This is a genomic window from Kitasatospora azatica KCTC 9699, assembly GCF_000744785.1.
Lineage (GTDB): Bacteria > Actinomycetota > Actinomycetes > Streptomycetales > Streptomycetaceae > Kitasatospora > Kitasatospora azatica.
On record NZ_JQMO01000003.1, the window covers coordinates 3,025,863 to 3,082,843 of the forward strand.

48 protein-coding genes, 1 tRNA gene, 1 other RNA gene and 2 pseudogenes (1 of these 52 only partly in view) are annotated in these 56,981 nt (G+C 72.6%); 29 read left to right on the forward strand and 23 right to left on the reverse strand.

Translation table 11 applies throughout. From position 1 onward, the window contains the following. Window positions 1–73: 73 nt before the first annotated feature. Entirely contained in the window at window positions 74–1,240 is a 1,167-nt protein-coding gene (locus tag BR98_RS24150; RefSeq protein WP_035847468.1) for a glycoside hydrolase family 10 protein, read from the reverse strand. 136 nt (window positions 1,241–1,376) lie between these two features. Next, window positions 1,377–2,102, reverse strand: a complete 726-nt coding sequence (locus tag BR98_RS24155) for a rhomboid family intramembrane serine protease (protein WP_035847469.1) — start codon at window positions 2,100–2,102, stop codon at window positions 1,377–1,379. 142 nt (window positions 2,103–2,244) lie between these two features. On the opposite strand from BR98_RS24155, the gene BR98_RS24160 reads away from it, so the two are divergent. Beyond that, window positions 2,245–5,124, forward strand: coding sequence for a lectin (locus tag BR98_RS24160; protein ID WP_083976918.1), 2,880 nt, complete (start codon window positions 2,245–2,247; stop codon window positions 5,122–5,124). 37 nt (window positions 5,125–5,161) lie between these two features. On the opposite strand, the gene BR98_RS24165 is transcribed toward BR98_RS24160, so the two are convergent. Further along, window positions 5,162–5,761, reverse strand: coding sequence for an HhH-GPD-type base excision DNA repair protein (locus BR98_RS24165; RefSeq protein ID WP_035847470.1), 600 nt, complete (start codon window positions 5,759–5,761; stop codon window positions 5,162–5,164). Window positions 5,762–5,964: 203 nt separating this feature from the next. On the opposite strand from BR98_RS24165, the gene BR98_RS24170 reads away from it, so the two are divergent. After that, on the forward strand, window positions 5,965–7,377 hold the full coding sequence (locus tag BR98_RS24170; protein WP_051970149.1) for an amino acid permease: 1,413 nt from the start codon (window positions 5,965–5,967) through the stop codon (window positions 7,375–7,377). A gap of 13 nt (window positions 7,378–7,390) precedes the next feature. On the opposite strand, the gene BR98_RS24175 is transcribed toward BR98_RS24170, so the two are convergent. Then, window positions 7,391–9,835, reverse strand: a complete 2,445-nt coding sequence (locus BR98_RS24175) for a helicase-associated domain-containing protein (protein ID WP_051970150.1) — start codon at window positions 9,833–9,835, stop codon at window positions 7,391–7,393. A gap of 115 nt (window positions 9,836–9,950) precedes the next feature. Between BR98_RS24175 and BR98_RS39610 the strand changes: the two genes are divergently transcribed. Continuing rightward, entirely contained in the window at window positions 9,951–10,163 is a 213-nt protein-coding gene (locus BR98_RS39610; protein WP_157537915.1) for a hypothetical protein, read from the forward strand. 33 nt (window positions 10,164–10,196) lie between these two features. After that, a complete protein-coding gene (locus BR98_RS24185) occupies window positions 10,197–10,961 on the forward strand; it encodes an ArsR/SmtB family transcription factor (protein WP_035847477.1) in 765 nt (254 codons plus the stop codon). 32 nt (window positions 10,962–10,993) lie between these two features. Here BR98_RS24185 and BR98_RS24190 read toward each other — a convergent pair whose 3' ends face one another. From BR98_RS24190 to BR98_RS24205, 4 genes and pseudogenes are all read right to left on the reverse strand, one after another. Continuing rightward, window positions 10,994–11,824 carry an isocitrate lyase/PEP mutase family protein gene (locus tag BR98_RS24190; RefSeq protein WP_035847478.1) on the reverse strand — a complete coding sequence of 277 codons (831 nt, stop codon included), beginning with the start codon at window positions 11,822–11,824 and terminating at the stop codon, window positions 10,994–10,996. A gap of 47 nt (window positions 11,825–11,871) precedes the next feature. Beyond that, window positions 11,872–12,657 (reverse strand): class I SAM-dependent methyltransferase, encoded by a 786-nt coding sequence (locus BR98_RS24195; protein WP_035847481.1) that lies wholly within the window; start codon window positions 12,655–12,657, stop codon window positions 11,872–11,874. 106 nt (window positions 12,658–12,763) lie between these two features. Next, window positions 12,764–13,387 carry an isochorismatase family protein gene (locus BR98_RS24200; RefSeq protein ID WP_035847482.1) on the reverse strand — a complete coding sequence of 208 codons (624 nt, stop codon included), beginning with the start codon at window positions 13,385–13,387 and terminating at the stop codon, window positions 12,764–12,766. A 17-nt stretch (window positions 13,388–13,404) separates the two neighbouring features. Next, window positions 13,405–13,845: pseudogene (locus BR98_RS24205) on the reverse strand (GlxA family transcriptional regulator); the annotation flags it as partial. Between the two features lie 69 nt (window positions 13,846–13,914). Between BR98_RS24205 and BR98_RS42615 the strand changes: the two are divergent. The 5 genes from BR98_RS42615 to BR98_RS42100 all read left to right on the forward strand — a co-directional run bounded on the left by BR98_RS42615 (window position 13,915) and on the right by BR98_RS42100 (window position 23,247). After that, window positions 13,915–14,226, forward strand: coding sequence for an isoaspartyl peptidase/L-asparaginase (locus BR98_RS42615; RefSeq protein ID WP_407639537.1), 312 nt, complete (start codon window positions 13,915–13,917; stop codon window positions 14,224–14,226). Next, on the forward strand, window positions 14,160–15,386 hold the full coding sequence (locus BR98_RS24210) for a PP2C family protein-serine/threonine phosphatase (RefSeq protein WP_035847484.1): 1,227 nt from the start codon (window positions 14,160–14,162) through the stop codon (window positions 15,384–15,386). Before BR98_RS42615 ends, BR98_RS24210 begins: the two co-directional genes overlap by 67 nt. A 190-nt stretch (window positions 15,387–15,576) precedes the next feature. Further along, the gene (locus BR98_RS24215; RefSeq protein ID WP_324606688.1) at window positions 15,577–16,209 is read left to right on the forward strand and encodes a hypothetical protein; all 633 of its coding nucleotides are present in this window, start codon (window positions 15,577–15,579) and stop codon (window positions 16,207–16,209) included. Between the two features lie 74 nt (window positions 16,210–16,283). Continuing rightward, window positions 16,284–18,311: an SPFH domain-containing protein gene (locus BR98_RS24220; RefSeq protein ID WP_051970151.1), complete on the forward strand. Its 2,028-nt coding sequence runs from the start codon at window positions 16,284–16,286 to the stop codon at window positions 18,309–18,311. 136 nt (window positions 18,312–18,447) lie between these two features. Further along, on the forward strand, window positions 18,448–23,247 hold the full coding sequence (locus BR98_RS42100; RefSeq protein ID WP_051970152.1) for a DNA repair ATPase: 4,800 nt from the start codon (window positions 18,448–18,450) through the stop codon (window positions 23,245–23,247). Here the strand turns inward: BR98_RS42100 and BR98_RS24230 are convergent. The 3 genes from BR98_RS24230 to BR98_RS24240 form a co-directional block, all read right to left on the reverse strand. Further along, complete coding sequence (locus tag BR98_RS24230; protein WP_232247921.1) at window positions 23,163–24,245, reverse strand: PucR family transcriptional regulator; 1,083 nt, start codon at window positions 24,243–24,245, stop codon at window positions 23,163–23,165. The two genes, BR98_RS42100 and BR98_RS24230, sit on opposite strands and share 85 nt — an antisense overlap. A gap of 59 nt (window positions 24,246–24,304) precedes the next feature. Further along, window positions 24,305–24,730: a phytanoyl-CoA dioxygenase family protein gene (locus BR98_RS24235; protein WP_051970153.1), complete on the reverse strand. Its 426-nt coding sequence runs from the start codon at window positions 24,728–24,730 to the stop codon at window positions 24,305–24,307. 66 nt (window positions 24,731–24,796) lie between these two features. After that, complete coding sequence (locus tag BR98_RS24240; RefSeq protein ID WP_051970154.1) at window positions 24,797–25,414, reverse strand: hypothetical protein; 618 nt, start codon at window positions 25,412–25,414, stop codon at window positions 24,797–24,799. 342 nt (window positions 25,415–25,756) lie between these two features. On the opposite strand from BR98_RS24240, the gene BR98_RS24245 reads away from it, so the two are divergent. The 3 genes from BR98_RS24245 (at window position 25,757) to BR98_RS24255 (ending at window position 29,382) form a co-directional block, all read left to right on the forward strand. After that, entirely contained in the window at window positions 25,757–27,214 is a 1,458-nt protein-coding gene (locus tag BR98_RS24245; protein WP_083976920.1) for a DUF2252 domain-containing protein, read from the forward strand. 418 nt (window positions 27,215–27,632) lie between these two features. Continuing rightward, complete coding sequence (locus BR98_RS24250) at window positions 27,633–28,397, forward strand: SDR family oxidoreductase (RefSeq protein WP_035847493.1); 765 nt, start codon at window positions 27,633–27,635, stop codon at window positions 28,395–28,397. A gap of 67 nt (window positions 28,398–28,464) precedes the next feature. Next, on the forward strand, window positions 28,465–29,382 hold the full coding sequence (locus BR98_RS24255) for a LysR family transcriptional regulator (RefSeq protein WP_035847496.1): 918 nt from the start codon (window positions 28,465–28,467) through the stop codon (window positions 29,380–29,382). Window positions 29,383–29,496: 114 nt separating this feature from the next. Here BR98_RS24255 and BR98_RS24260 read toward each other — a convergent pair whose 3' ends face one another. After that, window positions 29,497–30,342, reverse strand: a complete 846-nt coding sequence (locus BR98_RS24260; protein ID WP_035847498.1) for an SDR family oxidoreductase — start codon at window positions 30,340–30,342, stop codon at window positions 29,497–29,499. 127 nt (window positions 30,343–30,469) lie between these two features. Then, window positions 30,470–31,237, reverse strand: a complete 768-nt coding sequence (locus BR98_RS24265; protein ID WP_035847500.1) for an SDR family NAD(P)-dependent oxidoreductase — start codon at window positions 31,235–31,237, stop codon at window positions 30,470–30,472. A gap of 221 nt (window positions 31,238–31,458) precedes the next feature. On the opposite strand from BR98_RS24265, the gene BR98_RS24270 reads away from it, so the two are divergent. Then, window positions 31,459–32,343, forward strand: a complete 885-nt coding sequence (locus BR98_RS24270; protein ID WP_051970155.1) for a helix-turn-helix transcriptional regulator — start codon at window positions 31,459–31,461, stop codon at window positions 32,341–32,343. Window positions 32,344–32,847: 504 nt separating this feature from the next. On the opposite strand, the gene BR98_RS24275 is transcribed toward BR98_RS24270, so the two are convergent. After that, window positions 32,848–33,198, reverse strand: coding sequence for a DoxX family protein (locus tag BR98_RS24275; protein ID WP_035847501.1), 351 nt, complete (start codon window positions 33,196–33,198; stop codon window positions 32,848–32,850). A gap of 95 nt (window positions 33,199–33,293) precedes the next feature. Between BR98_RS24275 and BR98_RS24280 the strand changes: the two genes are divergently transcribed. Further along, window positions 33,294–33,725: a winged helix-turn-helix transcriptional regulator gene (locus BR98_RS24280; RefSeq protein ID WP_083976922.1), complete on the forward strand. Its 432-nt coding sequence runs from the start codon at window positions 33,294–33,296 to the stop codon at window positions 33,723–33,725. A gap of 174 nt (window positions 33,726–33,899) precedes the next feature. Here BR98_RS24280 and BR98_RS24285 read toward each other — a convergent pair. Further along, window positions 33,900–33,984, reverse strand: a tRNA-Ser gene (locus tag BR98_RS24285). A 130-nt stretch (window positions 33,985–34,114) separates the two neighbouring features. Between BR98_RS24285 and ffs the strand changes: the two genes are divergently transcribed. The 10 genes from ffs (at window position 34,115) to BR98_RS24330 (ending at window position 43,844) form a co-directional block, all read left to right on the forward strand. Further along, window positions 34,115–34,211: signal recognition particle sRNA small type (gene ffs / locus BR98_RS37130), an RNA gene on the forward strand. Between the two features lie 48 nt (window positions 34,212–34,259). Continuing rightward, window positions 34,260–36,374 carry a DNA polymerase III subunit gamma and tau gene (locus BR98_RS38335; RefSeq protein ID WP_232247513.1) on the forward strand — a complete coding sequence of 705 codons (2,115 nt, stop codon included), beginning with the start codon at window positions 34,260–34,262 and terminating at the stop codon, window positions 36,372–36,374. Between the two features lie 232 nt (window positions 36,375–36,606). Next, the gene (locus BR98_RS24295; protein ID WP_035847503.1) at window positions 36,607–36,945 is read left to right on the forward strand and encodes a YbaB/EbfC family nucleoid-associated protein; all 339 of its coding nucleotides are present in this window, start codon (window positions 36,607–36,609) and stop codon (window positions 36,943–36,945) included. A gap of 148 nt (window positions 36,946–37,093) precedes the next feature. Then, window positions 37,094–37,693: a recombination mediator RecR gene (recR, locus tag BR98_RS24300; protein ID WP_035847505.1), complete on the forward strand. Its 600-nt coding sequence runs from the start codon at window positions 37,094–37,096 to the stop codon at window positions 37,691–37,693. Beyond that, the gene (locus BR98_RS24305) at window positions 37,686–38,333 is read left to right on the forward strand and encodes a DUF5063 domain-containing protein (RefSeq protein WP_035847507.1); all 648 of its coding nucleotides are present in this window, start codon (window positions 37,686–37,688) and stop codon (window positions 38,331–38,333) included. Before recR ends, BR98_RS24305 begins: the two co-directional genes overlap by 8 nt. 315 nt (window positions 38,334–38,648) lie before the next feature. Beyond that, the gene (locus BR98_RS24310; protein WP_035847508.1) at window positions 38,649–39,929 is read left to right on the forward strand and encodes an aspartate kinase; all 1,281 of its coding nucleotides are present in this window, start codon (window positions 38,649–38,651) and stop codon (window positions 39,927–39,929) included. Further along, on the forward strand, window positions 39,926–40,984 hold the full coding sequence (locus BR98_RS24315; protein ID WP_035847509.1) for an aspartate-semialdehyde dehydrogenase: 1,059 nt from the start codon (window positions 39,926–39,928) through the stop codon (window positions 40,982–40,984). The genes BR98_RS24310 and BR98_RS24315 overlap by 4 nt, the downstream gene beginning before the upstream one ends. Before the next feature lie 244 nt (window positions 40,985–41,228). Further along, window positions 41,229–41,750, forward strand: coding sequence for a SigE family RNA polymerase sigma factor (locus BR98_RS24320; RefSeq protein ID WP_035847511.1), 522 nt, complete (start codon window positions 41,229–41,231; stop codon window positions 41,748–41,750). Beyond that, a complete protein-coding gene (locus tag BR98_RS24325; RefSeq protein WP_051970158.1) occupies window positions 41,743–42,918 on the forward strand; it encodes a hypothetical protein in 1,176 nt (391 codons plus the stop codon). Before BR98_RS24320 ends, BR98_RS24325 begins: the two co-directional genes overlap by 8 nt. A 71-nt stretch (window positions 42,919–42,989) precedes the next feature. Continuing rightward, window positions 42,990–43,844 (forward strand): SURF1 family protein, encoded by an 855-nt coding sequence (locus tag BR98_RS24330; protein WP_035847512.1) that lies wholly within the window; start codon window positions 42,990–42,992, stop codon window positions 43,842–43,844. A gap of 30 nt (window positions 43,845–43,874) precedes the next feature. Here the strand turns inward: BR98_RS24330 and BR98_RS24335 are convergent, their stop codons facing one another. The 3 genes from BR98_RS24335 to BR98_RS24345 are packed head-to-tail and all read right to left on the reverse strand — an operon-like array spanning window position 43,875 to window position 47,597. Beyond that, entirely contained in the window at window positions 43,875–45,686 is a 1,812-nt protein-coding gene (locus tag BR98_RS24335; protein ID WP_035847514.1) for a S9 family peptidase, read from the reverse strand. A gap of 45 nt (window positions 45,687–45,731) precedes the next feature. Next, a complete protein-coding gene (locus BR98_RS24340; protein WP_083976924.1) occupies window positions 45,732–47,165 on the reverse strand; it encodes an MFS transporter in 1,434 nt (477 codons plus the stop codon). A gap of 60 nt (window positions 47,166–47,225) precedes the next feature. Next, the gene (locus tag BR98_RS24345) at window positions 47,226–47,597 is read right to left on the reverse strand and encodes a nuclear transport factor 2 family protein (RefSeq protein ID WP_035847519.1); all 372 of its coding nucleotides are present in this window, start codon (window positions 47,595–47,597) and stop codon (window positions 47,226–47,228) included. 110 nt (window positions 47,598–47,707) lie between these two features. On the opposite strand from BR98_RS24345, the gene BR98_RS24350 reads away from it, so the two are divergent. Further along, on the forward strand, window positions 47,708–50,458 hold the full coding sequence (locus BR98_RS24350; RefSeq protein WP_035847520.1) for a helix-turn-helix transcriptional regulator: 2,751 nt from the start codon (window positions 47,708–47,710) through the stop codon (window positions 50,456–50,458). 55 nt (window positions 50,459–50,513) lie between these two features. Here the strand turns inward: BR98_RS24350 and BR98_RS24355 are convergent, their stop codons facing one another. Then, window positions 50,514–52,169 carry an alkaline phosphatase family protein gene (locus BR98_RS24355; RefSeq protein WP_035847523.1) on the reverse strand — a complete coding sequence of 552 codons (1,656 nt, stop codon included), beginning with the start codon at window positions 52,167–52,169 and terminating at the stop codon, window positions 50,514–50,516. 266 nt (window positions 52,170–52,435) lie between these two features. After that, window positions 52,436–53,134, reverse strand: coding sequence for a TetR/AcrR family transcriptional regulator (locus tag BR98_RS24360; protein ID WP_051971161.1), 699 nt, complete (start codon window positions 53,132–53,134; stop codon window positions 52,436–52,438). Between the two features lie 155 nt (window positions 53,135–53,289). Between BR98_RS24360 and BR98_RS24365 the strand changes: the two genes are divergently transcribed. Then, window positions 53,290–54,477, forward strand: coding sequence for an FAD-dependent monooxygenase (locus tag BR98_RS24365; protein WP_035847529.1), 1,188 nt, complete (start codon window positions 53,290–53,292; stop codon window positions 54,475–54,477). Between the two features lie 89 nt (window positions 54,478–54,566). Here BR98_RS24365 and BR98_RS24370 read toward each other — a convergent pair whose 3' ends face one another. Continuing rightward, complete coding sequence (locus BR98_RS24370; RefSeq protein WP_035847530.1) at window positions 54,567–54,878, reverse strand: hypothetical protein; 312 nt, start codon at window positions 54,876–54,878, stop codon at window positions 54,567–54,569. Window positions 54,879–55,063: 185 nt separating this feature from the next. Between BR98_RS24370 and BR98_RS39615 the strand changes: the two are divergent. Beyond that, window positions 55,064–55,144 (forward strand): annotated as a pseudogene (locus tag BR98_RS39615) (short-chain dehydrogenase); the annotation flags it as partial. Between the two features lie 13 nt (window positions 55,145–55,157). Then, a complete protein-coding gene (locus BR98_RS24375; RefSeq protein ID WP_035847533.1) occupies window positions 55,158–56,111 on the forward strand; it encodes an RNA polymerase subunit sigma-70 in 954 nt (317 codons plus the stop codon). A gap of 1 nt (window position 56,112) precedes the next feature. On the opposite strand, the gene BR98_RS40490 is transcribed toward BR98_RS24375, so the two are convergent. Further along, complete coding sequence (locus tag BR98_RS40490; protein ID WP_198042276.1) at window positions 56,113–56,280, reverse strand: hypothetical protein; 168 nt, start codon at window positions 56,278–56,280, stop codon at window positions 56,113–56,115. Between the two features lie 211 nt (window positions 56,281–56,491). On the opposite strand from BR98_RS40490, the gene BR98_RS24380 reads away from it, so the two are divergent. Then, window positions 56,492–56,743, forward strand: coding sequence for a hypothetical protein (locus tag BR98_RS24380; RefSeq protein WP_035847536.1), 252 nt, complete (start codon window positions 56,492–56,494; stop codon window positions 56,741–56,743). 53 nt (window positions 56,744–56,796) lie between these two features. Here the strand turns inward: BR98_RS24380 and BR98_RS24385 are convergent, their stop codons facing one another. After that, window positions 56,797–56,981: the final stretch of a DUF5994 family protein gene (locus tag BR98_RS24385; RefSeq protein WP_051970160.1), read on the reverse strand. Its footprint extends 337 nt past the window's final position; the window shows 185 of its 522 coding nt (coding positions 338–522); its start codon lies off the right edge, out of view; it ends in the stop codon at window positions 56,797–56,799.

The following is a 56,981-nucleotide window of genomic DNA, read 5'->3' on the forward strand; positions in this document are numbered from 1 at the left end:
GTCCCCGAACCAATTGGCCGGTGCCCGAACCAACCGGCCGGTGTCCGAACCAATGGCCCAGGCCGGATGAGCGCTATCCGCGCAGTGCCGCGCCGATCCGGTCCAGCGAGGAGAGCCGCATCAGGCCGTAGTTGTAGAACTCGACCTCCGGCACGCCCAGCCCGCGCAGCGTGGCGATCTTCTCGGCCAGGTTGGCCGGGCCGTCGCAGTCCTCGGCCATCGGACGCAGGATCACCGCCAGCTCGGCGGGACGGACTCCGTGCAGTGCGAAGGCGGCGACCTTCTCGCGCACCGCCTCGGCGGTCTTGGCGTAGCCCAGGGTCTCGATGCCCACGCCCGCCTTGACCAGCGCGGGCAGGTCGATCCCGGCCAGCCAGCCGGTGCCGGGGCCGCCGCCGTCCATGAAGCTCAGCCGCATGCCGTGCTGCCCGGCCCGCTCGGCGAGTTCGGCGGCCAGCGAGGTGACGGTGCCGGCGGCGGCGTCGACGTAGGCGGCCAGCGCGCCGTCGGCCAGCTGGTCCAGCGCGCCGGGTTCGGCGGCGGCGGACTCGTCGGCGAGTCGGCGGCGGATCTCGGTGGTGGCGACCCGCCGCACCCGCTCGGCCGGCACGCCCTGGGCGGTGGCGGCGGCCAGGCAGTGCGGGCAGAAGCAGATCCCCAGCAGGGCTTCGGCGACCGGGCCGAGCCGCTCGAAGTAGCGCTCGTGGTGGTAGCCGTGCCGCAGGCCGTGGAAGTGCAGCGACTCGGCGCGGATCGCGTCCACGCCGTACCGGGCCAGTTCGTCCACCAGCCCGAGCGCGTACTCGCGCACCTCGGGGTTGGCGGGGCAGAGCTCGGTGAGGTGGCGGTCGCCGAAGGCGTTGGCGGGGGCGCAGTCGGGGTGCTGGAAGCCGAGCCGGTCGTTGTGGCAGAAGACGGTCCAGGCGTGCAGCTTCAGCCCGCGCCGCCGGGTCTCGGTGGCGGCCTCGGCGAACGGGTCGCGGTCACCGATCGCGGTGGACGGCGTCGGGGCGAGCCGCTTTCCGGCCCAGCGGGCCGGGTCGGGCCGGAAGTACGCCGCGCCCGGCTCCAGGTAGCGCAGCACCCGGGTCGGGTGGTGCGGGAAGACGTCGCGCGCCTCGTGGTAGACCGAGGCCAGCGTCACGCCGCCGACGCCGGCGCGGTCGGTGAGGTTGCCGAAGAAGGTGTCCGCACCCTCGTCGATCAGGTCGGTGGCGAAGGCGAGGACGGACGACTGCACGGTGCGGCTCCGGGACGACGAGGACGCGAGGGCCACGCGAGGGCGACGCGCGAGCGACGCAGGGGTGCGCGGGGTGCGCGGGGGGCGCGGGGTACGGAGCCCCACGCTAGCCGCCCGGCTTAGGATGGTCTAGACCTTAGAGTCCGAGATCGTCCAGCTCCTTGAGCAGCTCCGAGCGGGGAGTGGACACTGCGTCGCCCTTGTCCTTGCCCCTGCCCCCGCCCCCGCCGGTGGCCCCGCTCCCGCCCTCGCCCCCGCCGGCGGCCGGTCGAGTCCGGTCGCGCAGCAGCCAGGCGCCCGCGAGGCCGCCGACCAGTCCACCCAGATGGCCCAGCCAGCTCACCTGACCCGCCGCGCCCGGCATCGCGCCGAAGACCAGGTAGGCGAAGGAGGCGGCCATCACCAGCCCGATCAGCGTGTCGATCAGGTGCCGGTCGAAGACCCCGCGCAGCACCACGTAGCCGAAGTACCCGAAGACCAGTCCGCTGGCCCCCACGGTCAGCGTGGCGGCGCTCTGGAAGATCCAGACCGTCAGTCCGCTGGTGAGGGTGACCAGCGCGGTCAGGGCGAGGAACTTCGCCACCCCGCGGTAGGCCGCCAGGAAGCCGAAGATGAAGAGCGGTCCGGAGTTCGCCTGCAGGTGGCCCCAGCTGAAGTGCAGCAGCGGCGCGGTGAAGATCTCCGGCAGTCGGCCGAGGTCGTGCGGGCGGACCCCGTACTGGGCGGTCAGCGCCATACTGTCGGACCAGTTGCCGAGCTGCACCGCCCAGACCACGGCGAGCAGCCCGAACACCGTGAAGAAGGCCTTGCGCGCCTCGGCGATCATTCGCGCCTCGGCACTGCGCAGGTCGGTCTCGGCCATCTCGCTCCCCTCCCGGCAGCAGTTCCTTCGGCAGTCCCTTCGGCCGATCGTAGGGGCTCGGGACGAGGACGGGTACGCCGGCCGGGTGACAGTCGGACTGTCGCAGCCGGGTCGCGACCTCGGTGGACCAGACGATGAACAGATGAGTGTCCGTCAGATCATTGTCACGGCCCGCGCCACCGTCAGGTCCAGAGCCAGCACCACCGCCAGGTCCAGCTCCAGAGCCAGCACCACCGCCGGCTCCGGAGCCCGCGCCACCGCCAGGGCCAGGGCCCCGCTGGCCCTGGCCACCGCGCTGCTGCTGGGCGCGGCGGGTGGGGTGACCGGGCCGGTCGCCGTCGCCGCCGCCGCGCAACCGCACCGCGTCACCGTCAACGACCCGGCCCAGTACGTCAATCCGTTCGTCGGCACGAAACAGGGCGCCACCGACTACGGCAACGGCGGCGGCGCGGGCAACACCTTCCCCGGTGCCACCGCCCCGCTCGGCATGGTGCAGTGGAGCCCGGACACCGTCACCTACCAGCACGGCGGCTACGACTACGACGACCAGCGGATCCGCGGCTTCAGCCTGACCCACATCTCCGGCGCGGGCTGCGGCGACTACGGCAACATCCCGTTCCTGCCGCTGCTCGGCGACAGTCCGGTGGGCCACGAGACCTTCTCGCACGGGAACGAGTGGGCCTCGCCCGGCGCGTACGACGTGACCTTCGACAACGGGCTGCACACCGCGCTGTCCACCACCCAGCGCTCGGGCATCGCCCGGTTCAGCTACCCGGCCGGCCAGCGCGCCTCGCTGACCGTCGACGCCGGTCGGGCGTTCAACAGTGCCAGCGGCTCGGTGGCCATCGGCACCGACCGGATCTCCGGCTACACCGACAGCGGCAACTTCTGCGGGGCGGGCAACCACTACCGGATCTACTTCACCGCCGCTTTCGACCACCCGTTCACCCGGGCCGGCATCGTGCAGGACGGCCGGCTCGACACGACCCGCCACACCGCCACCGGCAGCAGCCCGGGGATCGCCCCGCAGCCCGCCCGCACCGCCGAGGCCCAGGCCGCCCAGTCCGGCAAGCGCGGGCCCGACCAGTCGGTGCACCCGGAGGCCCCGGACACCGGCTCGGGCGCGCAGGCCATGGTCTCCTTCGACACCAGCAGCAACCCGGAGGTGATCGCCAAGGTCGGCATCTCCTTCGTCAGCGCCGACAACGCCTGGGACAACCTGCAGGCCGAGCAGGGCGGGAACGGCTTCGACCAGGTCAGGCTCGGCGTCCGGGCGGCCTGGAACGAGCTGCTCGGCCGGATCGCGGTGGGCGGCGGCACCAAAAAGCAGCTGCGCACCTTCTACACCGCGCTCTACCACTCACTGCTGCACCCGAGCGTGCTCAGCGACGTGGACGGCCGCTACCCCGGGTTCGACGGCCAGGTGCACCGCGCCGCGGACGGAAAAGTCCAGTACGCCGACTTCTCGGGCTGGGACGTCTACCGCTCCCAGGTCCAGCTGCTCGCCCTGCTGGCCCCCAAGGAGGCCTCCGACATCGCCCAGTCGGTGGTCAACCAGGGCGTCCAGGGCGGCTACTTCGACCGCTGGACGCTGGCCAACGGCGGCACCGGGGTGATGGTCGGCGACCCGCTGCCGATGATCGCCGCCAGCATCCAGGCCTTCGGCGGCACCGACTTCGACGCGGCCGAGCTGCTGCGCCGGTCGCTGGCCGGAAGCGCCGACGGGCGCGAGCGCCCGGGGCACGCGGTCTACGACGGGCAGGGGTACCTGCCGGTCGGCACACCCGGCGAGTGGGGGCCGGCCGCCGACACCCTGGAGTACACCAGCGCCGACTTCGCGCTCTCCCAACTCGCCGAGCGGATCGGCGCGCACAGCGAGCACGACGCGCTGCTGCGCCGCTCGGCCAACTGGCGCAACCTGTTCAACGCCGACAGCCACTACATCCAGCCGCGCAACGCCGACCACAGCTGGCCCGGCTTCGACCCCGCCAACCAGGACTCCTACACCGAGGGCAACGGCGCCCAGTACACCTGGATGGTCCCCTACAACCACCGCGGCCTGTTCGACGCGATGGGCGGCGACCAGGCGGTCAGCGCCCGACTCGACTCCTTCTTCCAGAACCTCGACGCCGGCCCGAACGCGCCCTACGCCTACCTGGGCAACGAGCCGAGCCTCAACACCCCCTGGGCCTACGACTACGCGGGCCGCCCCGACCGGGCCCAGGACGTGGTGCGCCGCGCGCTGACCATGCTGTTCGGCGACACGCCCGACGGAGAGGTGGGCAACGACGACCTCGGCGAGATGAGCTCCTGGGCGGTCTGGGCCACCCTCGGCCTCTACCCGCAGGCGCCGGGCCGCGCCGAACTGGTGCTGGCCAGCCCGCTCTTCCCGCAGACCACGATCAGCCGCGGCAACGGCGTCTCGATCGACCTGAGCGCGCCCGCGGCCAGCGAGGACGCACGCTACGTGCACGGCCTGCGGGTCAACGGGGCCGCCTCCGACCGGCCCTGGCTCAGCGCCGAACTGGTCGCCCAGGGCGCCACGCTGGACTACACGCTGTCGACCGACCCGGACCCGACCTGGGGCCACGACCCGAACTCCGCGCCGCCCTCATTCGACGTCGGCCCGGCCCAGCCGGTCACCGGCCCGGTGACCGGACTGGCCGGCAAGTGCATGGACGTCGACCACAGCGGCGGGCCCGGCACTCCGGTACAGCTGTGGCAGTGCGACGGGACCGGCGCCCAGAGCTGGACCCTGGCGAGCGACGGAACGGTGCGGGCGCTGGGCATGTGCCTGGACGTGCTGCACAGCGCCACCGACGCCGGCACCCCCGTCCAGGTCTGGAACTGCAACGCCACCGGCGCCCAGCAGTGGTGGGCGCGCCCGGACGGCTCGCTCTACAACCCGCCGTCGGGCCGCTGCCTGGACCTGCCGCGCGGCGTCACCGACGACGGGACCCACCTGCAGTTGTGGGACTGCAACGGGACCGGCGCCCAGCGCTGGACCGTGCCGACCGGCTGACGCCGCCTCGGCTCACCACCCCGGAAGGCTGCCGGCCCTACTTCGAGGGCCCGGCGGCCTTCTCGGCCTTCGCCGCCTGCTTGGCCTGCTGCTTGTACGCCCGGACCTGGACGAGCGACTCCGGGTCGGTGATGTCCGCCACCGACCGACGGCTGCCCTCCTCCCCGTACAGGCCCGCCGCCTCCCGCCAGCCGTCCGGCCGGACGCCGAACTGCTTGCCGAGCAGCGCCAGGAAGATCTGCGACTTCTGCTTGCCGAAGCCCGGCAGCTCGACCAGCCGCCGCAGCAGCTCCGCCCCGCTCGGCACCTCGCGCCACACCGCCGCGGCATCACCGTCGTAGTGCTCCACCAGGTACTGGCACAGCTGCTGCACCCGCTTCGCCATCGACCCCGGATACCGGTGCACCGCCGGCTTGGCCGACAACAACTCGGCGAACGCCTCCGGGTCGTAACCGGCGATCACCCGCGCGTCGAGATCCTCGGCGCCCATCCGCTGAGCAATGGTCAGCGGCCCGGCGAACGCCTTCTCCATGGGCACTTGTTGATCAAGAAGCATTCCGGTCAGCGCGGCCAACGCACTGCGACTGAGCAGCGCGTCGGCGTCCGCCTGCTGGGCGAGGTGGAGGGAGACAGCCATGCCACCCATCATGACGGACCGGCGGGCCAGGACGGCGGAACTGCGGAGGAGATAATTCCGGGAATCTACTCGGCGGTACCTCAGATAATCCTCAATAATTGACGGGGATTTCCGGTAAAGGGTTACTGGCGCCGGACTTCCGGGCTACCTTTTCCTGCCGTTGCGTGGCGCATCCCCAACCGCGCAGGAGAGGCGGTATCCCCATGAGCACGGACACCACCAAGCGCTCAGAAATTCCCCGGCAGCAGGAGGACAACCAGCTCCAGGCCGGATTGAAGAACCGTCATCTGTCCATGATCGCGATCGGCGGTGTGATCGGCGCCGGGCTCTTCGTCGGCTCCGGCGCCGGCATCGCGGCCACCGGACCGGGCATCCTGCTCTCCTACGCGCTGGCCGGCGTGCTGGTGGTGATGGTGATGCGGATGCTCGGCGAGATGGCCGCGGCCGATCCGCAGAGCGGCTCCTTCTCCGCCTACGCGGACCGGGCGCTGGGCCGCTGGGCCGGGTTCACCATCGGCTGGCTGTACTGGTTCTTCTGGGTCGTGGTGCTGGCCGTGGAGGCCACCGCCGGCGCCAAGATCCTCAACGGCTGGGTGCCGAGCGTGCCGCAGTGGGCCTTCGCCCTGCTGGTGATGGCCGTGCTGACCGCGACCAACCTGTTCTCGGTCGCCTCCTACGGCGAGTTCGAATTCTGGTTCGCCGGAATCAAGGTGGTCGCGATCGCCGCCTTCATCGTGGTCGGAGCGTTGGCGGTGTTCGGGCTGCTGCCGGACACCCACGCGGTCGGCACCAGCAATCTGTTCGGCCACGGGGGATTCCTGCCGCACGGTGTCGGCGCGGTCTTCACCGGCATGCTCACCGTGGTCTTCGCCTTCATGGGCAGCGAGATCGTCACTCTGGCGGCCGGCGAGTCGGAAGATCCGGAGCGGGCCGTCAGCAAGGCGACCAACAGCGTGATCTGGCGGATCGGCATCTTCTACCTGGGCTCGATCCTGCTGGTGGTCACCCTGCTGCCGTGGGACTCCGCCAAGGTCGCGGGCAGCCCGTACGTCGCGGTGCTGGAGCACGTCGGGATCCCCGGCGCGGCCCAGCTGATGAACGTCATCGTGCTCACCGCCGTGCTCTCCTGCCTCAACTCCGGGATGTACACGGCCTCCCGGATGGCCTTCTCGCTCGGGCAGCGCGGCGACGCGCCGGCCGCCTTCGCCAAGGTGACCTCGCGCGGTGTGCCGCGCACGGCGATCCTGGCCTCGGTGGTCTTCGGCTTCGTCGCGGTCTTCTTCAACTACACCTCGCCGGACACCGTCTTCCAGTTCCTGCTGAACTCCTCGGGCGCGGTGGCGCTCTTCGTCTGGCTGGTGATCTGCTTCTCGCAGCTGCGGATGCGCCGGATCATCGAGCGCGAGGCGCCCGAGCGGCTGACCGTGCGGATGTGGCTCTACCCGTACCTGACCTGGGCCACCATCGGCCTGATCGGCTTCGTGGTGGCCTACATGTTCACCGACCACGACGGGCGGATCCAGATGATCCTCTCGCTGGTCGCGGCCGCCGTGGTGCTGGTCGCCGCCCGCGTGGTGGAGGCCCGCCGCAAGTCCCGGGCCGCGCTGGCGGACTAGCACCGGACAGGCCCTAGAAGCGGTCGATCGGCAGGACGGTGTAGAGCGAGGCCAGCGAGAGCGCGAGCCGGTCCTCGCTGCCGAGCCGGCGGGCGTGCAGGAAGGGCGGGTCGAGGGCCAGGTCGCAGACGTCGTACTCGACGACCTCGCCGGCGCCGGCCAGGTACTCGATGGTGATCGGCTGGTCGGCGCGGATCGCGCGGGCCAGCCGGCTCACGCAGGAGCCCATCAACCGCGGGGTCTCGCGGGCGAGTTCCTCCTCGGTCAGCTCGTCGGGCTTGCCGTAGGCCGCCGCCGGACCGCCGGGGACGGTGAACAACCGGCCGGCCAGCTCGCGCAGGTCGGCGCTGGACGGCAGTGCCCGTCCGGTGCGCGGCGAGCGGACCGGGCCGCTGCGCTGCGGTGGCACCGCGGGCGCCCGCTCGGTGCCGGCCCGTTCGAGCAGCAGCGTGCCGTCGGCGCCCTCCTCGACCGGCGCGTAGCCCTCGGCCCGCAGCGCCGCCAAGGTGGCCTCCGGGCCGGTCGCGCTGACCAGCACGGTCGGGGCGATCAGCCGCAGTCGCAGCGAGGCGAGGCGGCGGTGCGCGAGCAGTTCGGCCAGCAGGGCCGGATCCTCGCCGTACAGCACACTGCCCGGGGCGACCACCCGCACCCGGCCGTGCCGGCGGGCGGTGTCGCCGATCAGGTAGCTCAGCGGCTGCGGTAGCTGCTCCACCCCGCCGACCGCGAGCAGTTCGGCGGTGAGCTGCTGCGGTGAGCGCCCGCCGTCCAGCGCGCGCCGGATGCTGCCGGCGGTGAACCGCCAGACCGAGGCGGTGCCGTGCGACTCCCGGTCGGCGGCGGCGTCCAACAGTGCGGTCAGCCGCCCGCCCGGCGGACCGGCCACCACCGCCGTCAGGTCGGTGCCGAGCCTGGCCCGCTCGGTCGCGCCCGGCAGCAGCCGGCGGGCGCAGTCCAGCAGGCCCTGCGGCTGCTCCGCCGAGTGCCCGGCCAGTGCCGCGCCGAGCGGCGACAGGGTGCCCCGGGCGACCACGCCGAGCAGCTCGGCCTCCTGGATCACGGTGGCGAACGGCGCCGGCTCCTGCGGGAGTTGGTCGCAGAGCGGCCGGTGCCAGGCGACCAGTCGGCCGAGCCCGGCGGCGCGCGCGGCGCCCCGCTCGGCGGGCAGCCGACCGGCGGCCGTCAGCAGGCCGCGCCGGGCGTGCCGGCAGCTCGGGCTGGGCGCCCGGGTGACCAGCGCGGGCCAGGACTTGCCGTCCTTGTCCAGTACGGCGGTCGGGGTGAACGGCAGCGTCAGCCAGCCGGCCGCGAGGGCGACGAACTGCCGGGCCGGATCCTCCTCGCGCCAGCTGTCGTACTGCGGTGTCAGCGCCAGCGGCCCGTCCTCGGCCTCCAGGTCGGCGGCCCGCCGGGTGGTCCGCGGCAGGTGTGCGGTGCGGTTGCCGGTGGGCGGGCCGCCGCCCGCGCCGACCAGCAGCCCCGCCGCGAGCGCGCACTCCAGGACCAGCCGGAGCAGCGTCTCCGAGCACCTGGTCGTCTTGGCCAGCCGGCCCAGCTCGCGCGGCCCGACCCCGCCGGACTTGAGCAGCGCCACCGGGTGCAGGGCGCACTCGGCCAGCACCGCGGCGGCCTGGGTGGTGAACGCGGTGGCCGCCGAGACCGCCTCGCGGGCCACCTCGGCCGCACCGACCGGGACCAGTTCGGGCTCCGGCGGAACCGGGTCGAACGGCGCGTGCCAGGACGGACCGCGCAGCGCCAAGGTCACCTCGGCGGGCACCCGGGCCGGCCCGTACCCGTGGTGCGCCCGGACCAGCAGCCCGCGCTCGCGCGCCCACCTCGCCGCCCGCCCCACCTCGCCGGAGGGCGAGAACACCGCGCGGGCCGTCTCCGCGTGCTCCAGCAGCAGCGGCCGCACCCCGGCGGGGGCGTCGGCCAGCACCGCGTCCAGCCGCCGTGGATCGGCGAAGTGGTCGGTCAGCGTGGCCAGCCGCTGCTGCTTGGTCACCGGCACCCGCTGGTCCAGCAGCAGCAGTATCGAGCGCAGCTCCTCCGAGGTGGCCTCGGCGAGCAGTTCGGCCACCGGTGCTTCGAGGCCGAGCGGGCTGGGCCAGATCTGCCGCAGCGCGGGGTTCGGATGCAGCCGGTCGTGCTCGTCGGGCCAGGCCAGCCCCTGCCCGGCCAGCGCCTGCAGCGCGGTGTCCAGGCCGGCGGCCCGCTCGCCCCCGGTGGCGTCGAGCAGCCGGGCCAGTTCGTGGCGGCCGGCGCGGGGGCCGAGCGCGACCAGCGCCTCGGCCGTCTGCAGGCATGGCACCGGCAGCCGGCGCAGCACCACACCCGCCGAGCCGGGCCGGACCAGTCGCTCGGCCACCTCGGCCAACGTGCGCGGGGCCGGTTCCACGGCGGTGTCCGGCCGGGCCCGCAGCAGGCGGTAGAGCTGCTCCAGGTCCAGGCCGGCCAACCAGGCGAGGAGTTCGGTGGGCGGTGCAGGGGATGACTCGGTGCTGGTGATGACGGCTCACCTCGCTCGACGCGACGGCGCGCGACCTGACAGCCTTGCAGGCTGCGACGGCTATGTGACTGTGCGTCAGTCTAGTGCGCGGTGCGGCCCGTGGGGCGGGTTCGCCAAGATCCCCGCCGCGATCCCCGCCGCGATCCCCGCCGCGATCCCCGCCGTGATCCCCGCCGTGATCCCCGCCGCGATCCCCGCCGTGATCCCCGCCGTGATCCCCGCCGCGATCCCCGCCGTGATCCCCGCCGTGATCCCCGCACCGGGGTGGATCCGTTGACATGTGACCAAAAGGTCACCTATTCTCGAAAACGTGGACCTGATATTCAAGGCCCTCGCCGACCCCACCCGGCGAAGCCTGCTGGACGAGCTCTTCCGCGAGGACGGGCAGACCCTCAGCGCGCTGGAGGCCCGGTTCGAGACCTCCCGCTTCGCCGTGATGAAGCACCTCAAGGTGCTGGAGGAGGCAGGCCTGGTGGTCACCCGCCGGCAGGGCCGGGAGAAGCTGCACTTCCTCAACCCCGTCCCGATCCGGTTGGTGCACGACCGCTGGGTGAGCAAGTACGCGCAGCCCTGGGCCGCTGGGCTCAGCGACCTGAAGAGCCGACTGGAGAGTCCGATGCAGAAGGTCTTCGAGATCTACATCCGCACCACCCCCGAACGCCTCTGGGAGGCGATCACCGACCCCGACATCCGGGCCAGGTACAACTTCGGCGCCCGGGTCACCTCCGACTACCGGCCGGGCTCGCGCTACGAGATGAACGCCACCGCGCCCGACGGCACGCCCGTGCCGCTCGGCGAGGGCGAGATCATCGAGATCGATCCGCCGCGCAAGCTGGTGCAGAGCATGGTGGCGCTGTGGAGCGACGAGGTGAAGAGCGAGGGCACGTCGCGGGTCACCTGGGAGATCGAGCCGGTCGGCGACTCCTGCCGACTCCTGGTGACCCACGACCACCTGCGCGAGGGTGCCAACGACGAGCTGTACGGCGGCTGGCCGATGATCCTCTCCGGCCTGAAGACCTGGTTGGAGACCGGCCAGCTGCTCACCACCCCGGGTTCGCTGCGGTACGGCAGCTGACGGAGAGTCAGCAGTCCGTCGTCAGTCCGTCGTCACCCGTGCAGCAGGGCGTTCAGCTCCCCGTACGGAATCGCCTCCCCGAGCTCGTCGTAGGTGCCCGTCGCGTACAGCTCGCGCGCGGTGCGCTGGACCACGGCGTAGGCGCTCTCGGCCACCGCCGAGCCGAGGCTGACCCGGGCCACGCCGAGCTTGCCCAGCTCGGCGACGCTCGGCGCGCCCGGTCCGACCAGCACGTTCAGCGGTACCGACAGCGCCTCGGTGAGCGCGCCCAGCTCGGCCGGGTCGGTGAGACCGGGGACGAAGACCCCGCTGGCGCCCGCCGCGACATAGGCGGCCGCCCGGTCCAGGGTCTCCTGACGGCGGGTCGCCGGGTCGCCGACCGCGCGCAGATAGGTGTCGATCCGGGCGTTGAGGTAGAGCGGAATCCCGGCGGCGTCGGCCGCCGCCCGGGCCGCGGCCAGGCGCTCGGCCTGCTCGTCCACCGGCCGCAGCGGAGCCCGGCCGGTGCGGTCGGCGTCCTCCAGGTTGATGCCGACGGCGCCGGCCGCCAGCACCCCGGCGACGGTCTCGCCGACGCCGGCCGCGCTGTCCGCGTAGCCGTCCTCGATGTCGGCGGTGACCGGCAGCTCCACGGCGGCCACCACCCGGGCGGTCAGTTCCAGGGCGAGGGTGCGGCCGAGCTTGCCGCCGTCCTGGGCGCCGAGCGCCCAGGCCACACCGGCGCTGGTGGTGGCGACGGCCGGGGCGCCGGCCGCGGCGACGATCCGGGCGCCGGCGGCGTCCCAGACGTTGGCCAGGGCCAGCGGGGCGGCGGCCTGGTGCAGGGCGTGGAAGGCGAGGGCTCTGTCGTGCTGGTTCGTCATGGCGTCAGTTCACCAGCTGTGGGCGGGTGCTGTCCGGCGGATTTCGGTCAGGCAGGCTTGCGGGCCTCGATCAGGAACCGCGCGGTGCTCGCCACGAACGGCCCGTCCCGCCGGATCTGCCGGTCCAGTTCGCGCAGCCGCTCCCGGTACTGGTCCACGGTGAAGCCCGGGACCATCCAGATCACCTTGCGCAGGAAGTACACCACCGCGCCGATGTCGTGGAACTCGGTGCGCAGCCGCTCGTACCGCAGGTCCACCACCTCCAGGCCGGCCGCCTGCGCCGCCTGTCGGGCGAGTTCCGGATCCCGGGCCCGGCGCACCTGCTCCGACTGGGGTCCGAGGAAGTACTCGACCAGCTCGAAGACGCTGGCCGGGCCGACCTGCTGGGAGAAGTAGCTGCCGCCGGGGCGCAGCACCCGGGCGATCTCCTCCCACCACACCGTCACCGGGTGGCGGCTGACCACCAGGTCGAAGGCCTCGTCGGCGAACGGCAGCGGCGGCTCGTCCTGGTCCGCCACCACGGCCACCCCGAGCGGGTGCAGCAGCCGGGTCGCCTTGGCGATGTTCGGCGGCCAGCCCTCGGTGGCCACGGTCAGCGGGGCCAGGCCGCCGGCCCCGGCCAGCACCTCGCCGCCGCCGGTCTGCAGGTCCAGTGCGGCCTGGACGCGGGTCAGCCGCTCGCCGAGCAGTCGCTGGTAGCCCCAGGAGGGCCGCTGCTCGGTGGCCCGGCCGTCGAGCCAGGAGAAGTCCCATCCCGCCACCGGGGCCGCCTCGGCCTCGGCCACCAGCTCCTCGAAGGTCCGTGCTGCCGCCGGATGCTGATCCTCGTTCATCTGCCCGATCCTGCCAGTTCCAAGATCTCCTCGCGCCGAATTTCGGCGCCCGCCGCCGCGCCGCCGCACTCCCCGGCGACCCCACCCCCTGACGGGAATCCGCTGCTCAGGCGGGGAGGACGTCGACGGTGGGGACGACGATGCCGAACAGGTCGGTGACGGTGGTCAGGGCGGCGACCTGGAGGGCGGCGGCGGGCAGCACGGTGCCGTCCGGGGCGGTGAGCGCGCGGGTGGCGGTGGTCTCGGCGACGACGGTGGGCCGGTAGCCGAGGTGGAAGGCGCCCTGGGCGGTGTAGTTGACACACATGTGCGTCATGAAGCCGGCCAGCACCAGGTCCTTGCCGCTGCCCGGTTCGAAGCCCAGGCCGTGCAGCGTCTTCTCCAGTTCGGTGGCATGGAAGGCGTTGGGGACCTGCTTGACCACGACCGGCTCGCCCTCGGCCGGAGCGACCTCCTCGCTGATCGCCCCGATCCGGGCGCGGATGTCGTACGGGGTGTTCTCGCCACCGTCGTTGACGATGTGGACGACCGGGATGCCGGCGGCGCGGGCCCGGGCCAGCAGGCGGGCGCCGGCGGCGAGGGCTTCCTCGGCACCGTCGAGGGCCATCACGCCGGTGCGGTAGGTGTTCTGGAAGTCGATCATGATCAGGGCGGACTCGCCGAGGCGTGGCGGCCGGTTGTCCAGGCCGCTCACGTCGCGCAGCGTGCTGGAGGGCTGATTCGTGCTCATCCGAAGCCTTTCGAAGGTCAGTTGGACTGGATACGAAAGCGGCGGCGGTACGCCGCGGGGGTGGTGGCGAGTTGCCGCCGGAAGGCGCGGTGGAGGGTCTCGGCGGAGCCGAAGCCCGCGACGGTGGCGACCTGCTCCAGCGGGCAGTCGGTGCTCTCCAGCAGTCGGCGGGCCGCCTCGACCCGGGCGGCCTGGACGTAGTCGGCCGTGCTGGTGCCCGTCTCCTGCTTGAACACCCGGGCGACGTGCCGTTCGCTCAGGCACATCCGGGCGGCCAGGGCCGCCGCGGACAGGTCTTCGTCGAGGTGGTCGGCGATCCACAGCCGCAGTTCGTCGATGTCCCGGCGGTCGGAGGCGGTCCGGCTGAGCGGCACCGAGAACTGGCTCTGGCCGCCCTGGCGTTTGAGGTACATCACCAACTGCCGGGCCACCGCGAGGGCGAGGTCCTCGCCCTGGTCCGCCGGCTCGCCCCGCACGAGGGCCCCTGGGGCACCATCAACATCATCGCCCTGGACGCCTCCGGGGAGCTGTGCGTCGGCGTCTCGACCTCCGGCTACCCGTTCAAGTACCCGGGCCGGGTCGGCGACTCGGCGATCCCCGGCGCGGGCAACTGGTGCGACCTGCGGGCCGGCGGCGCCGCCTGCACCGGACCCGATCCGCCCCTACCGGACCTTCGTCACCGTCGTCCTGCTGACCCGCGGCATCGCGGAGTAGCGGAAGAGGCTCCTATCGTTGAACCACGAGAGGTGGCGCACGGTGAGGCGGGCGGAGCATGGAAGGCGCGGAGATCGACTACGCGGCCATGTTCCAGGCCCTGCCCGGCATGGTGGCGCTGCTGACCCCGGAGCTGGCGTACGCCGACGTGAACGAGGAGTTCCTGCGGCTGTCGGGCCGCACCCGTGAGGAGCTGATCGGCCACTACCTGTTCGACGTCTTCCCCGACAACCCGAACGACCCCGCGGCGACCGGTGCCCGGAATCTACGCGCATCGCTCGTCCGGGTGCTGGAAACCGGGGAGCGCGACGCCATGGCGCTGCAGCGGTACGACGTCGAGTCCACCGAGCGGCCGGGCACCTGGACGGAGCGGTACTGGAGTCCGGTCAACGCCCCCGTGCTCGGGCCGGACGGTCGGGTGGTCCTGATCGTGCACCGGGTGGAGGAGGTGACCGAGCTCATCAAGGCCCGCGGCGGCCCGGAGGGCACCCGGGCCCGGGTGCTGGAGGCCGAGCTCTACACCCGGGCCCGCGAGCTGCAGGAGGTCAACGAGCGGCTGCGGAAGGCCCACGCCCGGGAACGCGAGGTGGCTCTCGCCCTGCAGGAGGCGATGCTGCCCGCCCCGAGGCCGGTGGGCCACCACCGGGCCGCCGTCCGCTACCGGCCCGCGGTGGGCTCGCTGAACGTGTGCGGCGACTGGTACGACCTGGTCGACCTGCCCGGCGACCGGATCGGGGTCGCCGTCGGCGACGTCGTCGGCCACGGCCTCGGCGCCGCCTGTGTCATGGGTCTGCTCCGCAGCGCGTTGAGCGCGGCCTCACTGGTCGCCGACGGCCCCGCGCAGGCGCTGGACGTCCTCGGCCTGTACGCCCGCTCGGTCGACGGCGCCGCGAACACCACCGCGGTGGAGACGCACATCGACTGGGACGCGCACACCATCGCGTACAGCAGCGCCGGTCATCCGCCGCCCGCGCTGCTGCACACCGACGGCAGCGTCGAGTTCCTGGACCAGGCCACCGACCCCCCGCTCGGCGCCCGCCCCGAGCCGGTTCCCCGTCCCCAGGCCGCCGTCGCGTTCACCGAGGGCGACACCCTGGTGCTCTACACCGACGGACTGGTCGAACGCCGCCGCGAGGACATCGACACCGGCCTCGCCCGCCTCGCCGACTCGCTGTCCCGCCACCGCGAGCTCGCCCCCGAAGCCCTCGCCGACGCCCTGCTGCACGCCCTGCTGCCGTTGGGCGGCGCGACCGACGACACCGCGCTGGTCATCGTCCGGCTCTGAAGACGCGTGCAGTGTGAGCTGAACCCGGACGTTAAGAGACCGCTAAGACTGCCGGGATCATGCAGTGCGCGACTGCCGACTGCGGCGCCACCATTGCGCCTGCGGCTCACGGAGTGTGGCCGTCGGGGGAGTGCGAAGGCGGGCGAGCACAGTGCGTGGCTTTCTGGGGGCGGTCACGGGGTATCCCACTGTGCTCTTCACCTTCGCGCTGGTCGTGGTGGTGGGCTACTGGATGCTGGTACTCGTGGGCGGCGCGCATGTCCACGGAGCACGCGGGGGGCATCCGGGCCACGGGGGGCACCACGGCCACGGCGGGGGGCGGCACGGCCACGGCCACGGCGCCGGACGTCACTGGCATCCCGGACTGCGGCGAGTGGCCGGCCTGGGCGGGGTGCCGATCACCGTGGCGGTCTCGCTCGTGGTGGCCTTCGCCTGGTTCACCGCGCTGGCCGGGCAGGCCTGGCTCGGCACCCAGGGGGCCTGGTTCCTGCTGCCGGTGGCGCTGGTCGGCGGCTGGGCGGGTGCCCGGCTGCTGGTCTGGCCGTTGCGGCGGCTGATGCCCGAGCCGGCCCCGCCGCCATCGCGCCGGGACTTCGTCGGACTCGGCTGCGTGATCCGCACCGGGCGGGTCGGTCCCGACTTCGGGCAGGCCGAGGTCCACGCGGCCGACGGCTCCTCGGCCGTGGTGCAGGTCCGCCAGAGCCGTGATGACGCGGCAGCGGCGGGCGGCGTGCTTCGGGCCGGGGCGTCCGCGCTCATCTACGACTACGACGCCGAGGGCGAGTTCTTCTGGGTCATGCCCGCCCCGCCGGTCACCGGCTGACACACCGTCAGGCCGTCAACTCCTCTGCTTGATCACCCATTTCATTCGCGGCAAGGTCGTCCAAGGGAACAGCCATGTCTGTCGTCACCATCGGTATCGGTGTGCTCGTCGCCGTCCTCCTGCTCATCGGTCTGGGCACGCTGCTGCTCTTCGGCCGGCTGTTCCGCAAGGTGGTCCAGGGCGAGGCCCTGATCGTCTCCCGGCCCAAGAACGTCGACGTGACGTTCACCGGCGCGCTGGTCCTGCCGATGCTGCACCGCGCGGAGGTCATGGACATCTCGGTGAAGACCATCGAGATCTCCCGGACCGGCCGCGAGGGCATGATCTGCAAGGACAACATCCGCGCCGACATCCAGATCACCTTCTTCGTCCGGGTCAACAAGACCGTCGAGGACGTCATCAAGGTCGCCCAGGCGATCGGCACGGAGCGGGCGAGCCACCAGGAGACGCTGCAGACCCTGTTCAGCGCCAAGTTCGCCGAGGCCCTGCGAACCGTCGGCAAGCAGCTCGACTTCGCCGACCTCTACACCCACCGCGAGGAGTTCCGGGACCGGATCGTCGCGGCCATCGGCACCGACCTGAACGGCTACCACCTCGAGGACGCCGCGATCGACCACCTCGAACAGACGCCGATGTCCCAACTCGACCCCACGAACATCCTCGACGCGCAGGGCATCCGCAAGATCACCGAGCTGACCGCGCTGGAGCACATCCGCACCAACGACTTCCAGCGCAACGAGGAGATGGAGATCACCCGCCAGGACGTGGACGCCCGCGAAGCCGTCCTGGAGCTGGAGCGGCGCCGGGCCGAGGCGGAGATCCGCCAGCGCAAGGGGATCGAGACCCTGCGGGCCCAGGAGGAGGCCGCCACCGCCACGGTGCAGGAGGAGGAGCGGCTCAAGTCGCACAGCGCACTGCTGCGCACCGAGGAACTGCTCGGCGTGCAGCGGGAGAACCAGCAGCGGGAGATCGCGGTCGCCGAGAAGAACCGGGAGCGGGTGCTCGCGGTGGAGACCGAGCGGATCGAGAAGGACCGGATGCTGGAGGTCGTCAACCGCGAGCGCGAGGTCCAGCTGGCCCAGGCCGACGTGGAGAAGGAGGTCGAGGTCAAGCGCCGCGGCGTGGCCGAGGTGGTGCGCGAGCGGATCGCCGTGGAGCGCACGGTCGCGGAGCAGGAGGAGGAGATCAAGCGGGTCCGGGTGGTCCAGGAGGCCGAGCGCACTCGGCAGAGCGTGATCATCGCCGCCGAGGCGGAGGCGCAGGAGCAGCTGGTCAAGGACATCAAGGCGGCCGAGGCGGCCGAGCAGGCCGCGCACCTGCGGGCCAAGGAGCAGGTGGTGCTGGCCGAGGCCGGGCAGAAGAGCGCGGAGCTGGAGGCCGCCGCCAACGTGCGCCGGGCCGAGGGCGAGCGCGCCCTGGCCGGGGCCGCCGGACTGGCCCAGGCCGAGGTGGCGGAGCGTCAGGCCATGGCCGAGGCCGCCGGCGTGCGGGCCCGGCTGGAGGGCGAGGCGGCGGGCCTGAAGGAGAAGGCGGACGCGATCGAGAAGGTCGGCCTGGCCGAGGCCGTGGTGGCGGAGAGCAAGGCGAACGCGGAGGCCACGGGGATCCGCGAGCGGCTGCTCGGCGAGGCCGTCGGACTCGAGCGGAAGGCCGCGGCGATGGCCGCGCTCGACGAGGTCACCCGGTCGCACGAGGAGTTCCGGCTGCGCCTGGCCGCGGACAAGGAGGTCCGGCTGGCCGCGCTGGAAGTCCAGAGCAAGGTCGCCGAGGCGCAGGCCGCGGTGCTGGCCGCAGGGCTGGAGAGCGCGGACATCGACATCGTCGGCGGCGACAGCGTGTTCCTGGAGCGGTTGGTCGGCGCGGTGTCCTTCGGCAAGGGCATCGACGGGGTGGTGCAGGGGTCGGAGACCGTCAGGGCCCTGGGCGCGGACTGGCTGAGCGGTGAGAAGAGCTTCAGCGAGGACGCGACGGAGGTGCTGCGCGCGCTGGCGGCCGGCGGTCCGTGGAACCTGGCCCTGTTGCAGCGGATGCTCGCCGGCGCCGCGGCCGGCGGCACGCTGCCCGCGGATCCGGCGCTGCTCGTCAACGGCACGGGCAAGTAAGCGGAACGGGCAAGTAGGCGGCACCGGCAAGTAAGCGGCACGGGCAAGCAACGGCCGTCGAAAGCAACGGCCGTCGAAAGCAACGGCCGTCGAAAGCAACGGGCATCGGAATCGGGCGAGGAGTACGGGAAGAGACATGGGCGTCGAGGACGGCACCTACCAGATCCTGCGGGCGCGGCTCGCCGACCGCGCCGCGGAGCTGGGGCGGCGGGCGGCGGAACTGAACTCCCTGCGCCAGCAGGCGTTCGGCTCCCGCGCGCTGGAGCTCGCGGGCTCGGCCCGGCCGCGCACCGCCGGCGCGGGCGAGGCCTGCGGCATCGTCGCCGTCCGTCCCGACGTCCTGCTGCTCGGGACCACGGCGCCGAACCTCGACGAGGGCCTGCTCTCGCTGCACGCCCTGGACGGCTCGGCGCTGGACCCCGGCACGGTTCCCGGCCTGCTCGACGACGAGCGCTTCCGCCGCGATCTGGCCGAACTGCTCCGCTACTTCCGCGGCGCCCGGCTGGCCGACCTGCTGCGCACGGTCGCCGGGCGGCTGCTGGCGGTCTTCCGGACCGGCGAGAACGACGGCGACCAGCGGGTCCTGAGCTGGCAGTTGTCCGGCGACCGGGCGGAGTACCTGGGCAACCACGGCGAGCGCGACCTCCCGCAGCCGCCCGTCGACGAGTTGGTGTGGACGGCGATCGGCCGCGAGCACCACGAGCACGGGCGGATCCGGATCGACGGCGGTGTCGACGGCGGTGTCGACGGCGGCGCGGGCGCGGTGTCGGTCGCCACCACCGGCGGCGGGCTAACCGTGCGCGCGGTCCCGGGCGACCGCCTGCTCTTCGAGGAGCCGGTCGACGAACCGTTGCAGAGCCTGGCGGACGCCACCGTCGCCTACGCGTCCACCGGACCGCTGCTGCTCCTGCGGATCCGCCCCTACAACGAACCGGCGGACCGCTACCTCGTCGTCAACACCCGTACCGGGTCGGTGCGCCGCCAGGACTCGCTCGGAGTCGGCGCCCGGCTGCTCCCGGCCGAGCAGGGCCTGATCTTCCCGGGCGGCTACGAGTTGGCCGACGGCACCCATCGGGCCTTCCGGATCGACGGCGGCGGTGGGGGCGAGGAACCGCGCTTCGACGCCGTGCTCCCCGCTCCCAACGGCGAGGACCTGCTCTACGTGCTGCGGCGCCCGGCCCACGCCCAGGTCCTGCTGCTGCCGTGGAACACCGTCCGCGGTGAGGCCGCCGCGGCCCTGAACGGGGTGGCGCACACCCTGCTTCCGGACGGCACGCTCGTGCTGGTCAAGCCGGATCGCGAGCCGGTCCGCACGCACGAGCTCCAGCTGTGGCGGACCCCGTTCCAGTCCGCCGACTTCGCCGCCGCCCAGCCGGTCGGTGACGGTCCGTTGGAACGGATCGGCAACGCCGACCTGGTACGCGGCATCGCCGACTGCCTCGATGTGGTGCGGACCGCCACCGCGGCCGCGCAGGAGGGCCAGGCGCCCGGCACCCCGCAGCTGCTCCTGGACGCCTGCGCCAAGGCGGCGGACCGGCACTACTGGCTCGCCGACACCGGGCTGCTCGAACCGCTCAACGAACTGCGGGAAGCCGCCGAACAGGTGGCCGGCGAGCAGGCCCGGATCCGTGGGCTCGCCGCCCGCGCCGCGCAGGCGCTGGACGAGGCGCGGGAGCGGGCCGCCGCCCTCGTCCGCCGCTCGCACGGCGAGCCGCCCACCGACGCCGACGGGTGGACCGCACTCCTCGCCGAACTGCGCCAGGCCCAGGGCCGTACCCGGACGCTGCGCGAGCTGCCGCAGCTCGACCTCGCCGCCCTGGAGCACGTCGAGGCCGACCTCGCCGCCGAGTTGACGGCGGCGACCGAGCGCGCCTTCGCCTTCTTCGCCGGTCCCGACGCCTTCGCCGGGCCCCTCGTCGCCGCCCAACACGCCGCCGAGGAGGCAGAGTCGGTCGGCACCGCCGCCGAGGCGGCCCGGCTCGCCGACCGCCTCGGCGAGCAGGCGGACGCGCTGGCCACCGTCACCGACCTGGTCACCGGCGCGGTCGCTGCCGACCCCGCCGCTGGAACTGCCGTGCTGCTGGCCATCGGTGAGGTCCTGGCCGCCGTCAACCGGGCCCGCGCCGTGCTGGTGAACCGCCGCCGCGCCCTGCTCGACACCGAGCACCGCGCCGCCCACGCCGCCGAGTCGGCGCTGCTCGCCCAGGCGACCGCCGCCGCCCTGGCCGCCGCCGACAGCCCGGCCGGCTGCGACGACCAACTCGCCAGGCTGCTGCTGCGGGTGGACGCGCTGGAAGCCCGGTTCGCCGAGGCCGAGGACCTGGCCGCCGACCTGGCGCTGCGCCGCGAGGAGATCCGGCAGGCGTTCGCCGCCCGCCGGCAGACCCTGCTGGACGAGGCCGCCGCGAGGGCCGACCGGGTGGCCGCCTCCGCACAGCGCGCCCTGGAGGCCCTGCGCCGTCGGCTCGCCGGGCTGGGCGCGGCCGCCGACATCCACGCCGCGCAGGCCGCCGACCCGATGGCGGTGCGGCTTCGCGCGGCGGCCGAGGAACTGCGCGGGCTCGACGACCGGGTGCGTGCCCAGGAGTTGGAGGACGGCCTGGTCGGCGCGGTCCGCACCGCGCTGCGCGAGCTGCGCGACCGCGCCGACCTGTCCGAGGACGGCGGGGCGAGCGTCCGGCTGGGGCGGCACCGGTTCGCGGTCCGCCGCGAACCGGTGGAACTCACCCTGCAGCCCGAGGGCGACGGGCTCGCGTTCCTCGTCACCGGTACCGGCTACCGCCGGTCCGCCGAGCTGCCGCAGCTGCTGGCCGGGCGCGAGTTCTGGACGCAGCCGCTGGTGAGCGAGTCGCCGGCGCTCTACCGGGCCGAGTACCTCGCGGCCGCGCTGCTGCCCGATGCCGACGACGGGACCGGCGAGCCGCTGCTCGAACAGGTCCGCCGCGCCGCCGAACGCGCCTACGACGAGGGCTACGAGCGCGGTGTCCACGACCACGATGCCGCCCTCATCCTCGGCGCGCTGCTGCGGCTGCGCGCCGGCGCCGGTCTGCTGGAGCACCCGGCCGAGGTGCGCGCCGCCGCCCAGCTGTTCTGGGCGCACGGCACCGGCGACGGGCAGCGGGCCGCCTGGCGGCTGCGCGCCCGCTCGCTCACCCAGGCTCGCGCGCGGTTCGGAGTCGGCACCGCGGCAGCGGCCGTGGCCGAGTTGTCGGCCGAACTCGCCGAGTCTGCCAGCGAGTTCGTGGCATCCGCCGGCCTGCCGCCGCAGCCGCGAATCGGCGACTACCTGGTCGAGGAGCTCGCGGACCCCCGCGAGGGCTTCGCCACCGGCATCGCCGCCCGCACCCTGCTGGACGCCTTCCGGCACACCGACGCCGCTCCCGCCCTCTCCGCCGACCTCCGAGCGCTCGCAGCCGACCTGCCCGCCCGCCGCCAACTCGCCGCCGCCTGGCTCGGTTCCTACGCCGCCGCCCAGCTGGACACCCCCGTCGAGGCGAACCAGGAAGGCCTGGCCGAGGCCGTCGCGGAGCTGTGCGCGCCCGAGCTCCCGCGCTACGAGATCGCCGCCTCGGTCAGCGAAACCGTCGGCGGCCTGCTCGGCGCCCACCCTCGCGTCCGGGACGGGCAGTTGACCGTCCGTATCGACGAACTACCGCACCGGGCACGGGTGTTCCGAGAAGAACGAGCCCCGGCCCAGCGAGCCTTCCAACGACAGCGCGCACAGGCCCTGGACGCCGAGCGGACCCGGCTGCGGCTGAGCGACTACCGGCCCCGCCCGCTGGCCGGATTCGTCCGCAACCAGCTCATCGACCAGGTGTACCTGCCGCTCGTCGGCGACAACCTGGCCAAGCAGCTCGGCGCGCTCGACACCACCAGCACCGACCGCAGCGGCCTGCTGCTGCTCCTGTCCCCGCCCGGCTACGGCAAGACCACGCTGCTGGAATACGTCGCCGACCGGCTCGGTTTGCTGATGGTCCGGGTCGACGGGCCCGCCCTGGGCGCCCGCACGACCTCGCTCGACCCCGACCGGGCCCCCGACGCCGCCGCCCGCCGCGAGGTGGAGAAGATCGTGTTCGCGCTGGAGGCCGGCAGCAACGTGCTGCTGCACGTGGACGACATCCAGCACGTGTCCGCCGAACTGCTGCAGAAGTTCATCCCGTTGTGCGACACCCAGCGCCGCATCGAGGCGGTCAGCGACCGCACCCCGCGCAGCTTCGACCTGCGCGGGCGCCGCTTCGCCGTCTGCCTCGCCGGGAACCCCTACACCGCGAACGGGCAGCGCTTCGAGATCCCCGACATGCTCGCCAACCGCGCCGACGTGTGGAACCTCGGCGAGGTGCTGACCGGGCACCAGGACCTCTTCGCGCTCTCCTTCCTGGAGAACGCGCTCGCCGCCAACCCGGTGCTGGCCCCACTGACCGGCACCGACCCGACCGACCTGCGCCTGCTCGTCGCGCTCGCCGACGGCGACCCGGCCGCCCAGGCCGACCAACTCACCCACCCCGTACCCGACCTGGACCGCACCCTGGCCACGCTGCTGCGGCTGCGCCGGATCCAACGCACCGTGCTGGCCGTCAACAGCGCGTACATCGCCTCCGCCGCCCAGGCGGAGACCGACCGCCTCGAGCCGCCGTTCCTGCTCCAGGGCTCCTACCGCACCATGACGCGGCTCGCCGCCCGGATCGACCCGGTCCAGAGCGAGGCCGAGGTCGAGGCGCTGCTGGACGAGCACTACCTCGCCGAGGCCCGCACCCTCGGCAGCGCCGCCGAGGCCAACCTGCTCAAACTCGCCCAACTCCGCGGCCGGGCCACCCCCGAGCAGCTCGCCCGCTGGCGGTCCCTGTGCGCGGGCTACCCGTCCGCCGCCAACCCCTCGTCCGCGTGCTCCGGCCAGCACAGCAGCCTCGCGCCGAACACCGCGGTCTCCAGGGTGTAGCGCTGCAGCGCGTCGTCCGGATCCAGCCCGGTCAACCGGACGATGCGCTCGATCCGGTAGGCCAGCGCCCGGACGCTCAGCCCGAGCCGCCGCGCCGCCTCCGCCGTGACATAGCGGGAGTCCGCATAGGCGGTCAGCGTCTCCAACAACGGTCCGGCGCCGCCGCGGGCGGTGCGCAGCGGGCCCAGCACGCTGCGCACCAGCTCCTCCAGGGCGACCCGGTCCCGCAACAGCACCGGCAGCACCAGCAGATCGGCCGCGTGCAGCAACTGCCCGGGCAGGTGCAACTGGTCGGCCTGCTCCAGGGCGGAGCGCGCCTCCTCGTAGGAGTGCACCACCCCACCCGGACCACTGTGCGGGCGGCCCACCACGACCCGGCGCCCCTGCGTCAGCTCCGCGAAGGCGGTGACCGCCGCGTCCTCCCCGGGCCCGGCCGGCACGATGCACACCAGCCGCCCGTGCTTCACCGCCAGCAGCACCTCCTGCTCGCCGAAACGGCCCAGCAACTGCCGTTCCAGCGCGCGCACCAGCGGGTCGTCCAGTTCGTAGCCGTCGCCCTCGGCCACCGCGACGACATGCGCGCAGGCCAGGTTGATGCCGAAGCGCTCGGCGTGCTCGGCCAGCCGCCCCAGATCGCTGCGGCTGCTCAGCAGGTCCGCCACGAACTCCCGGCGCCCGGCCTCCTCCCGCCGCAACCGCTCCCGGTAGGCCCGCCCGTGCCCCGCCGCGAGCGCGGCCACCGCCGCCCGCAGCGCCGCCATCGAGGCCGCGTCCACCTGCTGTCCGGCCCAGGCCCTGCCGGTCGCGGCCAGCCGCTCGTCGACCAGCTCGGCCAGCCCCCGCCCACTCTCAGCGGCCCGGTCGCCGTACTCGCGAAGCGCCTCCAGCTCCTCGCGCCGCAGCCGACGCCCACTGCGCGCCACCTCGGCCAGCAACCGCGCCCAGCCCTCGTCCCCGGACGGCGCGGACGCCTCCAAGGCCGTTCCGACGGTAGCCAACTCCCGCTTCCTCCCCCAACCCAACCCGACAGCAACGCGCCAGCGTACCCGCCGCACCCTCAGCCGGTCTGCTGCAGATCGAGTCGGATGGCCCGCTCCACGGGGGAGTAGTCCTCGCCGGCGCGATCGAGTTGGAGCGGCGCGCTCGGGTCGACGTGCCAGCCCGTGTCACCGGGATCCTCCGGGTGAGGGAAGCGGATCGGGAACGTGCCCACGCTGGCGCGCGGCGCCCAACGCCCGACGCCCACCAACTGATCGAACGCCGCATGCAGGCGCGGCGCGGTCACAGCCCGGCGAAACGGCTCCGCGGAGCAGGTCGGGACCCTCACCAGCGGCCTGGTCCAAGTCGCCCGGTCCGACCGGTCCAACCCGCTGAACTCCCACAACAGCGCCCGACATTCGGCCGCGAGCTCGCCGGAAAACGCCCCGCGAAGGCGCACGAAGCCCTCGGCGACGAACCGGTCGACCTGTGCCTGAGTGAGCATCCTCCTCACCCTTCCCTGCTGGAACCTCGCTGTACAGGGGTGAATGAGACCCGTAAGCGAGTGCCGCTACTGCAGGATGTTGATCGCACGGGCGATCACCAGCGCGCCGAGTCCAAGGGACGCCGCCGCTTCCATCATCATCAGCAGTTTGGCCCACCGCTTGACCGCGGAGATGTCGGTGGGGCTGAACGCGGTGGCGGTCCAGAAGGCCAGCACCAGATAGTCGGCGAAGATCGGCACCCAGGTGGTCGGCACGTAGTCCGGGTGCTGCATCTCGGGGAAGACCAGTGCTGGATTCGCATGCGGTCGGTGCGCGCGGGCGGCGGCACCACCGCGGTCCAGATCCCAGAACCAAAGCCCGAAGGCGATCACGTTCGTCGCCCAGATCACTCCGCCGGCGGCCAGCAGCCCGACGGCGTTGTTGGCGAACAGCTTGTTGTTGGTCAGGATGTCGGCCACCAGGCGGGCGGCGGCGAACAGATTCGCCACCGTGATGAAGGCGATGACGACGCCGGTCGTGATCCGTAGCCACGGCTTCTGGCGATCGATGCGGCCCGGGTCCCCGATGATCAGCGCGGCCAGCAGCACGAGCATGACGACCGGGATCACCCATGAGGGGGTCACCCGGTATTTCACGGGCAGCGCCACGTGGAGGAACGCGGCGACCAGGATCGCCAGCGCCACCGGCCACCAGCGCTCACCCCGTGCAGCGTCCTGAGCCGGCGTCAGCGGGGGCGGAGCGACCGGGTTCGGACCTGATGCCGATGCCATGCCCCATTGTGGCCTCGCGCGTTCTGCTGCCGGAGCAGTGACGCGCCGCTTCCGCGACCACCGCCGATGAGTCCGCCGGACCGCACGAAACGGGCTGAGCGGCTGCGGGACCGTGGCGACCACTCATTCGTTCGGGGGTATTTCGTCCCAGTACGGTACTGGTTTCCTTGAATAGGTATATCTGTAGCCATCTGCAGCGATCTGCAGCGATCTGGTGTCAGCAGCACAGGCGGCTGCGACCTGACGGGAGTGGCCATGGCGGTAACGAAGAAGGCCGCGCCGGGCGGAAAGCCTGATGCGGGGGCGTCCACTCGGGGCGCGGTGCCGGAGCCGCTGAGCCGGGCGGACCGGGTGGCGCTGGGGAAGGACGCCCGCAGGGCGGTGCCACTGGAGGCACATGCGGAGTTCCAGCCTGGCGGATCGCGGGATCCGGTCGGGCTGCTGCTGGGTCAGGCGGCGTCGCGGGTGCCGGACCTGGTGCCGGTACGGCACGGGCGCATGCTCGTGTCGCCGTTCACGTACTACCGCGGGGCGGCGCTGCCCATGGCGGCGGATCTGGCTGCCACGCCCACCTCAGGTCTGCGGGTCCAGCTGTGCGGAGACGCGCATCTGTCCAATTTCGGCGCGTTCGCCTCGCCGGAGCGGCGACTGGTCTTCGACGTCAACGACTTCGACGAGACGCTGCCGGGGCCCTTCGAGTGGGACGTCAAGCGGCTGGCCGCGAGCCTGGTGGTGGCGGGGCGTGACAACGAGTTCTCCGACAAGGCCTGCCGCAAGATCGTCCTGGCAGCTGCCAAGGGCTATCGCCAGGCCATGCGCCGCTTCGCGAAGCAGCCCTACCTGGACGTCTGGTACGCGCACCTGGACATCGAGGAGGCCATCAGGCAGTTCAGGTCCCAGATCAAGAGAAAGAGGTTCAAGGCGGCCGAGCAGCTGCTGGCCAAGGCCCGCACCCGCGACAGCACCCAGGCGCTGGGCAAGCTCACCACCCTGGTCGAGGGGCGGCGGCGGATCGTCAGCGACCCCCCGACGATCGTCCCCGTCGAAGAGGTCTTCAACGGGGTGCAGGCCGACGCGATCTACGAACTGATCCGCACCGTGCTGGGCAAGTACCGGCGCACCCTGCAGTCCGACCGGCGGCACCTGCTCGATCAGTTCACCATGGTCCAGATGGCCCGCAAGGTCGTCGGCGTCGGCAGCGTCGGCACCCGCGCCTGGGTCGCGCTGATGGATTCCGGGGACGGCGTCGAACCGCTGTTCCTACAGGCCAAGGAGGCCCAGCCGTCCGTCCTGATGCAGTACGCCGGGCGCAGCCAGTACAGCAACCAGGGTGAGCGCGTGGTCGCCGGTCAGCACCTCATGCAGGCCCAGAGTGACATCTTCCTCGGTTGGACCCGGGTCACCGGCCCGGACGGGGTGGACCGCGACTTCTACGTGCGCCAGTTGCGGGACTGGAAGCTGTCCGCACCGATCGAGCTGATGGTCCCGTCGGGCATGACGTTGTACGGCCGGCTGTGCGGCTGGACCCTCGCCCGAGCGCACGCCCGCTCCGGTGACCGGGTCGCGCTGGCCGCCTACCTCGGCGGCTCCGACCGTTTCGACCAGGCCATCGCGGACTTCGCCTTCGCCTACGCCGACCAGAACGAGGACGACTTCGCGGCCCTGCAGACTGCCGTGAAGAAGGGCAAAGTCGAAGCCACCACCGGGATCTGAACGGTTTCCGGCCGGTGGAACGACGAAGGCTCCGACTGCGGCGCAGTCGGAGCCTTCGGTACAGCTGGCGGAGGATACGAGATTCGAACTCGTGAGGGGTTGCCCCCAACACGCTTTCCAACTGCCCGCCCAGTCGGACGCAGGCGTTCTGACCTGCGGTGAAACGGGCGCCCGGCCGGGCTTCAGACGCCGCCGGACGGGGATTGACGCAACCGAAACTGCCACCAGCGCAGTCCCGGCTGTTCGAGTACACAGGGCGGTGAGCTCTGGAGTGCGCTCCGGCACTCGGTGGCGCCGGGCTGCCCACCCGAGCGAGAGCTCGCCATCCCGAGGCCTGAGCAGCACTGATACCAGTACGGACGGTGCGATGCCGACACGGTCCTGGTCAGCGGCGTGGGGTGCGTGATGGGCTGACGGCATGATCGAGACTTCAACCCCGACCAGTGCGGTGGCACTGGTGACCGGGGCAAACAAAGGCATCGGGTTCCAGGTCGCTCTCCAGTTGGCCGAGCGTGGGCTGACCGTGGTGGTGGGCGCGCGCGACCCCGAGCGCGGACGGGCCGCCGCCGCCGATTTGCGGTCCGCCGGGGCCGACGCCTACCCAGTGACGCTGGACGTCACCGATCCGGTGACCGTGCGGCAGGTGGCCGGATGGATCGATGAACGGTTCGGGCGGCTGGACGTGCTGGTCAACAACGCCGGCGCGGCCGAGGATCCGGGACACCGGCCCAGCAGCGCCGACCTCGACCTGGTCCGTGTGGTCTTCGAGACCAACGTCTTCGGCGTGTTGACCGTCACCAACGCGGTGCTCCCGCTGCTGCGCCGCTCGGCTGCCCCACGCATCGTCAACGTGTCGAGCGGCATGGGGTCGGTGACCACCCAGAGCTTCCCGGACAGCTACCTGGCCCAGGTTCCCGCCACCGCTGCCTACCCGGCCTCCAAGTCCGCGCTCAACGCGCTGACTGTCCAGTACGCCAAGGAGCTGCGCCGGGACGGTTTCCTGGTCAACGCCGTGTCGCCCGGCCCGTGCGACACCGACCTGACCAAGGAGTTGCAGAACGCGGGCTTCCTGATAACGCGGACGCCGGCCCAGGGCGCAGCGGTCATCGTGCGGCTGGCGACTCTGGGATCGGACGGCCCGACCGGTGGCTTCTTCGGCGAGGACGGTCCGGTGCTCTGGTGAAGGGCCGTGATGTCAGCCGGGCCTGAGCTGTGATGGACGGTCAGCGCCGCAGGCTAGTGTGCCCGGCATGGATCTACGCCGCTTGCGGTACTTCGTGGCCGTGGCCGAGGAGTTGCACTTCGGCCGAGCGGCGGCCCGGCTGCACATGTCGCAGCCGCCGTTGAGTCGGCGGATCCGCGAGTTGGAGGACTGGCTGGGGACGCGGCTGTTCGACCGCTCGGCCCAGGGCGTGCGGTTGACCGAGGCGGGGCGGGTGCTGCTGGCCGAGGCGCGGGAACTGCTCGAGGCGGCGGAGCGGGCGAGCGAACGGGTCCGGCAGACCGCCGGACGGCGCTCCATCGTGGTGGGCACTGTGGCCGGGGCCGGTCGGGGTCTCGGCCCGCGCGCCGCCGAGTCTTTCCGGCGCAGCCACCCGGAGGCGCTGGTGCGGCTGCGGGAAACCGGGATCAGCGATCCGACCGCAGGATTGCGAGCCGGAGCGGTGGATGTCGCGCTGACCCGGCTGCCGTTCGACACCAGCGGACTGGCCGTCAGGGTGCTGGCGAGCGAGCCGGTGGTCGCAGTCGTTCCGTCCGGTGACCTGCTGGCGCGGCGGGAGAGGGTGGCGGTGGCCGAGCTCGCCGACCGACCGTGGATGCGGCTGCCGGAGGAGGCGGACCCGGCCTGGCGGCGCTACTGGCTCGGCCAGGCGGGCCGCGCCGCCTCCGTACCGCTCGACCGGGCGCAGCCCGAGGCGGGGCCGCCTCGGGTGCAGAACGGCGAGGGACCGGTGGTCCGGGCGGTGGCCGAATGCCTGCACGCCGTGATCTGGCAGGGCGCGGTCGGCATCCTGCCGATCGGTGCCACGCGCCACCACCGGACCGAAGGCGTGACCTTCGTTCCGCTGACCGACTACCCGCGCAGCCGCGTGGTGCTCGCCTGGCCCGCTGAGAACCCGGACCCCACCGTCGTCGCCTTCGTCGAGGCCGCAGCCGCCTCGGCCTGAGGCGGGGTACTGCTGGAGAGTCCAGAAGGAGAAGCGCTGGCTGAGACTGTGAACGAGGAAGGCCCGGACGGCTGTGCGGTTTCTAGATGCGTGGGTTGGGTCGGCGGCGGGTGCTCAGCCGTTGCTGTCGTCGTGGGCGAGGTTGCCGCCCAGTTCGCGGGAGGCTTCCGCCTGTGCCAGCAACTCCTGGGCCTTGGCCCTGACGCCCTCGATGGCGTCCGCGCCGGCGACGAAGCGCAGCGGCGGGGTGGCCTGGTCGGCGATGGTCAGCAGGGCCTGGGCGAGCTTGCTGGGATCGCCGGGTTGCTGGCCGTTCATGCTCTTCCAGGCCGCGATGGTTGCGCTGGTGCGCTCGGCGTAGTCGTCAATGGTCGGCTCGGGCCAGGTGGTGGAGGCGTCCACGAGCAGTTCGGTGCGGAAGAAGCCGGGTTCCACGACCGTGGTGCGGATCCCGTAGGGCTCCAGGTCGTAGCGCAGGGACTCCATCCAGCCCTCGACGGCGAACTTGGAGGCGGCATAAGCGACGCAGAACTCCTGGCCGATCAGTCCGGCGGACGAGGAGAGGGTGATGACGTGGCCATTGCGCTGCTTGCGCAGGATCGGCAGGATCGCGCGGGTGACGTTCATGGGGCCGAAGAGGTTGGTCTCGAACTGCTGGCGCATCTGGGCGGGCGTGATCTCCTCGAAGTAGCCGGCGAAGAAGTTCCCGGCGTTGTTGACCAGGACGTCGATGCGGCCGAAGCGGTCGACCGCGGCCTGCGCGGCTGCCTGGGCGTCGTCCGGGCTGGTGATGTCAAGCTTGGTGACCAGCAGGTTGTCCTGCGGTCCGCCGAGGGTCTTCTCGACCTCCTCGGGGCGGCGGCCGGTGGCGACGACCCGGTGGCCCGCCTTGAGGGCCTGGCGGGCGATGTCGGTGCCCAGGCCGCGTCCGGCACCGGTGACGAAAATGACCTTGCTCATGGTGGGTTCCCTCTCAGATGCGGTGCCGTACTCGGCACCGGGTGTGGTGTGGTGATGCGCGGTCACGCGAAGGCGGTCAGGTCTCCCTGGCTGTCGGCACGTTCATCGATCGCTGTCGTGCTGAGGGTCAGGCTTGATCGGTGGGCATGATCCACAATTCGCCGACCGAGGCGTGGCGGGGGCGGGTGACCATGTAGGCGACGCCGTCGGCGATGTCCTCGGGAGCGAGTACCTCGGTCTGCTCGTAGAAGCTGTCGATCGCTGCGCGGACCTCGGGCTTGTGGTCGTTGTGCGAGCCCAGTTCGGTCGCCACGCCACCGGGCTCCAGGACGCCGACGCGCACGTGACGCCGGGTCACCTCCTGGCGCAGGGACTCGGTGAAGCCGTTTACTCCGAACTTGGTGAGGTTGTAGACGCCGTAGCCGTTCCACGCCACGCGTCCGGCGATGGAGCTGATGTTGACGATGTCGGCGACCCGGCGCGGACCCTGTTCGGCGGCCTGCAGCAGGTGCGGCAGGGCGGCGCGGGTGGTGGAGAGCAGGCCCTGGACGTTGACGGCGATCATGCGGTCCCAGTCCTCGGCGTCCGCGCCGACGACCGGGCCCAGCAGCATCAGGCCCGCGTTGTTGACCAGGGTGTCCAGCCGCCCGAAGTGCTCGACGGTCTGCTGCACGGCTGCTTCGGCCTGGGTGCGGTCGGTGATGTCCGCCTCGACTGCCAGCGCGGTCCCGCCCGCCTTCTCGATCTCGGCGGCGAGGTCGGTGAGGCGGTCCTTGCGACGGGCGATGAGCGAGACGCCGGCCCCGTGCTCGGCCAGCCGGCGGGCGGTGGCGGCGCCGATACCGCTGCTCGCCCCGGTGACCAGGGCGACTGTGCCGGTCAGATTCGATGCCATGGGAGTGTCCTCTTTCTGGGCGTGCGGGGGCTCGCGCCGGAGTGTCAGACCAGGTGGGAGGGGTGCGACTGCGAGTGCCGTGATCTGTGCGGTGGGCCCTGCATCCAGGCAACCACCCGCCGACCACGCCTGGACGGTCGTACGGGGCACCGCTCTGCCGGGGGTCTGGCAGTACCCCTCTCAGGCGGCCCGGGGCGCGGGGGCGGCCGTACGGTGGATCCATGGACCGCAGCAGCGAGATCCGTGAGTTCCTGCGGACCCGTCGGGCCCGGATCACCCCCGACCAGGCCGGCCTCGCCCCCGATCTGCGGGTGCGCCGAGTGCCGGGTCTGCGCCGCGAGGAAGTCGCCCAGCTCGCCGGAGTCAGCGTCGACTACTACATCCGCCTGGAACGGGGACGCACCCAGGGCGTCTCCGAAGCCGTCCTGGAGGCCGTGGCCCGCGCCCTGCAGCTGGACGACACCGAGCGCGCCCACCTCTTCGATCTCGCCCAGCCCACCGCCACCCGGGCCCGCCCCAGGCGGCCACCGAACCCGCAGCGGGTCCGCCCGGTCATGTACCGGGCCCTGGACTCCCTCAGCGTCCCCGCGCTCATCCAGGGGCGACGCATGGACGTGCTGGCCGCCAACCGACTCGGCTACGCCCTCTTCGCCGACTTCCAGGCCCGACCCCACCGCGAGCGCAACTTCGCCCGCTTCGTCTTCCTCGACGAGGCCGCCCGCGCCCTGTACACCGACTGGGAGAAGGCCGCCGGCGACTGCGTGGCCACGCTGCACCTGTACGCCGGACGCCACCCCGACGACCCACAGCTCACCGAACTGATCGGTGAACTGTCCCTGCACAGCGACACCTTCCGACGCCTGTGGGCCGACCACGACGTCCTCGCCCACGCCACCGGCACCAAGCGCCTGCACCACCCGCTAGTTGGCGACCTGACCCTCGACTACGTGGTCCTGGCCGTCGAAGGCGACCCCGACCAGAGCCTCGTCATCCTCACCCCCGAACCCGCCTCCCCCTCCGCCGAAGCCCTCGACATCCTCGCCAGCTGGACCAGCACATCCCCCACCGGGCCGCACGCCACCGACGAGACGCGCCCAGTCGTCTGAAAACCGTCCAGGACCCCAGCAGCGCCCCGGCTCTGGGGTCAGCCCGCCCAGGAGTCCGAGGATCCCGACGAAGAGCGGCCGGGAAGGCCCGAAAATCCCAACTGAGACCAAAACTGAGACCACGGAACGACGAAGGCCCCGACCGCCGGGCGGCGGGTCGGGTCCTTCGTTATGGCTGGTCGGCCATGGCGGAGGATACGAGATTCGAACTCGTGAGGGGTTGCCCCCAACACGCTTTCCAATTCTCCTCGGTGCCGTCCGCCGGGGTCCGTGCCGGTTCTGACCTGCAGTGGAGCGGGTGGCCCGTCAGCGACTGAACTTGGTTGGACGGGGGTGAACGAGACCAGACCTGAGACCACGGCGCCAGCGCTCGGGCGGCCGGTTCTGGGCCTGTCACCACTGGCCTACCGTCACGCCCACGACGCACCGGAGCTGATGGCGGCCGGTGACCACCCGGCCGAGCACCGGACAGCCGTGTCGGACCGGCCCGGCGCTCTCGGCGGATCAGAGGGTGGCGGCGCGCAGTGCGATCAGGGCGATGGAGGCCAGGGTGAGGAGCACCGCCGGAGGCGCGCCCTTGCGGTCGCCGACGCGCAGGTGGGAGGCGACCGCCCCGGCGAAATAGAGCGTCAGGCCGATCGCGGCGGCGATTCCGACGGATCCCCACCAGAGTCCGGCGATCGCACCGGCCGCGCCCGCGATCTGAGCGCCGATCAGGAAAGCCATCATGCCCTGCGGCACTCCGAGGGTGGACATCTGCTCGGTGATGTGCCGCGTCCGCAGGGACTTGGCTCCGGCCGATACCAGGAGAACGGCCGACATGAACACAGTGACGACGGCAAGGGAGACGAACACGGCTGAAACCTCAATCGTGCGAGATGCGAGCAAGGGACGTGCGCACCTCGACGACGATAGGCGGCCGATAGGTACCTCCAGGTAACCTTCGGGGCATGAGCCAGCGACCCGGAATCGCCTTCCTCGCCGACTGCCCCGCTCTCCTGGCCATGGAGATCATCGCCAGCAAGTGGTCCATGGTCACGCTCTTCGCGCTGACCGACGGCCCGTTGCGCCACGGCGAGCTGGTCGAGCTGAGCGGCGGCATCTCACGCAAGGTACTGACTCAGACGCTGCGCCGGCTCCAGGCCAACGGGCTCGTCGAGCGGCACGCGTATGCCGAGGCGCCGCCGCGGGTGGAATACAGCCTGACCGATCTAGGGCGAACCATGGAGGAGCCCATCAGGTTGCTCACCGCCTGGGCGCGGGAGAACGGCGAGGCGGTCGTCGCCTTCCGGGAAGCAGCCGACGTGGCCACAACCACCGAGGCGGACCAGGCGACCCCGGTGAAGATCCTTCCTGTCGATGAGAACTTGAACCGTTTCTGATCAACAGGTGTCGAAGGGGCTTCGCGGCGGGATCGTTCGGTCCGGCCGGGTCGGTCCCCGTCATGACAGCGCCGCAACGGAGAGCTGGTTCGCCCTGTTCCAGGCCGGGACCACCGGCCCGTCCCAGCAGACGACGAAGGCCCGGACCGCTGAGCGGTCCGGGCCTTCTGCCGGCGGAGGATACGAGATTCGAACTCGTGAGGGGTTGCCCCCAACACGCTTTCCAAGCGTGCGCCCTAGGCCTCTAGGCGAATCCTCCGTGGGAGAGCTTAGCCCATGTTGAGGGGTGCTCGCGAACCGCTATCTCGCAGGTGAGGGGGTGGGGGTGGCCTAAGGATCGGAGAGGGGGTGGGTGTGCGGAGGCGGGGCGGGGATCCGCTACTCTTGGGGGCAGCCCCTCGTGTGGCGTTATCTCTCTGAACCCCCCCAGGGCCGGAAGGCAGCAAGGGTAGGAGGGCTCTGGCGGGTGCACGAGGGGTCCTTGTTTTTTGGGGGCCGACGCGTTTGTCGGTCTGTCCCGATATCGTCGGTGGCGTGTCCCTAGCCCTGTACCGCCGCTATCGCCCCGAGACTTTCGCCGAGGTCATCGGGCAGGAGCACGTGACCGCTCCGCTCCAGCAGGCCCTGCGCAACAACAGGGTCAACCACGCCTACCTGTTCAGCGGCCCGCGCGGGTGCGGGAAGACGACCAGTGCGCGGATCCTCGCGCGGTGTCTGAACTGTGCGCAGGGTCCGACGCCGACTCCCTGCGGGGAGTGCCAGAGCTGCACCGACCTGGCGACCGGCGGCCCGGGCTCGATCGACGTGATCGAGATCGACGCCGCTTCGCACGGTGGTGTGGACGACGCGCGTGAGCTGCGCGAGCGGGCGTTCTTCGCGCCGGTGCACAGCCGGTACAAGATCTTCATCCTGGACGAGGCGCACATGGTGACCTCGGCCGGCTTCAACGCGCTGCTCAAGGTGGTGGAGGAGCCGCCGGAGCACCTGAAGTTCATCTTCGCCACCACCGAGCCGGAGAAGGTGATCGGGACGATCCGGTCCCGGACCCACCACTACCCGTTCCGGCTGGTCCCGCCGGGGACGCTGCGGGACTACCTGACCGAGGTGTGCGGGCGCGAGGGCATCCAGGTCGAGGAGTCGGTGTTCCCGCTGGTGGTCCGGGCCGGCGCCGGGTCGGTGCGTGACTCGATGTCGGTGATGGACCAGCTGCTGGCCGGCGCCGGCGAGGGCGGCGTCACGTACCAGATGGCCACCGCGCTGCTCGGCTACACCGACTCCGCGCTGCTGGACGAGGTGGTGGACGCCTTCGCCGCGCAGGACGGGGCGACGGTGTTCCAGGTGATCGACCGGGTGGTCGAGGGCGGGCACGATCCGCGGCGCTTCGTGACGGACCTGCTGGAGCGGCTGCGTGACCTGGTGATCCTGGCCACAGTGCCGGACGCGGGGGAGAAGGGGCTGATCGACGCACCGGCGGACCGGGTCGCGGTGATGCAGGCGCAGGCCGACCGGTTCGGGGCGGCGGAGCTGAGCCGGGCCGCCGACATCGTCAACACCGGGTTGACGGAGATGCGGGGTAACGCGGCACCGCGACTGCAGTTGGAGCTGATCTGCGCCCGGGTGATGCTGCCGGGCGCGTACGCGGACGAGCTGTCGCTGATGGCGCGGGTGGACAAGCTGGAGCGTCGCGGCGCGGTGATGGTGGGTCAGGAGGGCGCCGCAGTCGTCCCGATGGCCGCACCTCAGATGCCGCAGGTCCAGCAGATGCAGCCGGTCCAGCAGATGCCGCAGGGCCAGCCGGTGCCGCAGCCGCAGCAGGTACAGAACGTGCAGCAGGCGCCCCCGCGCCCGCCCCGGCCGCGCCCGCCCCGCCGGCCGGCCCCGCTCCCGGGGCCTGGCCGATCCCGCGGAGCTTCCCCGCCCCCGCGGCGGCCGCGCCCACCCCCGCTGCGCCCGCCCCGCCCGCGCCGGAACCCGCTCCCCGGCCGAGCGCCCCCGCCGCCGCTGCCCCCGCTCCCGTTGCCCCCGCCCCGCCCCTGCCGCGCCCGCCGCACAGCAGCAGCAGGGCGCGGCCCAGGTGCGTCAGCTCTGGCCGCAGGTGCTGGAGGCGGTGAAGAACCGTCGCCGCTTCACCTGGATCCTGCTCAGCCAGAACGGCCAGGTGGCCGGCTTCGACGGCAGCACGCTGCAGGTCTCGTTCATCAATGCCGGCGCCCGGGACAGCTTCGTCAGCAGCAACAGCGACGACGTGCTGCGCCAGGCCCTTGCGGACGCGCTCGGCGTGGACTGGCGGGTCGACTGCATCGTCGACCCGTCGGGTGGCACCGCGCCGCCCCCGCAGGCGGGTGGTGGCGGCGGTGCCGGTGGTTGGGGAGGCGGCGGCGCGCCGCAGGCCCCGCGTCCGGCGGCACCCGCCGCGACCGCGACGGCCGTCGGCGGTCACCACCCCCAGGCGCCAGGCGGCTACCCGTCGGCGTCCCCGGCGGCCCCGAGCTCCCCGGCATCGCCCGTACCGAGCCCGCCCGCGCCCGCGCGGACGGCCACCGCCCCGGCGAGCCCGGCTGCGCCCACCGCGCCCCCGCCACCCCCGCCGGCACCGGAGGACGAGTACCCGCCCGACGACTACTCGGCGGACGACTACTCGGCCGCTGACGCCCCGACCCCGCCGGCCGCCCAGACCGCCTCCGGCGAGGAGTTGATCCTGCGGGAGCTGGGCGCCACCGTGCTGGAGGAGATCCAGCACGGCGGTTAGCGGCTGTCCGGCCGAGGACGCCGGTGCGCAACCGGAGCCCGTACGGTCCACGTCCACCCAGGACGTAGGCTCAGCCCGAGGTAGTCCTACCGACGACGTAGCGTGACCAGATCTCAGGCAGGAGAGAGAGCCGTGTTCCCTGGTGGTGGCCAGCCCAACATGCAGCAGTTGCTGAAGCAGGCACAGAAGATGCAGCAGGACCTCGCCCAGGCTCAGCAGGAGCTCGCTGACGCGCGGCTCACCGGCTCGGCGGGCGGTGGCCTGGTCGAGGCGACGGTGACCGGCAGTGGTGAGCTCACCGCGCTGACCATCGCCCCGGCGGCGGTCGACCCGGACGACACGGAGACCCTGGCGGACCTGGTGCTGGCGGCGGTCCGCGACGCCACCGCCGCCGCGCAGAAGTTGCAGGCCGAGCGGATGGGCCCGCTGACCCAGGGTCTCGGCGGCGGCATCCCCGGCCTGCCCTTCTGAACGGCCGGCCCTTCTGAACAGCCTGCTGTTCTGAACGCCAAAAGATCAAGCCTGAACGTTTAAGGACAAGAGGGCGCCGGGCGCTGTGCCCGGCGCCCTGTTCGTTGGATGATGAGGGCGAACATACGACGTAGCGGAAGGCGCAGCGGTGTACGAGGGCGTGGTTCAGGACCTGATCGACGAGTTGGGCAGGCTGCCCGGCGTCGGGCCCAAGAGCGCGCAGCGGATCGCCTTCCACATCCTGCAGTCCGACCCGGTGGACGTGCGCCGCCTGGCGCACGCGCTGCTGGAGGTCAAGGAGAAGGTCCGGTTCTGCGCGGTCTGCGGCAATGTCGCCGAGTCGGAGCGCTGCCGGGTCTGCCTGGATCCGCGCCGCGACCTCACGGTGATCTGCGTGGTCGAGGAGCCCAAGGACGTGGTGGCGATCGAGCGGACCCGCGAGTTCCGCGGCCGCTACCACGTGCTGGGCGGGGCGATCAGCCCGATCGAGGGCGTCGGCCCGGACGATCTGCGGATCCGCGAGCTGCTGGCCCGCCTGGCGGACGGCAGTGTCGGCGAGCTGATCCTCGCCACAGACCCCAACCTGGAAGGGGAGGCGACCGCCACCTATCTGGCCAGGCTGTGCAAGCCGATGGGCCTGAAGGTGACTCGGCTGGCGAGCGGCCTGCCCGTCGGCGGAGACCTTGAGTACGCCGACGAGGTCACCCTCGGCCGGGCCTTCGAAGGGAGACGACTGCTCGATGTCTGACAAGAGCGCGCACCAGGCGGTGCACAGCCAGGAGCCGGACGACTTCGCGGTGCAGATCGCGGACTCGGTCAAGAGCTTCGTGGTCGCCGTGACCGAGATCGCCAAGGGCGACGAGCCGGGCAGCGCGATCTCGCTGCTGTTGCTGGAGGTCTCCCAGCTGTTGCTGGCCGGCGGTCGGCTCGGCGCGGTCGAGGACGTGCTGCCCGAGGACCGGTTCGAGCCGGACGCCGGGCCCGAGCCGGACGGCGTGGAGCTGCGCGAGCGGCTCGCCGAGCTGCTCGCCCCGATCGACGTCTACCACGAGGTCTTCGACCCGTACGGGCCGCCGGAGAAGCCGAGCGCGTTCCGGATCTCGGACGACCTGGCGGGCGTGGTGAGCGACCTGCGGCACGGGCTGACCCACTACGACGAGGGCCGGGTCAGCGAGGCGCTCTGGTGGTGGCAGTTCTCCTACCTCTCCACCTGGGGTTCGAGCTGCACGGCGGTGCTGCGCGCGCTGCAGTCGCTGATCGCGCACGTCCGGCTGGACAGCCCGATCGGCGCGGTGCCGGACGGGGCGGACACGGACGACGACGGGCTGACCGACGAGCAGCTGGAGCAGCAGGCCGGCGACCTGATGGCGGCGGAACTGGGGCTCTGAGGGCTGCCGGAGCCTGCCGGGGAGGAAATTTCCAAAAAATCTTCCCCGGCAAATTCCGAGCCTTCGCCGCCCCTTCGGGCGAATTCTTTCGAGCTCGCCGCCCGCCGCCCGGAGACCTGCCCGTTGACCCGTTCGCCGCGTGTTCATAAAGTGAAATCGGAGTCTCATCATATGGAATGCGGCAGACCGGCGGCCCCTGCTCGGTAGACTGACCGGCGACCGCAGGACCCCCTACCCAAGGGGGTCCGGGGGACCGGACGGCGCCACCCCGCGCCGGGCACCACCCCCCGAAGACGACTTAGTCGAGGAGCGCACGTGGGCCTTGTCGTGCAGAAGTACGGCGGCTCATCCGTTGCGGATGCCGAGGGCATCAAGCGCGTAGCCCGTCGAATTGTCGACACCAAGAAGGCCGGCCATGAGGTCGTCGTCGTGGTGTCCGCGATGGGCGACACGACGGACGAGCTCATCGAACTCGCGGAGCAGGTTTCCCCCATTCCTGCCGGTCGTGAGTTCGACATGCTGCTGACCGCTGGAGAGCGGATCTCCATGGCCCTGCTGGCGATGGCGATCAAAGCGCTGGGTCACGAGGCCCAGTCCTTCACGGGCAGCCAGGCCGGTGTGATCACCGACCAGGTCCACAACAAGGCGCGCATCATCGACGTCACGCCCGGCCGGATCCGCTCCGCCCTGGACGAGGGCAACATCGCGATCGTGGCCGGCTTCCAGGGCGTCTCCCAGGTGAGCAAGGACATCACTACCCTGGGTCGTGGCGGCTCCGACACCACCGCGGTCGCGCTGGCCGCCGCACTCAAGGCCGAGGTCTGCGAGATCTACACCGACGTGGACGGCGTCTTCAGCGCCGACCCGCGGGTGGTGAAGAAGGCCCGCAAGATCGACTGGATCGCCTACGAGGACATGCTGGAGCTGGCCTCCTCGGGCTCCAAGGTGCTGCTGGACCGCTGTGTGGAGTACGCGCGGCGTTACAGCATCCCGATCCACGTACGATCGTCGTTCTCCGGTCTGCCGGGGACCATCGTCAGCAACAACAACCCGAACAAGCCCGAAGGGGGCGAGATGGAGCAGGCCATCATCTCCGGAGTCGCCCACGACACGTCCGAGGCGAAGGTCACGGTCGTCGGGGTGCCGGACAAGCCGGGCGAGGCCGCCCGGATCTTCCGCGCCATCGCGGACGCCGAGGTCAACATCGACATGGTGGTGCAGAACGTCTCCGCCGCGTCCACCGGCCTGACCGACATCTCCTTCACGCTGCCGAAGACCGAGGGCCAGAAGGCCATCGACGCGCTCGGCCGGGTCAAGGAGGGCATCGGCTTCGAGTCGCTGCGCTACGACGACGCGATCGGCAAGATCTCGCTGGTCGGCGCCGGCATGCGGTCCAACCCGGGAGTCACCGCGACCTTCTTCGAGGCGCTCTCCGAGGCGGGCGTCAACATCGAGCTGATCTCCACCTCGGAGATCCGGATCTCGGTGGTCACCCGTGGTGACGACGTTCCGGAGGCGGTGCGCGCCGTGCACAGCGCCTTCGGTCTGGACAGCGACAGTGACGAGGCCGTGGTCTACGGCGGGACCGGGCGATGACTTCGCCCCGGCGGCCGAACCTCGCGGTCGTCGGTGCCACCGGCGCCGTCGGCACCGTGATGCTGGGCATCCTCTCGGCCCGGCAGGACGTCTGGGGCGAGATCCGGCTGATCGCCTCGGCCCGTTCGGCCGGTCGCAAGCTGACCGTGCGCGGGCAGCAGGTCGAGGTGGTCGCGCTGACCGAGGAGGCCTTCGAGGGCATCGACGTCGCGATGTTCGACGTGCCCGACGAGGTCTCCGCCCAGTGGGCGCCGATCGCGGCCGCCAAGGGTGCGGTGGTGGTCGACAACTCCGGCGCGTTCCGGATGGACGAGGACGTGCCGCTGGTGGTCCCCGAGGTCAACGCGGCCGCGGCCCGGATCCGTCCGCGCGGGATCATCGCCAACCCGAACTGCACCACGCTCTCGATGATCGTCGCGCTGGGTGCGCTGCACTCGGAGTACGGGCTCAGCGAACTGGTGGTCGCCTCCTACCAGGCGGCCTCCGGCGCCGGGCAGCCCGGCATCGACGCGCTACGCGAGCAGACCGCCAAGGTGGCCGGCACCGGGGTCGGCGAGCAGGCCGGCGACCTGCGCGCGCTGATCAGTGACACCGGCCCGTTCCCGGCGCCGCTGGCACTGAACGCGGTGCCGTGGGCGGGCTCGCTCAAGGAGGACGGCTGGTCCTCCGAGGAGCTCAAGGTGCGCAACGAGAGCCGCAAGATCCTCGGCCTGCCGAACCTGCGGGTCTCCGCGACCTGTGTGCGGATCCCGGTGGTCACCACCCACTCGCTGGCCGTGCACGCGGTCTTCGAGCGCGAGGTCACCCAGCTGGGGGCGCAGGAGATCCTGGCCCAGGCGCCCGGCGTGGTGCTCTACGACAACCCGGCGGCCGGTGAGTTCCCGACGCCGAACGACGTGGTCGGTACCGATCCCACCTGGGTCGGCCGGGTGCGCCGCTCGATCGACGACCCCAATGCGCTGGACCTGTTCCTGTGCGGCGACAACCTGCGCAAGGGCGCGGCGCTGAACACCGCTCAGATCGCCGAGGTTGTGGCGGCGGAACTGACCGCCTGAGTCCCGAGCCGAGTCCCAAACTGGGCGATTTCTGACCGGAGCCCCCTTCCAGTGGAGGGGGCTCCGTGCTGTGCGGAAGAATGTCCGCCAGGCGGGGCAACCCTGAGGGGGGATCGAGTGTCCAACGGTCGTGACAGACCTGGCAGTGGTGGGGGCGGTACCGAGGCCGTCCCGGGCGGTGTCCCGGGCGGCGACGCAGTCATTGGTGCCACGGGGTCCCGTGCGGCGACCCGTTGAGCCGGAGATGACCACTGCGGCCACCGAGACGGCCGGCGCCAGCGTCGACCTGCTGACCACGACCTACCAGGCCCACTACCGCTCACTGCTGCGGCTGGCCGCGCTGCTGCTGGACGACCAGTCCAGCTGCGAGGACGTGGTGCAGGAGGCGTTCATCCGGGTGCACTCGGCGCGGCGGCGGGTCCGTGAGCCGGAGAAGATCCTGGCGTACCTGCGGCAGACCGTGGTCAACCTCTCGCGCAGCACGCTGCGTCGGCGGATCCTCGGCCTGCGGCTGCTGCCCAAGCCCATGCCTGACATGGCCAGCGCAGAAGAGGGCGCCTACGATGCTCTCGAACGTGATCAGCTGAAAACGGCTTTGCAAAGTTTGCAAAGGCGACAGCGCGAGGTTCTGGTGCTGCGCTACTACGCCGATATGACAGAAGCTCAGGTCGCTGAGCTGCTCGGGGTCTCGGTGGGCGCGGTGAAGGCATACGGTTCGCGCGGCCTGGCGGCCCTTCGGGTGTTGATGGAGAGCGGTCATGACTGAGGATCGGTTCGAACGCCAGCACGGCGCGACAGATCTTGGGCAGCGCGCCGGGTCTGCCGAGCATGCGCCCAGCTGGGGCGAGGAGCAGGCGCTGCGCGCGCTGCTGCACCGCGCCGTGGCCGGGGTGCAGCCCGCACCCGACGCGCTGCCCAGGATCCGTAGCGCCGTGCCGGCCCGCCGGGCCCGCTACCGGCATGCCTGGACCGGCGCGGTGCTGATCGCCCTGGTCTCGGCCGTCGCCGTGCCCACCCTGCAGGGCCTCGGCGCGCTGCAGCTCTCCGACGGCTCGGCGCCCAGCGCCGGACTGGCTCCCGGCGGCGAGGCGAGCACCGCGACCGGCGGGACCCACCGGCACAGCAGCAACCCGTCGGTCCCGGTCCCGGTCCCCGCGCAGGGCGGCTCGGCATCCGCCACCAGCAGCGCCCCGGCCACCGACCCGGGTGCCACCGGCGCGCCCAGCCCCAGCCCGAGCACCGTCGCGGCCAGCGCCAGCGGTACCGCGAGCGCCCCGACCACGCCCGGCTGCGCCCCCGGCGACCTCGGCGGCGCCACGGCCACCGCGCAGCCCGCCGACAGCAGCGGACGGGTGTACGGCGTCTTCTCCGTGGCCAACGTCTCCGGCCACGCCTGTCTGCTGGCCGCGCCCGGTCCGATCAGCGCCACTGCGACCGGCGCCGGCACCGTCCAGGTGGTGGCGCACACCACCGGCGACCCGGCCACCGCGCTGCCGCCACCCGGCCCGACGGCGCCGACCGCCCGGCTGCTGTCCGCAGGCGGCGGCTACCAGCTGCGGTTCGCCTGGGTGCCGGACACGACCTGCCCGACGAACGGCCAGAACGCGGTGCCACCGGCGGCGACCTCGGGTGCCAGCCCGACCACGAGCAGCTCGGGCGGGCCGAGCCCGGCCGGCTCGCCGGTCGGGCACGGCCCGGTGCGTTCCAACGGCTCCCCGGCCGCCGCCGACGCCAGCGCGGCGACCAGCCCGTCACCGGCGGCGCCCTCCCCGTCGGCCACCCCGAGCCCGACCCCGTCGACCGGCACCGAACCCGGCAGCCTGACCATCGGTCACCGCCTGTTCGCCGGCCTCCCGGACGCGGTGAGCGTGACCATCGCCAACGTCTGCGCCGGCGGCACTGTCTACCGGGAGGCCCCGGAGGCGGCCGGGTGACCGGAGGGCGGGCCCTCGGGTAAGGCCGACCCTGCGGCGGAGCGGGTGGCACAGGTGGTTACCGTGGTGCTGTGTACCGATTCCTCCTGACTCCGCGATGGCTCGGCAGCACCGTCCTCGCGGTGGCTGCCATCGCCGCCTGCCTCTGGCTGGGCTCCTGGCAGCTGGGTCGGTTCGAGGCCCGGGTCGGTACCCACCGCACCGCCGCCGCGCCGGCCGCCAGCGGTCAGGCCGGTGCGGGGCAGGCCGGTGCGGGGCAGGCCAGTGCAGGGCAGGTCGGGGCAGGTCAGGCCGGTGCAGGCCGGGCCAGTGCGCTGGACTCGGTGCTGACCGGTCCGGACGCCAAGGTCAGCACCAGCACGGTGGGTCGCACGGTGACCGCCACAGGCAGCTACGACAGCGCCCATCAGCTGCTGGTCCCGAACCGCACGGTGGACGGCCGCTCGGGCTACTACGTGCTCACGCCGCTGCGCACCGCCGACGGCCGCGCCGTCACCGTGGTGCGCGGCTGGTCGGCCGGCGCGCCCGGCGGCGCCCAGCCGCCCGCGCCGCCCGCCGGTGAGGTCACGGTCACCGGCCGCCTGCAGGCGCCGGAGACCAGCGGCAGCGACGGTGCGGTGGCCGGCGGGCTGCCGGCCGGGCAGCTGGGCACGATCAGCCCCGCCACCCTGGTCAACCTGCTGCCGTACCCGACCTACGACGGCTGGGTGGCCGCCGACGCCGTACCGGCCGGGCTCACCGCCGTGCCGACCGCGCAGCCGGCCGGCGGCGACGGCCTGACCGCCCGGGCCTTCCAGAACCTCGGCTACACCCTGGAGTGGTTCGTCTTCGCGGGCTTCGTCGGCTTCATGTGGTTCCGGCTGGCCCGCCGCGAGGCCGAGGCCGCCCAGGACCGGGCGCTGGGACTGGACCCGGTCCTGGACTAGGCCTGGCGGAGCGCTACGACTGGCGGGGCGCTACGACTTCAGGTGCCGCATCGCGAAGTCGATCTCCAGCCGGAGCTGCTTGATCCGCTCGTCCACCACCAGCGAGCCGTGCCCGGCGTCGTACCGGTACACCTCGTGCGGGGCGCCGAGCTGCTCGAGCCGGGTCACGTAGTTCTCGATCTGCCGGATCGGGCAGCGCGGGTCGTTGACCCCGGCACTGATGTACACCGGCACCCGGACCCGCTCGACGTAGCTCAGCGGCGAGGAGGCGGCCCACCGCTCGGGCACCTCCTCGGGCGTGCCGCCGAACAGTGTGCGGTCCAGCGACTTGAGCGCCTCCATCTCGTCCGCGTAGGCGGTCAGGTAGTCGGCCACCGGCACCGCCGCCAGGCCCAGCGACCAGGACTCGGGCTGGACGCCCAGGCCGAGCAGGGTCAGGTAGCCGCCCCAGGAGCCGCCGGAGAGCACCAGTTTGGCCGGGTCGGCCAGGCCGGAGGCCACCGCCCAGTCCCGCACCGCGCCGATGTCCTCCAGCTCGATCAGGCCGACCCGCTCGCGCAGCGCGTCGGTCCAGGCCTGGCCGTAGCCGGTGGAGCCGCGGTAGTTGACCCGGACCACCGCGAAGCCGTGGTCCAGCCAGGCGGCCGGCCCGGCGGCGAAGGAGTCGCTGTCGTGGTGGGTCGGCCCACCGTGCACCTCGAAGACGGTCGGGAACGGGCCCTCGCCCGCCGGGCGCTGGACCAGCGCGTGCACCCGTCCGCCCGGCCCGTCCACCCAGACGTCCGTCACCGGCACCGAACCGGGCGGCACCGCGCCGGGCGCCCGCAGCACCACGTCACCGGCGGTCGAGCGGACCGCCGAGGGCTCGGCGGCCGAGGACCAGAGGAACTCCACCGTGCCGTCCGGGCGGGCGGTGGCCCCGGCCACCGTGCCGCGCGGGGTGTCCAGGCGGGTCAGCACGCCGGTGGCCAGGTCGTACGAGAACAGCTCGCTGCGGGCCTCGAACTCGTGCTCCACCAGCAGCGACTTGGCCTCCGGGCGCCACTGCGCGGAGACGTCCCCGGGCAGCGCCCGGTCGTCCTCGGTGCGCAGCACCAGCTCGGTCTCCTCGCCGGTCAGCGGGTCCCAGAGCATCGGCTCCCAGTGGCCGCGGCGCTGGTGGGCGACCAGCAGCCGACTGTCGCCGGCGACCGGGGCGAAGCCCAGGCAGGCCAGCCCGCGCGGATCCTGACGGCCCGTCACCTCGTCCAGCTCGGCCACCGTGGTGCCGTCCTCGGTGCGCACCACCCGGATCGCCGAGTGCATCGCGTCGCCGTGCTCGGTGTGGTCGATGGCCAGCAGGGTGGAGTCGTGGGAGAGGTCGCCGACACCGCCGTACTCGGCGTGCCGGTAGATCTCCACCGGCGCCGCCGCGCCCGGGCGCAGCAGGTGCAGGGTGGTGCCGTCCTCGTCGGTGGAGCGGCCGACCACCACGGTGCCGTCCCGGCCCAGCGCCAGGCCCGCCTCGTAGGACGGGGCCAGGCCGGGCACGGCCTCCTCGTCCGGGCCGCCCGCGAAGGGCTGGCGGCGCCAGACGCCGAACTCGTCGCCGTCGGTGTCGTCGAACCACCAGACCCAGGCGCCGTCGGGGGACAGGGCCGCGTCGGTGGTGCCGTGCGGTCGGTCGGTGACCTGGCGGTGGGTGCCGGCCGACCGGTCCCAGGCATAGACCTCGTATGTGCCGGTCGCGTTGGAGACGTACAGCGACCGCTGCGGGGCGTCGTCCGCCCAGTCAGGAAGTGACACCCGTGCCGCCCGGAAGCGCTGCTCCCAGGCGGGCACGTCGTTCTTCTCGCTACTCATTCGACTCACTTTGGCACGGATCGCCCGCCAGGTGTCAGCGGGGTGTCAATTACCGCGGGGCAGCGCCTGGACCAAGGCCGCCAACAGCAGTTCCAGGCCGGCCGGGACCGTGATGCTGAGGGTGAAGGAGCCCTCGCGGTAGAACAGGTTGCCCAGCAGGGCGATGCCGAGCGCGCCGCCGACCTGCTGGACGGTGGCCAGGACGCCCGCCGCCGAGCCGACCAGTTGCGGGCGCACGCCCGCCAGCACGGTGCCGGTCAGCGGCGCGATCACCAGGCCCATGCCGAGGCCGTCCAGGAACAGCCCGGGCGCCAGCCACCAGGCGCTGCCGCTGGTGCCGACCTCGGCGGCGGCCAGTGCGATCAGCCCCAGCCCGGCGGCCATGCCAAGCGCGCCCAGCGCGATGGTCTGCCGGCCGAGGCGGGCGGCGACCAGGTGCGCGGTGGTGGAGGTGAGCAGGTAGCCGGCGCCGATCGAGGTGAAGAGCAGCCCGGAGCCGAGCGCGTCCAGGCCGTGGTCCCGCTGCAGGTGGACCGCCAGGATCAGGAAGAAGGAGCCCTGGCCGAGGTTGAAGGTCAGTTGGGTGACCAGGCCGGTGGCGAAGGCGCGCTCGCGCAGCAGCGCCGGGGCGACCACCGGGTCGGTGGCCAGCCGCCGCTGGTGGACGGCGAAGAGCGCGAACAGCACGGCCGCACCGGCCAGGCACTCCCAGGTCCAGAGCGGCCAGCCCTGCGACGGGCCCTGGACCAGCGGCAGCACCAGGGCGACCAGCGCGGCGCTGACCAGGGCGGTGCCGGGCAGGTCGAACCCCTGGCGCTGGGGTGCCCGCGACTCCGGGACCGCCCGGCGGACCAGCGCCAGGGTGACCAGGCCGACCGGGACGTTGATCAGGAAGCAACTGCGCCAGCCGAGGCCGAGCACGTCCGCCCGGATCAGCAGGCCGCCGATCAGCTGCCCGAGCACCGCGCCGATGCCCATGGTCAGCCCGTACATCCCGAAGGCCCTGGCCTGGGCCGCTCCGGTGTACGTGGTGCGCAGGATGGCCAGCACCTGCGGTCCCATCAGCGCGGCGGCCAGGCCCTGCGCGGCCCGGGCGGCGATCAGGGCGGTGGCGGTCGGGGCCAGGCCGCAGCCGGCGGAGGCGAGGGTGAACAGCGCCAGGCCCAGCGAGAACATCCGGCGCCGTCCGAACCGGTCGCCGAGCCGGCCGGCGGTGATCAGCGCGGTGGCGAGGGCCAGGCCGAAGCCGGCCACGATCCACTGGACGGCGGCCGGACCGGCCCGCAGCTCGGTCTGCAGCGAGGGGATGGCCACGTTGACGATGAAGAAGTCGAGCATGGTCATGAAGGTGGCGGTGAGCACCACGGGCAGCAGGGCGCGCGGGTGCGGCGCGGCGCCGGATTCGGCTGCGGTGGCGGCGTCGGTGGCGGTGGTGGCTTGCGTGGCGGGGGTGGTCGGTCGGGCGAGGCTGGTGGCCATGGTGACGGGCTCCTCTGGCTGGGCGGGCGCCGGCCCGGCTGGACCGGCGCCCGAGCGGGATCAGGTGGTCGGGACCTTGTCGAGGAAGCCGTGGACCGCCGCGATCCGGCCGTCCTCGTCGGCGACCAGCACGTCGAAGCCGATGACCAGCGGCTCGGCCGCGCCGGCCGGGGCCAGCTCCCAGGTGAACCGGGCGAGTCGGTGGTGCGCGTCGACGCCGCCGGGGCCGAGGGTGAAGACCAGGCCGGGGAACTGGGCCTGGACGGCGCCGACGGTCGCGTCCACGGCGTCCCGACCGGTGGCCTCGACCAGCGGGTCGGTGTAGCTGGCGTGCTCGGCCCAGGAGGTGTCGATCAGCTTGCGGCGGGCCGCCGGGTCGGTCTCGTTCCAGGTGGCGAGGTACTGCTCGGCGAGGTGCTGAAGGTTCGTCATGTTCCGGCTCCCAGTTGGGTTGTCGCTGCTGTCCGGGTTGTTCTTGCTGGTCATGACGGTATGCAGGGCGCGGCCCGGCCGAATCGGTCAGCTGTAGGTAGGGTCGACCCATGCTGTACGGGAGGGCAGGGGAGCAGGCCGCCGTCGACGCGTTGCTGGACGGGGCGCGGGGCGGGCGCAGCGGGGTGCTGGTGCTGCGCGGGGAGCCGGGGATCGGCAAGAGCGCGCTGCTGGAGTACGCGGCCGAGCGGGCGGGCGCGGAGTTCCGGGTGCTGCGGGCGACCGGCGTCGAGTACGAGGCCGATCTGCCGTTCGCGGGCCTGAACCTGCTGCTGGGGTCGGGCCTTGACCGGTTGTCGGCACTGCCCGCGCCGCAGCGCCGTGCGCTGGAGGCCGCGTTCGGGCTGGCGGACCTGGACGGGGATGGGGCCGGTCATGGTCACGGGCTGAATGAGCGCTTGCTCAGCGGCCTGGCCACCCTCGGGCTGCTGGCCGAACTGGCCACCGAACGCCCGCTGCTCTGCCTGGTGGACGACGCCCAGTGGCTGGACCGCGCCTCGGCGGACGCGCTGCTGCTGGCCGCCCGACGACTGGACCGCGAGGGCGTCGTACTGCTCCTCGCGGCCCGCGACGGCGAGGGCGGCTTCACCGCTCCCGGGCTGCCCGAACTGCGCCCGGCGCCCCTGGACCCCTCAGCCGCCGCCGAGTTGCTCGCCGCCCGGGCCGGCGGACCGGAGAACGCCGGCCTGCGCTACCGGGTGCTCGCCGAGGCTCAGGGCAATCCGCTCGCGCTGACCGAACTGCCCACCGCGCTCGCCGACGAACCCGCCTACCGGGAAGGCGGCGTGGCGCTGACCGGCCGACTGCGCCAGGCCTTCCTGAGCCAGGTCGCCCGGCTGCCCGCACCGACCCGCACCCTGCTGCTGGTGGCCGCTGCCGAGGAGAGCGGAGACCTGACGACCGTGCTGCGGGCGGCCGCGACGCTCGGCGCCGAGATCGAGGCGCTGGCGCCGGCCGAGCAGTCCGGCCTGCTACGACGCACCCCTGACGGCAGACTGACGATCCGTCATCCACTGCTGCGCGCCGCCGTCCTGGAAGACGCCCGACTGGACCAGAAGTTGGCGACCCACCGGGCACTGGGCGCCGTGCTGCGCGCCGACGGCGAGGAGGACCGCAGCAGTTGGCACCTGGCGCTGGCCGCCACCGGCCAGGACGCCGAACTGGCCGCCGCGCTGGAGCGGGCCGGCCGTCGGGCCACCGCCCGCGCGGGCCACTCGGGTGCGGCCGCCGCCTTCGAACGGGCCGCCGGGCTCGCCCCGGACCGTGAGACGGTGACCCGCTGCCTGGCGCTGGCGGCCGAGGCGGCGCTGGACGCGGCCCAGGCCGAACGAGCCGGAGCACTCGCGGTACGGGCCGCCGAGCTGACCGAAGACCCCTTCCTGCAGGCCGTGTTGGAGTGGGTCCGGGCCACCGCCGCGTTCTGGCGCGGCGACTACCCCGAGGCGCACCGCCTACTGCTGACCGCCGCCGCCCGCGAGATCGCGGCGCCCACTGCCGCCCGGGCCCTGCTGCTGGCCTTCCACACCGCCTGGTACCTGGGCGAGGATCAGATCGGCGAGGTGCTGGCCGGGCTGGCCGCGCTCGCCCTGCCGCCCGAGGACGCGCTCGCCCCGCTGGTGGAGCAGCTGATCGCGGCGGTGCGGCCGGTCTTCGGCGGGCCGCCCGCGCCACGGGTGCTGCCGCTGCTGGAGACCGCCGGGCTGGCGCGCGCGGCCGGCGCCGACACCCCGCGTGACCTGGTGCAGCTCTGCGGGGCCGCGCTGGTCTGCGGCCGGGACGCCGAGACCCACCAGCTCGCCACCGAGCTGATCGCCGAGTCCCGTGCGGTCGGCGCGGTCGGTTCGCTGCCGACCCTGCTCTTCTTCCTGGCCGAGGCCGAGCTCTTCCACGGCCGGCATCGGGAGGCCGAACTCTCCGCCGCCGAGGGCCTGGCCCTGGCCCGGGACCTCGGCCAGCCCCAGTGGGTCAGCCAACTCGCCGCCCTGGAAGCCTACTTGGCTGCCCTGCGAGGCGATACCGAGCTGGTCGAGCGACGGGCCGGCGAGGCCACCGCCGAGGCCGCCTGGGCGGCCCGGGCCGCCGGCACCTCCTGGGCCCAATGGGCGCTCGCCGTACACGAGTTGGCCCAGGGACGGGTGGCCGAGGTGGTGGACCGCCTGGCGGCGCACACGGCCGGCCCGAACCGCCACCACGTCTCGGCCGTCCGGACCGTGCCCGATCTGGTGGAGGCGGCGGTCCGGCTGGGCCGGCCGGAGCGCGCGGCGGCCGCCTTCGAACGGTTCCAGGCCTGGTCCGGGCGGTCCGGCGGACCCGACTGGACCCGAGCCCTGGTACTGCGCTGCCAGGCACTGCTCGGTCCGGCCGAACTCGCCGAGTCCGGCTACCTGGCGGCCCTGAAACTGCACGAGGGCACCGATCGGCCCTTCGAACTGGCCCGTACCAGCCTGCTGTTCGGCGAGTGGCTGCGCCGCGACAAGCGCAAGACCGAGGCCCGCACCCGGCTGCGCGCCGCGCTGGAGGTCTTCGAGCGGCTCGGCGCCACCCCGTGGGCCGAGCGTGCCCGCACCGAGCTGGCCGCCGCGGGCTCGGCGGCGCCGGTCGCCGCGCCGGCCGGGCCGCTGGCCGGGCTGACCCCGCAGGAGGAGCAGATCGCCCGCCTGGCGGCGCGGGGGCTGTCGAACCGGGAGATCGCCGCCCAGCTCTTCCTCAGCCCCCGCACCGTCGGTCACCACCTCTACAAGGCCTACCCGAAGCTGGGCATCGCCTCGCGTGCGGAGCTCGCCCAACTCGTGGCGAGCTGACGAGTCGGCCGGACCCCGAGCTGACGAGTCGGCCGGATCTCGAACTGACGATGCGTCAGTTCAGCGGCAGGGCCTTGGTGTGCTCCTCGCGCACCGCCTCCAGCTTCTGCGGGTTGAGACCCAGCAGCTTCAGGATGGTCGGGGCGATCTGCTTGGTCTGCACGGGCGCGCAGTCCTGCACCTTGGCCGGGGCGCCGGCGCCCGCGACGATCAGCGGGACGTCCAGGTCGTCGGCGGCGGCACCGCCGTGCTCGGCGATCTTGCCCTTGCCGCCGGTGTAGACCACGCCGTACTGGGCGACGCCGAAGACGTCCGGCACCCGGGCGTCGCCGGTGTCGACGCCGAAGTAGTCGGCGGCGTCCTCGCCCGCGTAGACCTTGGTCAGGCCGCCGGCGGTGAACGCCTTCGGGGCGCCCTTGATGTCGGTGCCGGTGCCGCTCTGGGCCAGCAGGTAGTTCTTGGCGAAGTCGGCGGCCTGCTGCGAGCGGTCGTTGAGCCAGAGCAGCATGGCGTCGTCGTCCGCCGAGTGGGCCACCAGGTCGCCGGCGCCCGGGTGGGCCGTCTTCCAGGCGGCGTTCAGGCCGTCGAGCAGCGGGCCGTCGCCGATCCGGGTCAGCGCCTGCGGGTCGGCGGGCGACTGGCCGTGCTTGGCGGACAGGATCACCGTGGTGCTCTGGTCCAGGTGCTGCTTGCGCAGCTCCGCGGTGAGCGCGCCGACCTGCTGGTCCACGTACTCCAGCGCCTTGGTCAGCAGCGGGCCGGGCACGTCCTTGCTCAGGTAGCCGCCGGCCAGGCCGTTGGAGGTGGGCAGCTTCTGGGCGGTGGAGACCGACTGGAAGTTCAGGCCGAAGATCGCCGGGGTGCCGGTCTGCTTCGCGCGGCTGTGGTCGTAGCCGTCGATCTCGTTGAGGACGGCCTGGACCTTGTAGCCGTCGTACTGCTGGGTGGCCTTGTTGTCCTTGGTCCAGTCGGCGGCGCTGTAGCCGATCGCGGTGCTGTTGATCTCCGGCGCGAAGAGGTCCTGGATGCCGTCGCCGGACGGGCCGCTGAGGATGTCGTAGGCGGCGTGCTTGTCCGACCAGGCGGTGCGCAGACCGGCGTCGCGGGCCACCTCGAAGACGGTGTTCACCTGGAGGTAGTCGTGCGGGTAGACCGGCTGGCAGGTCTGCGGGTCGACCGGGAGCTTGGCCGGGTTGATCAGGTTCTGCGGCCGGCCGGTCATCTGCAGGATGCTGCCCGGCAGGCCGCTGAGGCCCTGGCCGGCGTCGATCGAGCTCTGGTTCCGGTCCAGGTCCTCGGTCAGGTCGACCTCGGCACCCGGCTTGGCCTTGGTGCAGTCGGTGGTGCCGGCGGGCAGCAGGGTGGCGTCGTAGCTGTCGTCGTAGTAGACGCCGGTGGTGCCCGGGCCGCCGCCGGTCAGCTGGGCGACCATGCCGGGGAAGGAGTCCGAGGGGGTGGTGGTCTTGGCGTTGGTGTACTCGACACCGCCGCCGACCAGGCGGGCCAGCGCCGACTGCGGGTGCTGAGCGATGTACCAGCTCAGGTCCGACTGGTGGAGGCCGTCGACCGAGATCAGCAGGACGTGCTTGGCCGCGCCGTGGTGGCGGCCGGCGAAGTCGGAGTCGGCAGCGAAGGCCTGGGCGATGGAGCCTGCGGCCAGCGCACCGGTGGCACTGATGACGGCGGCGAGGCGGACGGAGCGTCGGGTCACGTCTTCTCCTGTACTCATGACACGAGCAGTGATTGCTCGCGTCATGACTAGTGGCCGGCGGTGTACCGCGGGGAGCGCGGATGTGAACGGCCGGGGAAGCGTCGGATCCCTCGGGAACAGTTCATCTGACGGTCCGTCAGCTCAACTCAGCTCAACTTCCGCCCGAATGCTCGGTCATGTCGCCATCCGGATGGTGCGGCACCGGGTTCCGGTGGGCGCTGTCCGGTCGGCGCTGTCCGGTGGTCCGATCAGCTACCTGCTACCTGCTACCCGTTGCCGACTGCCCGCTCGGCCATGAGCTGCCGGAGCCCGCTCAGGATGCAGCGCAGCCCGAAGGCCATCGCCTGGTTCTGCTCGGCGGGATCCACCGCGCCCAGCGCCGCCAGCACCGCCGGATAGCGCTCGCCGTGCTCGGCCAGCACCTGGGTCATCGCGCTGGTCAGCTGCTCCTCGGGGCGCTGCTGCGGCCCGGCGGCGAGTGACTGCTGGGCGATGGTGCGGACGTGACCGGTGATCACCGTCACCGCGTCCAGTCGCTCGGCCGCGCTCAGCGCGGTGTCGCCCAGGGGGGCGAGGGCGCGCTCCAGCCAGCCCAGCTCGTTGGGTCCGACCAGCCGCGGTCCTGCAGTGGTCTCCAGCAGCCACGGATGCGCGCCGAATCCGACGAAGAGCCGCTCGGCCCACTGCGCCAACTGGCCGGCCCAGTCGGCATCCTGGTCCAGCTGCGGTGGTTCGCCGATCGCCAGGTCGGTCATCACGGCGACCAGCTCGGCCTTGCCCGGCACATACCGGTAGAGCGACATCTTGGTGTAGCCGAGCTCGCCCGCGACCCGCTGCATGGAGATCGCGGCCAGTCCCTCGGTGTCGGCGACCGCGATCGCGGCGGTGGCGATGCCCTCCAGGGTCAGCGCGGGCTTGGGCCCGCGCCGCGGCTGCGGCCGCGATCCCCAGAGCAACTCCGTCATGGTGCCCTCCATCGCTCCTCCGGTGCGTGCTGGGCGCCGGTACTTGCTTGACGCCTGCCGAATAACTGTGTCTACTGTACACAGAAGCAACTGAGTCCGACGGACACAGTTAATTGCCGCCCGGCCCAGCCGTGCGCCGACGAGGGGACGCCGCCATGCAGAACACCAAGGTCCTGATCTCCGGAGCCAGCGTCGCCGGCCCCGCCCTGGCCTACTGGCTCGGCCACTACGGCTTCGAGCCCACCGTGGTCGAGCTGGCCCCGGCGCTGCGCGAGGGCGGCTACGCGGTCGACTTCCGTGGCACCAGCCACCTGTCCGTGCTCGAGCGGATGGGTGTCCTGGAGGAGCTGCGCGAGCTGCAGACCGGCGGCAGCCCGTGGTCCTTCGTCGACCAGGACGGTCGCGAACTGCTCGGCCTGCCCCGCGAGTTCACCGGTGGCGATCTGGAGGTGCGGCGCGCCGACCTGTCCCGGGTGCTCTACCGTCGCAGCCTGGACCGCACCGAGTACCTCTTCGGCGACTCGATCGCCACCCTCACCGACACCGCCGAGGGAGTCCGGGTCAGCTTCGAGCACGGCCCCGACCGCCTCTTCGACCTGGTGATCGGCGCCGACGGCATCCACTCCAACACCCGCCGGCTGACCTTCGGCCCCGAGGAGCAGTTCGTCCGCCACCTCGGCTACTACGTGGCCGGCTGGGACGTGCCCAACCACCTCGGCCTGACCGGGGGTTCGGTCACCTACAACGTCCCCGGCAAGGCGGCCGGCGTCGGTGTGGACACCCGTGACACCAGCCGGGGCAACGCGATGTTCCTCTTCGCCTCGCCCAAGCTGGACATCCACTACCGCGACCGGGCCCGCCAGCAGCAGGTGCTCACCGAGGCCTTCGCGGGCCTGGGCTGGGAGACCCCGCGGCTGCTGGCCGGCCTCGCCGACTCGCGGGAGTTCTACTTCGACTCGATCAGCCGCGCCGACCTGCCGACCTGGTCAAAGGGCCGGATCGCGCTGGTCGGCGACGCGGCCGCCGGCGCCACCCTCGGCGGCATGGGCACTGGCGCGGCAATCCTCGCCGCCTACACCCTGGCCGGCGAACTCGCTACCGCCAACGGTGACTTCCGCGCCGCCTACACCGCCTACGAGAACCGGCTGCGCAGCTTCGCGACGCGCTGCCAGAAGGGCGGTGACCGGGCCGGCCACTTCATCGCCCCGCGCCGCGGCTACGGCGCCCGGCTCCGCAACACCCTGCTCGGTCGCCCCGCGCTGCTGAACATGATGCTGAGGGAGGGCCAGAAGGTCGCCGCCGACATGGCCCTGCCGGACTACCCCGCCGCGCTCGCGGCCTGAGGGCGGGCGCCGCTCGGCGCCTCACTCTCCTCGGCCCCTCACTCTCCTCGGCCCCTCACTCTCCTCGGCCCCTCACTCTCCTCAGTGCCTCACCCTCCTCCGCCCGCGTAGTCGTCCTCGCGCACCAGGTCGAGGTTGCGGAAGGTGGGCGGTCCGGAGCAGAGCTTGGCCAGCTCGGCCGCGAACTCGGCGGTCTCGGGGCGGTTGGAGTTCTCCATCGCCTCTTCGTAGGACGGGAATTCCACGATGTGCAGATACACCCCCGCCGCGTCCCGATCGCGGGTCTGCACGGCCCGCGTCACGATCCTGCGGTCCGCGTTCTTGGCGACCCAACTGTCCAGCGCCGCATTGATCTCCTCGATGCGACTCGTCCGGAACTCGATGATCTGTATGAACCTCATGGATCCATCTCCTCCTGGCCGTGGCCGGCACCTCCTCCAGGGTCTCTCCGGCTCCGCACACGCGCAAAGCCGGCACCCGTGATCCCACCTCGGCCACAGCGATGAGTCCGAGCCCCGCGCCGAGTCCTTATCAGTGAGGGCCGCAACCACCGCGAGCCCCACCGCGACCGATCGAGGAGCTCACCATGACCACGCAGGACATCGCCGGCACCACCGCACTCGTCACCGGAGCCGGCCGCGGCTTCGGCCGGGCCATCGCCACAGCGCTCTGCCAGGCCGGTGCCCAGGTCGTCGGAGTCGCCCGCGACCCTGGTCCACTGCTACCGCATGGTCGGCTCCCTGCACGACGCGGAGGACCTCCTCCAGGAGACCTACCTGCGCGCCTGGCGGGCCTACGACCGGTTCCAGGGCAGGTCCTCGCTGCGGGCCTGGCTCTACCGGATCGCCACCAACGCCTGCCTGACCGCCCTGCACCACCGCAGTGCACGCGTCCTGCCCTCAGGCCTGGCCGGCCCGAGCGACGACCCGGACCAGCCGCTCGACCTAGCCCGCCAGGGCGTCGCGTGGCTGCAACCCCTGCCCGGCGCACACTCCGTGATCCAGTCCGCAGCCGACCCGGCAGCCGTCGTCGCCACCCGCGGCAGCGTCCGGCTGGCCCTGGTCAGCGCGCTGCAACAGCTGCCCGCCCGACAACGGGCCGTGCTGATCCTGCGCGAGGTGCTCGAGTGGCCGGCCACCGACGTCGCGGAGCTGCTCGGCACCACGACCACCGCCGTCAACAGTGCCCTGCAACGAGCAAGGACCCACCTCGCCCGCCTGGGCCCCCGCGAGGACGAGGTCACCGAACCCGCCGAGCCCGAACTCCGCCGACTGATCGACCGCTACGCCGCCGCCTTCGAGCGGGCCGACCTCGACACCCTGCTGGACCTGCTGCGTGACGACGTGTCATTGGAGATGCCGCCCCACCTGACCTGGTTCAGCGGCCGCGACACAGTCGCCCGATTCCTGCGCCGGCACGTCCTCGGCGCCCCCGGCACCAACCAGCTCTTCCCCACCACCGCCAACGCCCAACCCGCCCTGGCCGCCTACCGCCTCACCCCCGAGGGCACCCACGACCCCCACGCCCTCCAGGTCCTCACCGTCACCCCCACCGGCATCTCCCGAATCGTCGCCTTCCTGGACCCGGCCCTGCTCTCCTCGTTCGGCCTGGATCGCCCGGGCTCAGGTAGCTGACTCAGCGGTTCGCGGATCGTCCTGCGTGCCGGGTCCGGACGGCGGAGATGACCAGCGCGACGACCAGGACGGCGATGCCGACGAACAGGAGGTAGAGCAGGCCCTTGGCGACCACGCCGACAATGCCGAGCACGATCGCCAGGATGATCAGGAACAGTACGAGTGCCATTTTCGGCCTCCTTCGTGGCCGGTCGGGGCCCTGCGGGCGCGCCAACGGAACTCCCCGCCGCATGCCTTCCATCGTCGCACCGGGGCAGTCGGGGCAGCCAGCGCAGCTGTCCGGCGAGCGCTCGTGCGCCACGTGCGCCACCGGTCGCCGTCGCCATGCTCGGCCCTTACGGTCTGTCCTGGGGCGTGTGTGTCGTCCCGAGGAGGCCAGGATGCGGCATTACCGATGGGTACTCGAGACCCAGGACGACGAGGGCCGCTGGTCCCGGCAGGACGGTGCCCCCATGCCCAACCCTCTGGAGTACGACGGGCCGCCCCAGCGGGCGGTCAACCACCTGCGGGACGTGTTCGTGCGGACGCTCTCCCGGCCCGCTCCCGGCCCCCGAGCGGTCAGGATCCGCCTCTGGGACGGGCCCGAGCCGGTCGGCGAGCCCGAGGCCGAAACCGAGTGGTCGCGCGAGTGACGCACCCTGCCCAGGCCGGCCCTGCCCAGGCCGAGAGGCGGGACGCGCGCGGGCTACGCAGCTGCGGCCCGGGTGGCCCGGGCCTGGTCGAAGGGCAACTCCTGCGCTGCCGAACCGCCGTCCGTCCCCCCGGCTGTCTGTTCGGCGAGGAGTGCGCTCGCCGTCCGGGTGTTGGCCGGGTCGGCCGCCTCGGACATCAGCCGAGCGGCCAGGACGGCATCGGTCGACGGCGGGACGA

Excerpts from the sequence above, each read along its gene's own strand:
- BR98_RS24155 (WP_035847469.1), bottom strand. The coding sequence starts at position 2,102 with ATGGCCGAGACCGACCTGCGCAGTGCCGAGGCGCGAATGATCGCCGAG.
- BR98_RS24160 (WP_083976918.1), top strand. The coding sequence starts at position 2,245 with ATGAGTGTCCGTCAGATCATTGTCACGGCCCGCGCCACCGTCAGGTCC.
- BR98_RS24165 (WP_035847470.1), bottom strand. The coding sequence starts at position 5,761 with ATGGCTGTCTCCCTCCACCTCGCCCAGCAGGCGGACGCCGACGCGCTG.
- BR98_RS24170 (WP_051970149.1), top strand. The coding sequence starts at position 5,965 with ATGAGCACGGACACCACCAAGCGCTCAGAAATTCCCCGGCAGCAGGAG.
- BR98_RS24190 (WP_035847478.1), bottom strand. The coding sequence starts at position 11,824 with ATGACGAACCAGCACGACAGAGCCCTCGCCTTCCACGCCCTGCACCAG.
- BR98_RS24195 (WP_035847481.1), bottom strand. The coding sequence starts at position 12,657 with ATGAACGAGGATCAGCATCCGGCGGCAGCACGGACCTTCGAGGAGCTG.
- BR98_RS24200 (WP_035847482.1), bottom strand. The coding sequence starts at position 13,387 with ATGAGCACGAATCAGCCCTCCAGCACGCTGCGCGACGTGAGCGGCCTG.
- BR98_RS24210 (WP_035847484.1), top strand. The coding sequence starts at position 14,160 with ATGGAAGGCGCGGAGATCGACTACGCGGCCATGTTCCAGGCCCTGCCC.
- BR98_RS24220 (WP_051970151.1), top strand. The coding sequence starts at position 16,284 with ATGTCTGTCGTCACCATCGGTATCGGTGTGCTCGTCGCCGTCCTCCTG.
- BR98_RS42100 (WP_051970152.1), top strand. The coding sequence starts at position 18,448 with ATGGGCGTCGAGGACGGCACCTACCAGATCCTGCGGGCGCGGCTCGCC.
- BR98_RS24235 (WP_051970153.1), bottom strand. The coding sequence starts at position 24,730 with ATGCTCACTCAGGCACAGGTCGACCGGTTCGTCGCCGAGGGCTTCGTG.
- BR98_RS24245 (WP_083976920.1), top strand. The coding sequence starts at position 25,757 with ATGGCGGTAACGAAGAAGGCCGCGCCGGGCGGAAAGCCTGATGCGGGG.
- BR98_RS24250 (WP_035847493.1), top strand. The coding sequence starts at position 27,633 with ATGATCGAGACTTCAACCCCGACCAGTGCGGTGGCACTGGTGACCGGG.
- BR98_RS24255 (WP_035847496.1), top strand. The coding sequence starts at position 28,465 with ATGGATCTACGCCGCTTGCGGTACTTCGTGGCCGTGGCCGAGGAGTTG.
- BR98_RS24260 (WP_035847498.1), bottom strand. The coding sequence starts at position 30,342 with ATGAGCAAGGTCATTTTCGTCACCGGTGCCGGACGCGGCCTGGGCACC.
- BR98_RS24265 (WP_035847500.1), bottom strand. The coding sequence starts at position 31,237 with ATGGCATCGAATCTGACCGGCACAGTCGCCCTGGTCACCGGGGCGAGC.
- BR98_RS24270 (WP_051970155.1), top strand. The coding sequence starts at position 31,459 with ATGGACCGCAGCAGCGAGATCCGTGAGTTCCTGCGGACCCGTCGGGCC.
- BR98_RS24280 (WP_083976922.1), top strand. The coding sequence starts at position 33,294 with ATGAGCCAGCGACCCGGAATCGCCTTCCTCGCCGACTGCCCCGCTCTC.
- BR98_RS24305 (WP_035847507.1), top strand. The coding sequence starts at position 37,686 with ATGTCTGACAAGAGCGCGCACCAGGCGGTGCACAGCCAGGAGCCGGAC.
- BR98_RS24315 (WP_035847509.1), top strand. The coding sequence starts at position 39,926 with ATGACTTCGCCCCGGCGGCCGAACCTCGCGGTCGTCGGTGCCACCGGC.
- BR98_RS24320 (WP_035847511.1), top strand. The coding sequence starts at position 41,229 with ATGACCACTGCGGCCACCGAGACGGCCGGCGCCAGCGTCGACCTGCTG.
- BR98_RS24325 (WP_051970158.1), top strand. The coding sequence starts at position 41,743 with ATGACTGAGGATCGGTTCGAACGCCAGCACGGCGCGACAGATCTTGGG.
- BR98_RS24335 (WP_035847514.1), bottom strand. The coding sequence starts at position 45,686 with ATGAGTAGCGAGAAGAACGACGTGCCCGCCTGGGAGCAGCGCTTCCGG.
- BR98_RS24340 (WP_083976924.1), bottom strand. The coding sequence starts at position 47,165 with ATGGCCACCAGCCTCGCCCGACCGACCACCCCCGCCACGCAAGCCACC.
- BR98_RS24345 (WP_035847519.1), bottom strand. The coding sequence starts at position 47,597 with ATGACGAACCTTCAGCACCTCGCCGAGCAGTACCTCGCCACCTGGAAC.
- BR98_RS24350 (WP_035847520.1), top strand. The coding sequence starts at position 47,708 with ATGCTGTACGGGAGGGCAGGGGAGCAGGCCGCCGTCGACGCGTTGCTG.
- BR98_RS24360 (WP_051971161.1), bottom strand. The coding sequence starts at position 53,134 with ATGACGGAGTTGCTCTGGGGATCGCGGCCGCAGCCGCGGCGCGGGCCC.
- BR98_RS24365 (WP_035847529.1), top strand. The coding sequence starts at position 53,290 with ATGCAGAACACCAAGGTCCTGATCTCCGGAGCCAGCGTCGCCGGCCCC.
- BR98_RS24370 (WP_035847530.1), bottom strand. The coding sequence starts at position 54,878 with ATGAGGTTCATACAGATCATCGAGTTCCGGACGAGTCGCATCGAGGAG.
- BR98_RS40490 (WP_198042276.1), bottom strand. The coding sequence starts at position 56,280 with ATGGCACTCGTACTGTTCCTGATCATCCTGGCGATCGTGCTCGGCATT.
- BR98_RS24380 (WP_035847536.1), top strand. The coding sequence starts at position 56,492 with ATGCGGCATTACCGATGGGTACTCGAGACCCAGGACGACGAGGGCCGC.